Here is a 55383-nt window from a genome sequence, read left to right as displayed (position 1 = left end):
AGTTAAATCAAGTTAAGTGAAGTGAAGTGAAGTGAAGTGAAGTGAAGCTAACTTGATTTAATATCGCTCGAAAAAGCTAAACATTTGTTTAGCTTTTTTTGGCCGTTATTTGGCCATTATTTAGTAAGGCTACAGGGGCTTGAAACTGTGGCTGGAAACACAGTCGTTGTGTTATTCAAATGAGCGTACTTTTACACGCTTACCGTCGTCCACTTCATCACTCGGATGATTGATAACCCGTTCACCATCATTTACGCCCTCAAGAATCTGGGCAATTAAACCGTTACGCTGACCGATTTTAACTTCCCGTCTTACCGCCAGATCACGCTCAATAATAAACACTGCCCAGCCCCCTTTATATCTAAATAAGCTGCTCGCCGGTATTTGCAGTACATTTTCCTGCTGCCATAAAATAAAATTTGCCTCAACTCGATAACCATCTCCCAGTTGATTCCAAAGCTGAGCCTCAGAAACAAAATCAGAAATAATCAGCACGCGTTGCTCTTCAACCCCAAGTGCTGACGCTTTGGTAAAGCCAACCGGTTCAACTATTCGAACCTGTCCCTCTAAAGGTTTGTCGCCGCCCCAGCGATCAAACAAAACCTTCATGCCAGATTTTATTTTCACCGCATCGGCGGAAAGTACATCCACCTCTATTTCCAGAGCTGAAGGGTTGCCTACTTCTAGCAATGGCTCACCAGTACGCACGGGACCTTCACATTCACGAACAACTTTAAGAATCTTTCCATTAATCGGCGATCGAACATTTACTCGCTCTGCCGGCTCTCCACTGTCAGCGGCAGCTGAGTATTGTAGAGCAGTGCCCGCAGCTTCCAGTTCATATTTAGCCACTTCGACACTAAAATTGGCTGAACGTTTTGCCGCCGCCGTCATTTGTGCCTGGGTTTGTGCCTTATCAAAGGCTTCACGTGAAATCAAAGCCTGTGCCATTAATGATTGCAGCCGTGTTAATTCATTACTGGCTAATTGTGCCGACGCAGATGCTGCATTTGCCTGTTCTTGCGCAGCATGTAAAGCCGATTTTGCGGCGGCTACTTGAGCCTGAGCTTGGGCACGGCTGCGCGGATCTAGCACCTGTGATTGTAATGGCGTAATCCCTAACAATACCTGCCCTTGCTTAACCGTATCACCGACCTTTAATTGTTGACGACAGGTTACGCCATCAACAGACGCTGATATCAGGTAACGATCAATCAACCGGGTACGGCCCTCCTCTTCAATGCTTACCGTCATAGGTGCGTACCTTGCCGCTATGCCTTCAACCATAATGGGCTGTGGCCAGAAACCCCAAATCAATAATCCGGTGGTTAAGGCAACAATAAAGCATATCAATGGATGTTTTTTTAACAGAGCAAGCATCTGTTTACTCCTTAGTTTTAAGTACGGCCACCATATCTAGGTGTGCCAGATTACGCCAAATCATCAATGCAGAAATGACAGAAGAGCCAATCACCACCAGCGCAGCAAAAGCATAAACTTTCAAACCAAGCACCAGCGGAATACGATATAAGTCAGAATCAAACTGAAACGCAAGGTATGCACACAAACCATAACCAATCATGATTCCCAGCGGAATAGCGATGAGTGTTAATACCGCCATTTCACCCAGAAGAATATAAGCAACCTCTGAGCGATGAAATCCCAACACGCGCAAACTGGCCAGTTCTCGGTTTCGCTCAGATAGTGCAATGCGCATACTGTTGTAAACCACACCAAATGCTATGCTTCCACCTAACAAAGTGGTGATATAAGTAAAAAATAAAATAGTTTCATCCATCGTTTCGTAAAAAGATTTAATCGCCGATTCCTGCTCAACTACGCCGGCTATGCGTGGCGCACCTTTAAGCTCTGCGTAAACATCAGACTGATGTAACCTATCAACTTTTAACCAAGCAGCGGAAATAACATGGCCTTCATTTAGCAGGCGATTTAATGAGTTTAACTGCATATAACCATTTAGACCCAGATACTCTTTCGCCAGACCAACCACGGGTACTTGCACCACAGGACGATCACCTTCCAGCACTTCTATGGTCAGCATATCGCCGACCTTCATATGCATTATTTTTGCTAGGTAATCGGTGAGTATGATGCCCTCAGGCGGTAAATCAATCACTTTGAGGCGCGTATCAAGCAAACGCATCAGACTGCCATCAGGCGCTATTCCTTGCACAGAAGTTCTATACGAGCGATGTTCAAAGCGCAATTTTGCCGTAACGACTCGAAAACCTTCAACATGCTCTACACCCCGTAAACTCTGTAGTGAATAAAGTGAACGCTGAGATGTTGGCTCGGTAAATATTGCTGTTAGGTCGCTGCGCTGACTCATACCAAACTGCACCTCGACCATGTGCTTAATAGCCCCCTCTTGAAAACCGCCAACCATCATAGTGCCGCAGGCCATGCTAATACCCAATATAGTCATTAATGATTTTAAGGGCCGGCGCTCAATGTGACGAAAAATCATTCGCGTAGGTTGTGAAAACCAGCGCTGTAAGCCCAGCTTTTCAATCAGGGTTGTATGATACATTGCCGGGGGCTCGGGACGCATTGCCTGTGCCGGTGGTAAACTGGCTGCACTAGATACCGCATACAGAGTGCCCACCATGGCGACACCGATACTAATTAACACCGCCGCAATAATAACCTCGGTTTTTAGTACATAAATCATAAATGGTAGGCTATAGAAGGTCATGTAAATATTACTCATACCCTTGCCCATCCAAATACCAAAACCTATTCCTGCAATAATGCCAATAGCGGTGATCATTAATATTAATTTTGTGTAATGCAAACCAACAGCAAAGTTGCTATAACCGAAGGCCTTAAGTCCAGCAATCTGTTCACGCTGTAAACTGATCAGTCGACTCGTGACAACATTTAAAAGAAATGCTGCTACGCCCAAAAAGATCATCGGAAAGATGGTGGCTATGGTTTTTTGTTGTTTAAGCTCCTCAGTCAAAAAACGATTAGACAACTGGTCTTTGCGCGCGTATGCGCCTATGCCGCCATAGGGTTTTAACAATTCATCAAGCCGGTCTATTACATCTTGTTCATTACCCTCTTTACTCAGGGTAAGCGTGACATCGTTAAATGCCCCGTCCATATCATAGGCACTTGCCAGCGGCTTACGTGCCATCCATAAAACACCGTATCGATAATAATCAGGAAACATTGCACCAGGCGCAATCTGGTAAATATATTCAGGTGATAGCACATGCCCGACTACATTCAGCACTTTTCGCCGACCATTTATTGTTGCTGCTAGTTTATCACCGGGTTGTAGATCATGGGCACGGGCAAACTCTTCACTGAGTAACACTTCATTATCACGACCGGCCTCAAGTAAACGCCCTTTACGTAAGTAAGTCTGATTTAAAAGACCGGCACTGTTAGCATTTAATGACAGTAAATGACCACTGACCGGATCCTTAAAACCTTCTACATCAAGATTCACATAAGCTAGTACCCGAGTTTCAACCTTATCAACACCGGGAATTTCCTGAATACGTTTTACCAGTGATAAGGGCGCACGCTTTAGCGAAGCAAACACATCGGCAAAATGGTGATTGCGGTAATAATTTTCACGGGTTTCAAACAAGGAATCGAGTGTGCTTAATGACATAATAAAAATGCTCACTCCACCAACAATTACCATAATAATTGCTAGGGCTTGCATCCGCATAGCCCAAAGTTCGCGCCATAATTTTATATCGATAGCTTTCATATCGAGATCACCACGTCAACGCATCAGGTTTTAATCGAGTTTCATTTTTATAGACCTTACTGATTAAACCGTCAGTTAAATGAATCACGCGATCAGCCATTTGAGCAATGCCGGCATTGTGGGTAATGACCACCGTGGTTGTCCCTAACGCCTGATTAACTCGTTGCAAAGCCTGCAACACCACAATACCGGTTTTAGAATCTAACGCGCCTGTGGGTTCATCACATAACAAGACATCCGGATTTTTCGCAATAGCACGTGCAATGGCAACGCGCTGTTGCTCACCGCCAGAAAGTTGGGCAGGGAAATGATCAAGCCTACTCTCTAGACCAACCAGTTTTAATGCTTCTTCTGGCTTCATCGGCGACTTGGCAATGTCTGTGACTACGGCAACGTTCTCACGTGCTGTTAGGCTAGGAATTAAATTGTAAAACTGAAAAACAAAGCCGACATGAAAACGTCGATACTCTGTTAGCTCTCTTTCAGTGGCTCGTGTAAGATCACGCTCACCGTAAAACACATGGCCTTCTGTTGGAATATCTAGACCGCCAAGAATATTAAGTAGGGTTGATTTGCCACTGCCCGAGGCCCCCAACAATACGGTAAATTCTCCTCGATGCAGATCGATATCAACACCGCGTAAAGCTCGCACCTGCATTTCACCCATCTGATACACTTTGGTCACTTCGTGCACATGAAATACCACATTCTCTTCCAATGTTTCATGTCGATATTGTGAGTCAGATGACATACAGCTTCTCCCTTAGGTAAACGATAGCGTAACAACATGAAACGGGATCAGATAATACTGGCTTGAAAAGCGCTAAAAGTGACTTTATTCATGACATTATCTTCATCATAAATATTGATATTATGATGATAGCGACCAACAGCCAATATAGACTAATCCATAATGATAGCTCACCCGATGACAGTATTTTTGTTCACTGATTGCAAAGCTATATTTTTAGATTTCAACTGACTTAACTCAGTTAAACAACAAGTAATGTGTGAGTGCTTATATTGTAAATTTAAGCCCATTCTTGGGTTATAGCCATTTCATACAAATCTAGATTAATGATGAGAGAAAAAAATAGCGCTTAAGCAAAATAGTTGAATAAATAATTATTTTATATCATAGTGGTCCGACGTGTTGAAAAATAATAAAAGCAACTTTTAAGGTAGCCGTGTGAAGACATTTGATTTTGTAATAATTGGGGGTGGTTCAGCGGGTTGCGTATTAGCTGATAAATTATCAGCCAGTGGCGAACATAGTGTTTGCCTATTAGAGGCAGGTAAAGCCGATAAGAACTGGTTGATCCATCTGCCCATCGGCATTATTGCCCTGTTACAAAATCGCAGCTTAAATTGGCAATTTAACTCTCAGCAAGAAAAAAACCTGAATAATCGAGAAATTTTTACACCACGAGGTAAAACCCTAGGTGGCAGTAGCTCAATTAACGCCATGCTCTACGTCAGAGGACAACAAAATGATTATGACCATTGGCACCGTTTAGGTAACTCAGGCTGGAGCTTTAATGACGTTCTACCCTACTTTAAAGCCCTTCAACATCAAGAACGTGGGCTGGATGATTTTCATGGTATTAACGGTGCACTTAATGTAGCCGATTCAGTCTCTAAACCCGCTATTAATGAAAACTTCATGCGATCAGCCATAGCGGCAGGTTATCCTGAAAATCATGATTTTAATGGCCCGTCTCAAGAAGGCATTGGCTACTATCAGGTCACGCAAAAAAATGGCTTAAGACACAGTGCCGCAAAAGCCTTTTTAACGCCCAATTTACACCGTAAAAATTTAACGGTTATTACCCAAACACAAGTCGAAAAAGTAGTCATTCATGATGGGATTGCTACAGGTGTTAAGTATAAACATCGCGGCAAAGTTCAACAGATCATGGCGAACCACGAAGTTATCCTCAGTGCCGGTGCGATCAACTCGCCACAAATTTTAATGCTTTCTGGTGTCGGACCTAAGGCAGAATTAGCAAAGCATGATATTGCGCTTGTACAAGCACTCGAAGGTGTAGGTAAAAATTTGCAAGATCATGTCGATGTCCTCAACGTCGCCCAACATAATGTAAGCCAAGTAATGGCGCTTCGTCCGAAATCAATTTGGTGGGGCGCAAAAGAAACATTAAAATTCATCATTAAGCGAACCGGCCTGTTGACCACGGTTATTGCCGAAACCGGTGGTTTTATCAAATCAGATCCAACCTTGGAGCAACCCGATTTACAGCTGCACTTTGTGCCCGCTGCCATGGACGATCACGGCAGAAATCTTAAACTGCTCTTTACCTACGGCATATCCTTGCATGTATGCTTGCTTAGGCCAAAAAGCCGCGGCACAGTGACACTTAACAGCAATAAAATTACTCAGCATCCACGTATTCACATGAATATGTTAGATCATCAAGATGATATTGATACTATGGTAAAAGGTGTGAAAATTGCTAGGAAAATATTATCAACAGCACCCTTATCTCTAACACATGTTAAACATATATTCCCAAGTGAAGATTGCACTACAGATCAAGACATTCACCAGTTTCTAAAAGAAAAATGCAATACTATTTACCACCCTGTCGGTACCTGTAAAATGGGCCAAGATGAGTTGTCGGTAGTTGACGAACAGTTAAAGGTCAAAGGCATTAAGCAACTGCGAGTCGTTGACGCGTCAATTATGCCAACGCTAATTAGTGGCAACACCAATGCGCCAACCATGATGATTGCGGCAAAAGCAGCAGATATGATTTTGGCTGAACATGCATTAGCCCAAGATAAAGTTAAGGTTAACTAGCCGGATTAACCTCAATAATAAAAATAAATAAACTTTTTTGCAACGAGATACTGGTTTGTGTGGTCAATTTAAATAACTAATCACTTAATGAGTATCTGGTTTGATTTATTTACTAACTTTAAGCAAAAAATTATTCACGGCCACTTTGCTAGTATTGCTATTTTTCACCCTAAATGCCAATGCTGCAGAAACCACTGTTGCGCCACAAGCACCGGCTTGGCAACTTAAAACACAATATGGTGACACTATTTCTTCCGCGCAATTTGACGGACAAGCGACTATTTTACATTTTTGGGCTACCTGGTGTCCCTATTGCAAAGTACTACAGCCAAAACTAGTCGAGCTTGAAAAAAAATATCAACAGCAAGGTGTTAAGCTTGTTGCTATTAGCTTTAATGAAGATGACGGCGTACTACCACAAGATGAGTTAGCCGCTCGAGGCTATAGTTTTCCTACTGCCGTTCATGGCGATGAAGTCGCAAGTCTTTATGGGGTAAGCGGCACACCAACAACTTTTTTCATTAACAAGCACAAGCAAGTGATATTTAAATATACCAGCGCTGATACCTCAGATCCACGGCTTGAGCTTGCGGTTCAAGCGATAGTTAAATAAGCCATTAACTCAACTTAATCATACACTTTCTTTGACACTTTCGTTTTTGCTTTGGCTTGTGAGTCAAAATAAAAATTGTTAAAAATAGCAATAACTTACTAGTTTAATCTTATAGCATCTCCCTTTAGCTAACGCCAAATCGGCTTTATTTAGATAAGACAAGCTTGATGACTTCAAAATGAAAACGCTCTGAAATCACTTTATCTGCGGCTAATTATTTAGTAGAGCATTTAGCCTTTTTAAATTAAGCCCTAAAAGTATATTTGACCGCCAATAACGCACCACTCATCGAATTTTTCTCTGATGGCCTTGTACCTATGGCGAGTGCAACATAGAATCGATACTAGCTTCATTGTGATATAAAATGACTCATACCATGCTATCGCTCTGAATAAACCTTATTAGCCCTCTGGATATAAACTTAAAAGGTCATTTAATGAAAACTCGTTATCTCGCACCATTGGCCATTGCAATCGCATTAGCCGGTTGTCAGCCAAACACAACGCCCCCTGACGTTGTGAAAATAGAGCAAGCAGAAAATACAGCAAACAATCCATTTTTTTCTGAGTACGCGACACCGCATGGTATTCCACCCTTTGATAAAATTAAAAAGAGTGATTACTTACCCGCATTTAATCATGGCATTGCAAAGAAAAAGCTTGAAATAGAGGCTATTACAAAAGATAAATCGCTGCCAACATTTGAAAATACTATTGTTGCGATGGAAAAGTCAGGCAATTTTTTAACTAAAGTAAGTAATACCTTCTACGGTTTAATCGGCTCAATGTCAGATGAAGAAATGCGCGCCATTGCCAAAGAAATGTCACCTAAACTATCAGCCTTAGCTGATGATATAGCGCTGAACCATGCTTTATTTGTACGGGTAAAAGAAGTTTATGATAATCAAATAATATTTGATTTACGTACAGATCAAAAGCGTCTACTAGAAACAACCTATAAGAGCTTTGTTCGAGGTGGTGCAAACCTTAACGATGTTGATAAGTTAACCTTACGTGACTTAAATGAAAAGTTAAGTGCTTTAAGCCTAAATTTTGGTGAGAATCTACTAGCAGAAACTAACAATTTTGAAATGGTCATTAATAATAAAGCCGATCTTGATGGTTTACCTGCTGATATTATTGCTGCCGCTAGCGAAACCGCAACAGCGCGTGGCCACGAAGGCAAGTGGGTATTTACCACCCATCGCCCAAGTAAAAATCCATTTTTAACCTATTCAAACAACCGTGAACTACGTGAAACTATCTATAAAGGATATACCCTGCGTGGTAATAACGACAACGCCAATAACAACCAAGCCATTGCTAGTGAAATTGCTAGCTTGCGTTATCAAAAGGCGCAGTTATTAGGTTATAAAACTCATGCCCATTTTGTCCTTGAAAATGCCACGGCAAAAACCCCTGAAAATGTTTTTGAATTATTAAATAAAGTTTGGCCTGCCGCATTAGAACGTGCGAAAGAAGAAACCGCTGATATCCAAAAAATGATTGACGCACAAGGTGATAACTTTACAGTGGCGGCATGGGATTGGTGGTACTACGCGGAAAAAATCCGTAAACAACGCTTTGACATTGACGCCGCAGAAACCAAACCTTACTTCTCATTAGAAGCAACGCTACAAGGGGTTTTCTTTACGGCAGAAAAACTTTGGGGTGTTACCTTTAAAGAGCGTGATGATTTACCTAAATACCACCCAGAAGTGCGTACCTTTGAAGTGCATGATCGTGACGGCAGCTATGTCGGCGTCTACATGACAGATCACTACGTACGAGAAAGCAAACGTGGCGGTGCTTGGATGAGCAGTTTCCGTAAGCAATATCGTATGAATGGCGAAGAAGTCACGCCCATTATTTACAATGTATTAAATTACCCTCGCCCCATTGGTGATAAACCAACACTATTAACCTTTGATCAAGCATCAACTTTATTCCATGAATTTGGTCATGCGATTCAAGGTTTATTATCTGATGGTTATTACCGCTCTCAAACCGGTACCTCACTACCAAGAGATTATGTTGAATACCCTTCACAAGTTATGGAGAACTGGATGACAGAGCCAGAAGTATTAGCAAATTTTGCTAAACACTACCAAACAGGTGAAGTGATCCCTCAAGCCCTTGTTGAAAAAATTCAAGCTTCAGGCAAGTTTAATCAGGGTTTTGGTACCACTGAATATTTAGCCGCCGCATTATTGGATATGAGCTGGCATTCATTAGAAACAGCTGAGATACAAGATGCTAATAGTTTTGAACAAAACGTTTTAAAAGAAATGGGTTTAATTGAACAAATCGCGCCAAGATATAAAACAGGTTATTATTCACATATCTTCGCCGGTGGTTATTCAGCCGGTTATTACGGTTATATCTGGTCAAATATCTATGACGCTGACACTTGGTTAGCCTTTAAAGAAAATGGCATATTCGATCAAGAAACGGCTGAATTATATCGCAAGCACGTACTAGAAAGTGGTGGAACAGACGATCCAACAGTCATGTACCGTCGTTTCAGAGGTAAAGACCCAACAGTAGAACCTTTACTTGAACGTCGCGGTTTAAGCAGTAAAGAACCAACCGTAGAACTTTTACATGAACATAGTGGTTTAATCAGTAAGTAACTTCTCTGAGTAAAGGATTTTACTGAGTAAACAAAAAAGGGTCGCTATTTAGCGACCCTTTTTATTTACTTAACTTATCAACTAACTAAGCATGATTACACTTGGTATTATTGCAAATACAAGCTGCCTTCGAAAAAGCCAAAAACAGTTTCAAAAGCACCTTCTTGATACTGTTTTAAACCCGTATCACGAAAATCAATATCCACTTGGCTACGTGTTAGTGCCTTTTTGATAAAACTACTTGGCAGTATTTCAACCGGTAAATCTTTAATAAGTTGAATCGCTGCTTCTAATTTAAAACCAACCGGTCCGCCAGCAAACTTGCCTTTTAAACCACGGCCTTTAATCACCACTTTTTCAACTTTGTAGTCTTCCATCAGTTTGGCAAAAGCAAACTGAAACTCTTGTACTTGCGCAGCATCGCCTGCGTCAACAAGACTAATTTTTTGTACGCGCGTATTTGGTATGTCGTACAACCCATTTTCCCGCGACATGATACAAATAATTGCATCGTTACCTTTTAACTCAACACCACATATCTTCATAAATTAACCTCGTTACTATAATGTGCATTATTATAAAATAGTTTTGCTTTAGCTGCAGTGTTTTCATGCATTTAAAGTTAAGCTTTTAAAAGTAGTTATACATCTTTTGCCAAAGTGATGCCATTAAGCTGAGCGAACTCGGTGTAATCTGAGACCGCATTAGGATTCGCTTTATTGACTTGGCAAACACCGCGCTGGTATTGATAACTAAAAACATCAAACCAGAGATCAAGTAAATCTGCATTGGTTTGCTCCCCGACTAAAGACAAAACCTGGGCGGCAACTTCAGCGGTTGCTAATTCAGTATTATTGGCCGCTAAGCGAATTTGATAACGAGAACTTAACTCTGTTGAGTTTTCAGGTGTTTTTGGTGTAAATGACACTACCGGTAGATGTTGTAAATAAGGACTGCGGCGAAACATTTTTTTAGCTTCTCGCCAACAGCCATCTAGCATAATAAATAAGGGCCTTTTACCCGATGTAACCGTGATTTTATTATCAAAAATTTCACGATCTTCGCCGACATATGCTTTAGGAAAAACGATCATAGGTTGCCACATAGGATCATTTAACAAGGTAATAATATCTGGGTTTACTTGTGTTCTTGACCAAAGAAATGCAAAACTGTCGGGGATCAAATCAGCAATTAACTTACCGGTATTACTCGGTTTTAAAACCTCAGTGTCATACATCAACAACAAAAATCCAGCCTGAGAACTTACCTTAGGCGACAAGTCACAAATACAAAATGGTTTGGCTAATCGACATAACTCACAACGAATAACTCGCTGACCTCGTGATTTATAAGTGGTGGTACTTAGGCTTTTACGATATTGATGAAGTTGCTGTACAGCGTGCATAAAGAATATATCAGGACTATTTAGGCCGCTACTTTAACGTGCATGTAGGATATTGGCAATAAAAAAGCGCAGCTCAAATTGAGCAGCGCTTTATGTCCACAAGTTGACTAATTTTACAGGCTACATGAGTTTAGCATTCGCTACGCTGTGTTTTGCGCTAGCGGTGATCAAATCAAAGTCGGCAATTTCGTCGATACTTTCTTTCAATTGCTCTTCCATTTTATCTATCACTATAATGGATCGGCATAAAGCTTCACCGCGCTTTTCTAGCCCTGCACTACGCGTTTTCATTTCATGCTCTATTAGCTCGCCAAAATTCTCCATTTTGCTTTCAAAAGCCTTCATATCGCCACCTGAAAACAGCATTTCTTGGCCAACCGCAATCATTAAACTGCCTAAAGCGCTTTTAATCGTACTTTCTACGGCTGATTCAATTCTTTGCTCAAAATTTTCACCAAAAAAATCTTTTCCGGAGAAACCTTCTTCGTCGATATAGAAATTTTCATGTTGAGTAAATTCAGCATCAACTTCACCACGAATGGTGGTTAATTGGCTAGTTAACTCAGCGCTCGCCTGGTTTCCTTCACCTAACAATTCGTTAAAGGCTAGATTAACGCCATCAATGGCTAAATCAATAGCATCTAAGGCGATGCTTCTCACTTCTGGTACAAGATTGCGTATATGAGTTGAATAATCGCGTAATAAAGATTCTTGGTGAGCTGTTAAAGCAATTTTTTCGCCGTTTATCAGCAAAGTGTCATTTTCAGTGATGCTATACAGTGGTGATTTATCTTTAGAAAAAGTAATTTCTTGAGCATTGATATTAATGCCACCATTTAAGTCAAGATTACATGATTCACTAGAAAAAGAATTATCGTGTCCATAACTTGCTGAGCTTGCCATAATGAGAGCGGTAGCAATCAATGTTTTCATATTAATCTTCCTTTAAAAATTAAGTTTCTAGAGCGATAGTCGTGTCAGAAAACCACTTGTTAACGCTATTGATTACAAGACTGATGCCAACATTAAAACTTGTTTAATATCAAATAATAAGAAGAGACTCTTTATTTTAATAAAAAGATAATAAACTATAATTTAGTGAAAAAAATAATTTTTTGGTTAATTTAACAAGCTTTAAACTCACCAGAAAAAACACTCTAGGCGTAACTTAGACGCTGCATTTCAAACAGTCTTGATCTACAGCGGGCAAATTCAAAGTTAAGTTGAGTGCCCTGATAAAGCTCAGCAATATCGACCTCAGCGGCAATAATTAAGCGCACACCTCTGTCGTAGAATTCATCGACTAGTGCGATAAAACGTCGCGCTTCATCATCGAGACCTCTGAGTTGCCCCATCAGCACACCACTTCGTTGGTAACCGTCTTCAACACCGGAGAAAACGGCAGGAATTAATGCGCCATTAAATTGTGGCACATTACTGATCAGCACGGTGTCATAGTTATCGGCTAACTTAATATAATCTCTTTGGCTTCTTGGGGTTGAGCAAAGTGCCATAAAATCAAACCAAATGATATCTGCAGTACAAGCTAAAAAATTAACTGCCCTGCTATGAATAATAATACTGTCATTATAGCGAATATTGCTTTTAGCGAGCGCTGCAAAGTGGTGAGTTAAGAAGTTACTCTCAGTTTCAGTGCCAATATAAAAGTCTCGATAGTTAAGTGTGGCTATATTAGTGTCTAACATTCGATGATCTTTTGGTCCATCAATAGAGATAACCTGGCAATACTGGTGAATAATATCAATAGTTGGTAGAAATCTAGCGCGTTGTAGGCCATTTTTGTATAACTGATCGGGTGGGCAATTTGACGTTGCCACTAGGATAATACCCTGCGATAGCATAGCTTCTAGTAAGCCCGCCAATAGCATGGCATCCGCAATATCATTAACAAAGAACTCGTCAAAACAAAGCACATCAACTTCTTCAGACCAAGTTTTTGCAATCAATGCTAGCGGATTGTCTTTACCACTAAAATCATTCAACAGCTGGTGCACACTTTCCATAAAATGATGAAAGTGAATACGTCTTTTGCGTGTTAAATTAAGTTGTTGATAAAATAAGTCCATCAACATAGTTTTTCCACGACCAACTCGGCCATGAAAATAGATCCCCTGAATGGGTTCATGCTTGGTAAATAAGTTTTTTATGACGGCAAGTAGTGGTGTTTGAGCTTGGGCAGATATTAATTTTTGCGAAAGTTTATCCAAAGCAAGGGCGGCTTTGTATTGTTCAACATCGAGGTTAAGTGTTTCATGCTCAACAAGTTGTTGATATTGCTTTATTACTGACATAAATTTACTTACAGGCACAAAAAAGGGCAGACATATGTCTCCCCTTTTTCAACACTATTAATATTTCAGCTAGCGTAGCCAGCTAAAGAGTATTAATTAAAGTGCTACGATGTTCTCAGCTTGAGGACCTTTCTGACCTTGAGTAACAGTAAACTGTACTTTTTGGCCTTCAGCAAGAGTTTTAAAACCGTCGCCAGAGATTGCAGAAAAATGTGCGAAAACGTCTGGACCAGACTCTTGCTCGATGAAACCAAAGCCTTTAGACTCGTTAAACCATTTTACTGTACCAGTAGTTGTATTAGACATTGTATTATCCTATTTATTCGTAATTGATGCCTTAAAATAAGGCGGTGTTGCAGGAAGTGTTGCTATTAATTATTAAACAGGACGAGCTACTTACTAATATAACTTCGAAACTTTGTACATAAATATAGGTCTTACTTTCTAGCTGGGCGTATTCTAACTGTTTCCCGACAAGAGTCAACCTCTTTTAGATAAAAAATCATTTAATTTATAAAAACTCATAAAAAACACTTTTATTCGATGATTAAACAATAGTTGGTGATATAGAAACTAAACTTTTTTCTGTCTGCAGCATCAATTAACTGGCACTTTTACTGTGTTATTGGTGTCTCGGCTGCTTTTAATTAACTCATCACCCGCCAGCATGTCTTTTGATTTTGCTAATCGGTCGTAAAGCAAAACATTAACACTGGCGGCTAAGTTCATGCACCCGATTGTTGGTACATATACGACTGCATAGGCGCTATTAATAACCTCTTGCGCTATCGTGCCATCTTCTGGGCCAAAAATATAAAACGCATTTTCTGGGTGCTCAAATTCAGGTAATGCTATCGCGCCTTCAACTAAATCAACACAAACGATACGTTGTCCTGGCGTTAAATTATCAATTAAAGATTCAACCGCATTCAAAGGGATTTTGCGTGATGCATCTTTTGTGTCTGTATGAAACTTTGCAGCCTTTGCATATCGTACACCGGTATAACGCACTTCATTAGCTTGATAACAACCTGCGGCACGCATCACAGCACCAACATTTGACGGACTTTTAGGGTCTGTTAGTCCAATAACAACATTTTCAGTTTTTAACTTCATTTATACAGCACTCAAAATTTAACACGCTTATTAAGACAATTTTGCGCTGCAAGCGATAAGACTACAAGAAAATTTTTTACCATATGAGTGCCTTAGTTTTTGTATTACAGCACTTTTACAGCTACCTATTAGCCATTTATCTGATAGCATCACATGTTAATATTTAAAACTCAGTCAATTTAGGTGTATTTAATGAAAGCAAAAATAAATATTGTAAAACTAATACTTTCTAGCAGTCTTTTTTACTTTGCCCATTCAGCCGCAGCGCTTGAAGCCCCCTTGGTTTCTATCGAAACACATGATAACTTTTTTAACAGTATTAAAGCTCATTGTGGCAAAGCTTTTCAAGGTCAGGTAACAATAGATAATGCTAGCGGTGATGGCTTTGCCAACAAAGATCTTATTATGCATGTCAGAAATTGCTCAGACGAAAAGCTAGAAATTCCTTTCCACGTGGGTGAAGATGCCTCACGGACTTGGATTATCACTAAAACAGGTTCGGGTTTATCATTAAAACATGATCACCGTCACCAAGATGGTAGTTATGACGAAAGCACTATGTATGGTGGCCAAACAGTAGACGCTGGTTGGTCACAAGTGCAATCGTTCCCCGCTGATGAATATTCAAAGCAGTTATTTGTCAAAACAGGTATCCCACAGTCAGTCGGTAATACTTGGCAAATGTTTATCTACCCTGAAAAGTTCAGCTACCGGTTAATTCGTCAGGGTCGTGAGTTTCGTGTTGATTTTGACCTAAGCACACCGATAACTCCACCTGATGCACCTTGGGGTTATAGTGACGATTAGCTTATAAAACCCTAGCCAAAGTAAAGTAAAGTAAATTAAATAGACATAAAGAATTACATTTTATAAAGCTTATACCTAGCTTTACTCAGGAACTTTAAAATAACGATTTAGTCGAAAGATAAATCGTTATTTTTATGCCTGATTTTGAGGCCTAGGAATAAGCTAACTGCCACATACTAACCAGCTATTAATTCTAAGGAAAGATCATGAAAAAAAGTATTTCTCACCTCTGGAAAGAAAATAAATCTTTATTATTGTTTGTCAGTTTAATGCTAGTTTTTCGCAGTGCGGTTGCTGACTGGAATGATGTGCCAACAGGGTCAATGAAACCGACCATTGTCGAAGGTGATCGCATTTTAATTAACAAAATGGCCTATGACTTAAGACTACCCTTTAGCCAATATTCGCTAATAACGTTAGCCGAGCCATTACGCAATGACATTGTCATTTTTGAGTCTGATGTCGCTGATAAACGTCTTGTGAAACGTATTATAGGCATTCCAGGCGACACAGTAGCGCTGCATAACAATCAATTGGTTATTAATCAAAAATCAGCTCAATACACACTGATAGCCAACAACCGTGATTTTACCTTAAGTGAAGAATATATCGCGGGTAATAGTCATCTAATACGCACTCAGCTTAAGCCTGGGCATTCTAAAAATTATCCGTTAGAAAGTTTTCAAACGATAACTATTCCTAAAGACTATTACCTTGTTATGGGCGACAATCGTGATAACAGCGCAGACTCTCGTGTGATAGGTTTAGTGCCACGTAATGAAATTATTGGCCGTTCAACTATGGTGGTTTTTTCATTAAATTACAAAAATTATTTGATGCCACGCAATGAACGCTTTTTTAAGGTCATTTAGTACCATCAGCTTAATTTCGTTAGCTTAATACCGCTAGATTAGTACCGCTAACTTAGTACCGCTAACTTAGTACCGGCAATGACGAGACTAATAATAAATGCTGAGGAATAAGAAAAACACTACTCAGCCTATTTTCATCCTGACTATATAACAGCTTAAATTTACTAAGCAGTGTCTGTCAACATAGGCGAAACGCGGCTTTATCTTGTTGTTTTCTTTAAAGCCTATTATTATCGCTACACTTTGTAACATGTTAAGCAGTAAGTAGTTAATCTATGTCTTTTTCAAACCTATCAAAAATAGCAATCGCATCGCTGATCATTGCTAGTGCTTCAACCTCTGCCACCATAGTGGAATTTACCACTTCACAAGGTAGCTCTAAAAGTAGTTTTAAAGTTAACCTGCACGATGAAACAACGCCAGAAACAGTGGCTAACTTCCTAAAATATGTCAATGATGGTGACTACAACAACACGGTTGTGCATCGTGTTGAGCCTGGATTTGTTATGCAAGCTGGCGGTTTTGCGTTTACTGGCACCCTGCCATTGAGTCCGATTGCTACAGATAGTGCTATTAAGAATGAGCCCGTTTATTCAAATGTTCGTGGCACTATTGCCATGGCCAAAGTGTCAGGCAACGAAAATAGCGCGACTAGTCAATGGTTTGTGAATTTATCTAATAATAGTGCCGGCTCTGCAGCATTAGATACTCAAAATGGTGGTTTTACTGTTTTCGGTGAAGTCATTGCCGGTATGGAAAACATTGATATTATTGCTGGTATATCTAGATGTAACTCAACCCCAATGCCAGACTATAGTGCTGATAACTGCGCAAATAACTTTGTTCCAGGTGTCGAAAATTTCGTGACCATTGAAAGCGTGATCATATTTGATGCAAACGTTAATAGTGCTGATAGCTTAGCCGCAGTTAAAAACACCTCATTAACTGTTACAGCACCTGCACCAACAAATTCAAGTAGCGGCGGAGGCTCTATTGCTTGGATTAGCTTACTTTTCACCGGTTTAATCGCCTTAAGAAGACGCGTTAAATAATCACAGCAGTAGTAGGGCAATGGCATTAAAAATTAACAGGTACATACTACATACCTAGTTAATCCTTTAATTCTCAATAACTTTATTTAACTAAATTTTATCGCGTCTTTGAACTCATGACAGCACTCGTGGTGATTTTTAATTAGCGTTAAGATGGCAAACCCTACTCATTATCTTTCTTTCTCATTGTTTTCTCCCTATAAAAAACAAAAAATCACAGGGAGAAAAGCAGGAGAACTACAGGAGGAGAAGCACGGAAAAAATTAACTTAACACTTCTTTTAACTTACTGACAGCTAAAGGCTTGTCTTTAAACGCCCCTAAATCCCCCTCATTCTGTTCTCATTGTCTCCTCCCTGTAAAAAAATAATTCACAGAAAGAAAAGCAGGAAGTTACTGATGGTCTACTTTTCCACGCAACACTTTATTAGAACCCGTTTTTTTCTTTGCATCTAATCGTCTGAGCTTTGAGCCTTTTGTGGGTTTAGTCGGCCGTCTAGTTTTTTTCACCACCATGGCAGATAAAATCAGCTCTTTCAGACGTTTTAACGCATCGTCTTTATTCATTGGTTGTGTTCTAAATGATTGCGCTTTAATAATGATAATGCCATCACTTGATATGCGACTATCTGATAGTTTCAGCAGTCTGGCTTTGTATATGGCAGGTAATGTTGAACGCTTAATATCGAAACGCAAGTGTATCGCTGTTTCGACCTTATTGACTCTTTGGCCTCCGTTCCCAGTCGCCCTTATACCGGTCAGTTCAATCTCCCAGTCGGCAATGATTACTGCACTTGATATTTCTAGCATGATTTACCTTGGAAAATTAGCGATGAGGTGCATCGTTTATTAACCCTTTCGCTATCGCTGTCTTGAGCGCGAATAACATTACCCTCAACGTCACAGTCTGCCACGACAACATAGTTAAAAACTTCTAGCATATAGCCTCTAATAGCCGGTTATAAAGTCGCTATTTTAAGTGTATTTCTGTGGGATGCCAAACTAAATGTCTACTTATTCGCGATGAACCCAGCTAGCGCCAGCATTAAAAAAGGAGGCCACAGCCTCCTTAACGATAAGATGATTAAATTCACAGCTTCTTAACTGAGGTTCATTTCTTGAACTTTTTCATGGGCAATTTCGGGTGCTGTTGCTTCAGGTTTACTATGCAAATTAGCTTTTAATAAACCTTTTCGGTGTTTTAAAGCGGCATCCAATTTTTTAGCTGCTGTTGCAATAGCTGGGTACATAACGCCGTCATTTGCTGATGCTGAAATACGACCTCCTTCATAGGTTGTGCGAAGTTCTACATTATGTTTGTTATGTTCGTGCGATAAAATAACATCGAGTGAAATTAAGGTTGGGAAGTGTGTCGATATTTTTGAAAACTTTTCATTAATATGTTCTTTAATTGAATCTGAAATGTCAACATGATGACCTGAAAGATTTATTTTCATAGTTGTTCCTTTTTATTATCTACTCACTAATAATACTTGGGCCTAAAAGTTAAAAACGCAAGTCAATTGCTGTAAATTTTACAATTATTTTTACTAATGATAATTTTTTGAATTAAAGAACGCTTCCTATGATATTTTATAACCCTTATATCGCATTAAGGTAAAAGAACATAAGTCTTGCCGAAAACACAGATAACCAATTGTTTTTATTATATAAAAAATTAAAAACACGATAAAGACTTGGTGGCTTTATTTTCTGTATTAGCTATAAGGTATCGGTGTTCAAGTGTAAATTGATTATTAGCCTAGCTAAATACTGTTTGTATTGATTCAACGCCATAACCTTGTCAATACTGCTGTTAATAAATGACTCTTGATTAAATAACACAAAAAATCTCTGCATTACTCTCGATATCACTATCACGAATGAGCCCTAATTTAATCTAGCTACTGCTAATACCATATATAGCCTGAAATTTTATTGCTGTTTTAGCTAATCTAAGAAATGGTATTAGCCATACTAAAGCTGAGTTTAAGTTCGTCATACTTTAAGGGTGTCAGTGCATAATGTGGTTTAAATAATGGTTGCTTTGTCCTCCATACAATTTAATATAATTTACCGACATTAAATCAACAAAACTCAGCAACTAAACTATTAAACAAAAAGCGCATTTTTCAAGATGATTCGGTTATAATCCCCACTCATTTATTATTTATTTTCGACCATATAAGAGATTTTTGAATGTTTGATGATATACGTCCTTATCGTGATGATGAGGTAGTTGCAGTAATCAAAAAATTAATTAACCAACCAGGCTTACAAGCTTCGATTGCTAGTTTAAAAATGCCACGCTTATATCAAGCCCTGCCGCAACTTGCCTGCAAAATTGTAAAATGGTCATTGAAGTTTCGGGTGAAAAAATTTCATAATATCGAACAAATCCAAATTGAAGTGGCTAAATATTTACATCATTTGATCAAAAACAGTACCGCCGGTTTTAACTATAGCGGGCTAGAAAATTTTGATACCACCAAGCCCGCGCTATTTATCAGTAATCATCGTGATATTGTTTTAGACGTTGCCTTAGTGAACTTAGCGCTATATAAAAGCGGTATCAATACCGTGGAAGCTGCTGTGGGTGATAATTTACTACATCAGCCTTGGGTCGCTGATTTAATGCGTATTAACAAGAGTTTTATTGTTAAACGGAACGAAGAAAACAAACGCGCTATGCTCAATGCGTCAAAGCAATTGTCTGCCTACATTCATGATACGGTAGCGAACCGAAAGCAAAATATTTGGATCGCACAACGCGAAGGTCGTGCCAAAGATGGTGTAGACAAAACCAATTCAGCCTTAATATCTATGCTATTACTCAATAAAGATAAGCAAATGCCTATGGCTGATTACTTAGCAGAACTTAACATAGTACCGGTATCAATTTCCTATGAGTTTGACCCTTGTGATATCGACAAGGCAATAGAGCTTGCTGAAAAAGCAGCGACCGGTAGCTATCAAAAACACGAAGATGAAGACTTAAAAAGTATCACACAAGGATTAGTCGGGCAAAAAGGTCAAGTCCATCTCCAGTTTTGTCAGCCAATACAGGGAGACTTTGCCAATAGCAAAGCCATCGCCGCAGCAATTGATAAAGAAATTATCAGCAACTATAAATTATACGACAGTAACTTAGTTGCATACGCAACACTCAATCAACAAGATACTGACAGTACAGTGCTTGAAAAACTGAATAAGCGCATGGAAAACCTCACAGCAGAACAGCAACACTGGTTATTAACTATGTATGCCAACCCCGTCTCTGCAAAACAACAGTTACCATTATAGTTGTAGTTATAGTTATCAATATAAAAAAGCCGTATCTATTCAATACGGCTTGCTCTTTTTTAGCTTAGGTTATAAAAAATAAGCTTTAATTTTTATAACCTAAGCACTAGCTCGAGGCTATTTTTCTTGGTAAAACGCTGACATTGCTTTGTACAATGAATACAGATCAACTTTTGAGCCAACCGCATAAGGCGAATGTATTGATAAAATTGGAATACCAAAATCAATTACTTCCATATTATCCTTAGATAAGTCACTACCAATAGTACCACCTGACGCCTTACCTTTATAAGTCGAGGTTTGCCATTTAATATCGGCATTATCTAAATAGTTTCGCGTCCACGCCATGTATTCAGAATTAGCATTAAAACCACCACCATAGAGCTTTAAATTAACGCCGTTACCCAAGCGAGGTGCATTACCTAGTTCCCAGACATTTGACCATGTTGGGTTCACTCCTGGGTTTACGTCCGCAGAAATAACTTTGGTATTACGTAACACTTGACGCAATTGATAGTCATTATAGCTATCACCCTTTTGGTTGTAGAGTAAGCTACTGATTAAATCAACTAAGTAGGTGGAACTCGCCCCCGTGTTATTAATGTTACCCACTTCTTCGTTATCCACTAGATAAGCGATAGCGGTATATTCAGGTGTTTTCTGCTCAGTTAATGCTTTAACCGCTGCTATTGATGAAGCTTTATCATCTTGGCCATACGCGGCGATCATACTACGGTCAAAACCGACATCGCGCGGTTTAGTGGCTGGCACTAAAGCCAGTTCAGCAGAAACTAAGTCTTCAACTGAAATATCATAAGTTGACTTTAAATAACTGCTGACCTGATCTTTAATTTTTTTATCTAATTCAGGCTTAGCCGCAATAATAATATCGAGTTCTTCTTTACCGATAACGTCTCGACTGGTGCGTTTACGGTTGGGTGAGTCAACATGAGGAGCAAGATCTGTCACCAGAAAAATAGGATCATTGTCATCAAAGCCAACGGAAATATTAACCCTAGTACCATCTTTCTTATCAACTCTGCCAACTAAAGCCAGCGGAATATTTACCCATTGATAGGTTTTAATACCGCCGTGAATGTAAGTTTGAAACATGGCAAAATTTTCTTTTTCAAATAATGGCCGTCCTTTAAGCTCAAGTCGCGGAGAGTCAATATGTGCGCCAACAATACGCGTACCTTGCTCTAACGGTTTTTTCCCAATCACCATCAAGGCAATAGTACGGTCACGATTGACATCATAAAAGCGCGCGCCTGGCTTTAATTCACTTTGCTCGGTTAGTTTTGTGAAACCTTGTTTTTCAACGCGTTTAATCGTTTCAGTAACAAAGGTTAATTCCGTGGGTACTTTATAAATATAATCTTTATATTCAGTCGCATAGCGCTCTACTGCTTTGAGTTCTTTCGCGGTTAAGTTTAACCAGCTAGACGGTGATTCCGGCTTAGCTTTGGCGTCTGCCGCGTGGACAAAAGTACTTTGTGAAAACGTCAGCGCACTGACAATGGCGAGGGTGGTTATTGATTTTGTTAAATTCATAGCAATATTTATAATTTAATCTCAGATAAAAGGCATACTCCATCATAAAAGCTACCAATATCAGCTGACAAGCTTTATTCGATAAACAGCACTTTTTCAGCTATAAACAGCCTAAAAACAAAACTTACCTGCAGAATATAACTAGGTTCAAGACACTCAATATATTACAAGGTTAAGCGATTACAGCGGTAAAATATTACAGAGATAAAATATACCGACTCAAAACAAAAGTAATAAGCCCCACAAACATGGTTAAATAAATACTTTTACTTTTTGCCGCCGCAACTATCGCCAACGTTGCGGCAATTAAATAGGGATTATGCAGCGAAATACTCAACTGGCCTTTTTGAATAAAAATAATGGGTACCCAAATAGCCGTTAACACCGCTGGTGCGCTAAAACTTAATAGCTTGGCCATTTTTGCCCCTAAGCGCACAGGCAAACGCGGGTGGATAAATAAATAGCGCGTGCTAAAGGTGATGACCGCCATCAGTAGAATGGTAAGTAAGGTCATGTGCTGTCCTTAACTGACGGGGATGTTTTATGATTATCTGCATTATTGACATCATTATTGACATCATTTTTTTTATGCAAAAAACGGTCAGTCAAATAACCTGAGTACATTGCAATCAAAGCGGCTGCGACCAAATCTAATTCGAACTGCATTAGCTTAAACACTACCGATAATAGCGCGGCAACAAGCACAGTCACTAAAATAGGTATGTTAATAATGGTGGGAATCACTAAGGCAATAAAGGTGACGGCAATCGCAAAATCTAAGCCTAAATGGGTTAAGTCGGGTAAATAACTGCCGGCGATAACACCTGCCACATTCCATAACAACCAAAAAACATAAAAACTGCCGCCAGCGACAACCGCATAAACTAATCTTAACTGCCCAACAAAGGACTTGTGATGACTCGACAAAGCAAATAGCTCATCAGTTAACAAAAAACCTAAAGAATAACGCCACTTGGTTGGTAAAACTTTTAACTTATCTCGTAATGCTAAGCCATATAGAAAATGCCGCGAGCTAATAATAAAGGTGGTAAATAATATCGTCGCCAGTGATGCATTGTTGGCAATTAATTCAATCGCAACAAGCTGAGCAGAGCCAGCAAATACGATAAGCGGCATTAAAATAGCTTCAAGCGCAGTAAAGTCACGTTGAACAGCCAAAGAACCACAGAGTATACCCCATGGCAAAACAGCTAAATTAAGCGGTAACATGTCTAAAAAGCCTTTTCTTGCCATTAACCAGCGAGCTTTTTTCTTGGTGAGTGCCATCAAATATTTACCTAAATAATCTAGCGTTATGTGATACCAAAGCCATAATTACATTCAAAGGTTTGAGTGGTTAAATCGGCTCAACTCTCAATTAACATAACTAAGCAAAGTAAAAAAGAAAAGTAACAAAAAAGAGGCGATCAAGCCTCTTTTTTGTTGGAGAAAACAGGTTATTGGCTCAAGTTATTTTATAAAGACTTTGCGTAAACTCGGGCTTTTTCTAGATCTTCAGGCGTATCAACCCCTTCAACCGCTAAGCGTACTTTCGCAACAGCGACATGAATTTTCTCACCTTGCCAAAGTACTCGTAATTGCTCTAATGACTCTACTTGCTCTAACTGGCTGGTTGGCCACTGCACGTAGTCTTTAATAAATCCGGCTCGGTAAGCGTAAATACCAATGTGGCGCAGATAAAAGTCGCCAATGGCATCAATGTTATCATTGTTAAGAAAACGCTCTCGATCGTAAGGAATAGTCGCGCGACTAAAATACAAGGCATAACCATTTTTATCACATAGCACTTTCACCGCATTAGGGTTTAATGCTTCAGCAACATCGTCAATTTTCATCGCTAATGTCGCCATGCGCGCTTGGCTCTGGCTAGATAAGTTATCTGCAACTTGCGCAATGTTTTCAACCGGAATAAAAGGTTCATCCCCTTGAACATTCACAATAACTTGCTCATCAGCAAACTGATACCTTTGCATTACTTCAGCAAGACGTTCAGTGCCTGATTGATGATCCGCACGAGTTTTACATACTTCACCACCAAAACTTTTTACCACACGAGCAACTTCGTCACTGTCGGTCGCCACAATAACTTGCTCAGCGCCACTAGCTAAGGCTCTTTCAACAACCCATTGGACCATAGGTTTACCGGCAATATCAGCGAGCACTTTACCGGGTAAACGTGACGACTCAAACCGTGCAGGGATCACTACCACAAACGACATAAAAACCTCATTAATCTGATTATTCCAATCATGCTATAACTCATACTACTCTCGGCGATAACCTTATGCATTATCTTCAGTAATGCGACGCGCTTCACTTTCAAGTAACACAGGAATGTCTTTTTCTATCGCATAAGCCAAACGGTCGAATTTACAAATCAACTCTTGCTGCTCTTTGTTGTAGTCTAATTTTCCTTTGCATACTGGGCATGCAAGGATTTCCATTAATTTAATATCAAAGGCCATTATTTTCTCTCTTAAATGTAAACTTGATCTATGTGCATCAAGCGTTAAAATCCTGTCAGTTCTTATTAACTCTGTCAGTTCTGTTAGCTCTAGCAGCTTTTAGTTGATAACTCATGCGGCTTGCTAGCAAGTGCAGCAATGTTAGCGATTTCGCTCGCCATAGCGGCACTATCATTGTTGGTTGCAAATACGGCATCAACCGGTAAATACCAGTAATGTTCTTGGGCAAAGTCAGCACATTTAACGGCATCTTTTTCGGTCATTAATAACGGCATATCACTAGAGAACTGCTGTAAATCTTGCGCTGAAAAGGCTTGATGATCAATAAAGCCTTTAGTCATGGCTAACGTAAAGCCTACTTGCTCAAGGGTGTTGAAAAAGCGTTTAGGGTCGCCAATACCTGCTAGCGCATTAATAGGTTTATCGCTAGCAAGGTTTTGCGCTAAAAAAGTATCGATTTCAACACGCTTACCGGTTTTAATATTGATGACATACCTTGCCTGTAGCTGCATAGTTAATACCGGTAACGCTAGATTACTCGCTGGTTTTTGCCATGAACTCATGCCATTAACAATAACACAATCGGCACGTTTTATTCTGCGTTTTGTCTCGCGCAATGGCCCTGCTGGTAATAATAAACCGTTACCAAATAAACGTTTACCATCAACGACCACAAACTCGTAATCTCGCGCCAAACGATAATGTTGTAGTCCGTCATCGGCAATAATCAATTCACAACCTTGCTCAATTAAGCACTGGCAAGCTTGAATTCTATTGGCGCCAATAACCACAGGAACGCCACTGCGCTGAAAGATTAATAACGGCTCATCTCCTGCTTGCTCAGCGCTGCTTTCATCGCTAACTTGATACGGATAATAAGGCGCTTTTGAGCCATAGCCGCGACTTACCACGCCCACTTTTATACCTTGCTCGGTAAGTTTTTCAACTAAATATAAGCTAACCGGTGTTTTGCCATTACCACCAATACCGATATTACCCACAACAACCACGGGCACTGACATTTTAATCTGTTTAAATAACCCCATTTGATAAGCTAAACGGCGAAAAAAACTCACTAGCGCAAAAATAAAGCTCAATGGCAGCAAAAGTGGCACCATTAGCCATTTTGCTGGATGCCCCTGAAACCAAACCTTTTCAATCAGGCGCATAATCTATAGCCAAAATAATCGATTAAATACATAGTGAACTAGGCACCAAATTGAAATTTATGTAACTGAGCATAAGCGCCGTCTTTCGCTAATAAAGCTTGATGATCGCCTTGCTCTTTTATTTGCCCTTGTTCCATAACGATAATTTTATCCGCACTTTCTATGGTTGATAAACGATGAGCAATAACGATACAAGTGCGGTTTTTTTGTAATGCGCTTAACGCGTCTTGAATATGACGTTCAGATTCAGTGTCTAAAGCACTGGTAGCTTCATCTAAAATTAAGAAAGGGGCATCACATAATAATGCGCGCGCAATCGCTACACGTTGGCGTTGACCACCCGATAACATCGCACCATTGTCGCCAATATTAGTATCTAGTCCTTCAGGTAAGTCTTCGACAAACTCCATCACATGGGCTTTCCGTGCCGCGTCTTCAATTTCTGCGCGTGTCGCATGGGGTTTGCCATAAGCAATATTATTAGCGATTGAATCGTTGAACAACACCACTTGTTGAGAAACATAGGCAAATTGCTTGCGTAAGTCTTTCAGTTTGTAATCTTTAATGTCTTTACCATCGATTAACACCTTGCCGGTTGTCGCCGTGTAAAATCTTAATAATAAGGCGCTTGCGGTTGATTTACCACTACCAGAGCGCCCCACTAAAGCCACCGTTTCACCGACATTAGCGGTGAAACTTAAATCAGTTAGTGCCTGTTTTTCTTTGTCTTTATTATAAAGAAAATTAACGTGTTCAAACGCTAAAGTGCCTTTTGCACGTGCTATTGCGATAGTACCAGTGTCGTGTTCTTTTTCTTGATCAAGTACCGCGAAAATACTGACACAGGCCGCCATGCCTTTTTGAAATTCACTATTCACCGTTGTCAGCAGTTTTAAAGGTCTAAGCAGGGTTACCATACACATTAATACCGTCATAAAAACCCCGGCTGAAATATCTGCTCGCATCGAATCAAGGTTGGCAACATATAAAACAAACGCTAAGGCAAACGAAGCAATAATTTGAATAATAGGGACACTGGCCGCTTGTGTCGCCACCATTTTCATCCGTTGTTGGCGATTATGTTTATTAATTTTGGCAAAACGGTCAAACTCTCGTTGTTGACCATCAAAGGTTAATACCACTTTATGACCATTAAAGGTTTGCTCTGCCGCCGTTGTTACCTCGCCCATGGCATTTTGAATACCTTTACTTATTTGACGAAAACGACCTGAAATAACGGTAACTATGCCCGCAATAACCGGGGTGATCAGTAAAAATATCGACGCTAACTGCCAACTGTTATAAAACATAACAATCAGTAAGCCCAGCACAAAGGCACCTTGCTGCACTAAAGTCAATAACGCTTTAGAAACAGCACTGAGCACTTGCTCGGTATCAAACGTTAATTTTGAGATCAAACTGCCGGTAGATTCTTTATCGTGATAAGCCACGGGCATAGACATCACATGTTCAAACAACTCCTGACGAATATTGGCCACCACATTATTACCTAACCAAGCTAAGGTGTAGTTACCCGCAAAGTGGCAAATTCCGCGCAGAATAAACATCAGCACAATAACAAATGGCGCCCATTTCATAAATGCGGGATCTTGCCCATCAAGGCCTTTGTCGATAAGTGGTTGCAGTTGGGAAAATACAAAGCTGTCAATCGCGGCATAACCTAACATGCCTAAAATAGAAACAACGGCTGCGGCCTTATAGGCTTTAGCATAAGCCAATAAACGCTTAAAATTTTGTCTCGTGGTATTTTCTGTAGTCGGTGCTGATAGTGTTGTCGACATTCATGCTCTCATGCGTTATCAAAAAATCTTATCCCTGCAGGATTATTTTATTCTGTTTTATTCTGTTTTATTTTGTCTTATTAATAAATCGTCGGTATTTTAGCGTTATTTTGCCCATCAACCAACTGATAAACTTTTATAGGCGATATAAATCCAGTCATTAGCGTAGAAATAGCTGAATAAAGTGATCAATTTACAAACCAATAAGGCCGAATATCGTCTCGATAACTTATCACTTCAACGCTAGCATCAATAACAGTATCTGCAATATTGCCTTTATTATCATTAGCACTAGAGTCAATATTTGCACCACCCGTGGTTTGACTAAACTTAAAGGTCACCATCCCTTCATCGACGGTATTAAAAGTCGTAATATCAAAACTGTTATATCGGCCCATTATTTCATCAGATGGCATCTGCCAACGGTTTAAATAACCGGTACTAAATACTACATAACGTGGCATAACCGCCGTTAAAAAACCACGACTAGACGATGATTTTGAGCCATGGTGCGGAGCAATCAAAATGTCACTGCTGAGTTTCTTAGCCATGCCCGCAACATTTAATAGCCGTTTTTCTTGTTTTATCGAAATATCGCCCGGTAATAACACACGATGAAAACCGTCGCTGATAGTTACTACACACGAGTCATCATTTTTATCTCCATCAGCTTGCATTGGCGACAGCACTTCAAAAACTAAGCCTTGCCAAGTAAAGCGCTGTCCCGAGATACAATGGCGGTCAGGTTTTAACGCTAGATCGTTAGCAATAACACGCTTAATAGCCATTTTAGCGCGTAAGTGACGTAAGCCTCCAGCATGATCATTGTCGTTATGGCTGATGATCACCCCATCAATCGCTTGATAACCTTGATGCTTTAAATAGGGTAATATTGCCGCATCAGCCATATTAAAACCACTAGGATAACTGGCACCGGTATCATAGAGAAAAACATGATGATTTTTTTCAATAACAACGGCAAGACCATGACCCACATCAAGCACTGACAAACGCCACTCTTGCTGCTGTTCAGCACTAAATAAATCGATACCAACCGCCGTTATAAATAAACTCAGCGCGGCAATAAACTTAGCCTTAGTGAGTCGAAAAAATACCGCTAGTGCAATAATGACAAAAAATACCATCATGGCTTGTATTTGCTGATATGAAATAGCAAAAACTGCCCACTCTGCGCTAGCCAAATAAAGCAACCATTGCCAAACATATGACAAACTGAGTAAGGCTAAATCAGTAAAAAAATGTCCTAACCAAAGACTAAATGGCAAAGCAATAACCGCCAGCAACGTTAAAGGAATAACCGTCACACTCATCAAAGGTACAGCGACTATATTGGCAAAAAAAGCGGCTAACGGTAGTTGATAGTTTAGCGATGCGGCTATGGGCAACATCGCTATCGTCAGTGCTAGTTGCATAACAAGCAAGGTTTTAAGCCAAAGTAACACCCGCGTTTTAACGCCATGCCATTGCTTTTTAAGCCTAGTTTCAGGCAAGGGTTCAAGTGTTAATAATGATATTTTATCTCTCGTTAAGACTGGTGCTATCGTGCGCATGGAAAAACGTGAAAATGTCGAAAAAATAATGACGAGTGCTGATATGGATAGCCAAAAACTCGCACTGAGTAAGCTAAGCGGCCAAACCAGTAAAATAATTAAAACGGCCAGTAATAACCAAGGTAACAGTGTTACCTTTAAGTGCATCATTTTAAGTGACCAAAACAATAACAACATCACCAAAGCACGTAAGGTAGGAATAGAAAAACCCGCCAGATAGGCGTAATACCATGCCATAACACCACTACACAGAATCGGAGCATAGCTTAAGTTTATTTGCATCAGTTTCAGTTGCCAAGGCGTCGACAACAGAGAACTCAAGGGCAATAAACGAATAACCGTGCGTATAAAAATCAAGCTTGCAAAAGCTACTATGCCGATATGCAAGCCAGAAATCGCAATAAGGTGCTGAGTTGCCGTTGCAGAAAGCACTCGCCAATGCTCGCGCGTTAACTCTCCCCGCTCACCAAAACCCAAAGCTAAAATTAGCGCTCCCAGGGGTTTATCAGCTAACACAACAGATAATTTTTGATACAAATATTGACGCCAGCTAATTTGCTGATGCAATAAAATATTTTGCTTTTTAGTCTGTGTTTCGGCTTTAGTTTTAGTTTTAGCCTTAACATAGCCAGTGGCGACGATTTGTTGCTGCCGCAACCAGACTTGGTAATTAAAGCCACCGATATTAGCCAAGCCATGCGCAGGTTTAAGTTTTACCGCTAATTGCCACTTTTGTCCCTGCAGCAGAGGTTTGTCTGGCGCCTTCCAAGTTAAGCGGACCTTAAATTTTTCATTAACCTTTCGACCTTGCCAATGGCTAACTAAAAAGTTAAAACGACTACTACCAGATTTTATATGAACAATATTACTCACTTCACCTTGAATTAGATGAACTTTTTTATGTAACTGATCAAGCTTGATGTTATTTTGCGCTAAGGTATCTTGATATTGGCTGCCAGCAATTAAAATCCAAACAACGGCGAATAGCGCAATAGCCATAAAGCGAAATTTACCTACAAAGATAAATATTAATGAAACCAATAATATAATGAGCAGTAAAGAAAACTCTGGCACTATAGGTATAAATAATGACAAAATAGCGCTGAAAAAAAATGTGAGTAGCCACCATTCCATAGTGATTAGTTTCCATTTAGCCAAGTAACGTTAAGTAAAGTAATTTATGCCCAAAAAAATAATTCAACGCTTTATGCCTGATCACCAAAAAATAAAAGATAACAAACATTTAAAAATGTTTGGTGCTTTACTACATAACGCTAATTTGTGGCACTTGAACCGCCGTTCGGTGAGTAAAGCATTTGCTGTTGGCTTATTTTTTGCCTTTATGCCCGTGCCATTTCAAATGGTTTTAGCGGCAGGCTTTGCCATTATAGTACATGCAAATCTACCTTTATCTATTACCCTTGTTTGGATCACTAACCCTTTGACTATGCCGGCAATTTTTTATTTTTGTTATGTTGTTGGCACCTGGATTGTCGATGTACCAACAAGAAACTTCACTTTTGAAGCAAATTGGCAGTGGCTAATTGATAGTGTTTCAACTATCGGGCCCGCCTTTATTGTCGGCTGTGGTGTACTTGCGGCTGTTTTTGCTCTCTTAGGTTATTTAACTATAAATATCATCTGGCGCTTTTCAGTCGCAAAAGAGTGGAAAAAACGCAAAGCACGAAGAGGCTAAGCTAACCCTTCATCATAAAAAAAATCAGACATAGCGTCTGATTTTTTATCTTGTTACTTTATCTTTTAACTTAAGGCTTACGCTTGCCCTAACACTTGTGCCGGCTCTACTTTGGTCGCCCGCCATGCCGGATAAATGGTCGCTAACAAACTCATCATTAAGGCCGTAATAACGGTGTTAATAACATCTTGTTGGCGTAATAACGTTGGTAAAAAATCAATAAAATATACCTCTGAAGATAAAAACTCTACCGATAAAGCCGCTTCTATAGCACGGATAATATCAGTTAAATTCAACGAGATTAAAATCCCTAAGCTGGCACCCAGTAAGCAACCGACAATGCCATTCATTAATCCTTGAAACATAAAGCTGGCCATAATAGTGCTCGACTTTGCCCCCATGGTTTTTAATATGGCAATATCTGACTTCTTCTCATTTACCGCCATAATTAAGGTCGACACTATGTTAAAACTGGCCACGGCAATCACTAGCACTAAAACAATAAACATCACTAAACGTACCAACTGAATATCATTAAATAAATGACCATGGCTACGCGTCCAGTCCAGCATGTAAACATAAAAATCAAAATCATAAGCCACCTCACGAACAATTTGTGGCGCGGCAAAAACATCGTCGACCTTTAGGCGAATGCCCTGCACTTCATCCGCTTGATAACCCAGTAATTCACTCGCTTTCGCTAAGTTAATAAAAACTTGTGTGTCATCTATCGTGCCACCAAATTTGAACACCCCTACAATAATGGCCTGTTGTGTCATGGGCACAGGAAATTGCTGTTTTTTACTGTCTTTTTGGTTGTTCAAATTAGCTGGGGGTAGTAATAACTGAACCTTGTCGCCCACTTGCACCGAAAGCTTATGAGCAATGCCGGCGCCAATAATAACGCCATTTTCAAGTATTAGGTCTTGCCACTTGCCAGCGATCATATAACGCGAAATAGCGGAAACCTGCGGCTCTAACATCACGTCTACACCGCGGATCTCAACACCTTTAAGTGCTGCAGACTTTTGCATCATACCCTGGGTTTTGACAAATGGAGCAGCGGCAATCACATGGGGATTTTGTTCAATACGCGCCACGCTTTTTGGCCATTGCGTAATAGGTGAGTTCACCGCGACCACTTCAGCATGAGGTACAATTGACAATAAATGTGTCGCCAACGCCCGTTCAAAACCATTCATGGCTGAAAGCACAACAATCAGCACCATCACACCAATGGCAATACCAATAGTTGAGGACGCGGATATAAATGACGAAAACCCTTTGCTATGACGGCTACGCACATAACGTAAGCCAATAAAAACACTTAACGGTTTTAGCACCTAAGCGTCCTCATTTTTTTTCATACGACTATCGCTGTTAACGTCAAGTGGCTTTAGGTGTCCGTGATCTAAAAGCAGTTGACGATCCATTTTTGCCGCCAAGGTTAAATCATGGGTAACAATGACAAAGCTGGTATTTACGGTCCGGTTTAACTCCTGCAACAACTGAAAAATTTGTTCCGCGGTATCAAAATCTAAATTACCTGTTGGCTCATCGGCTAAGACAAGTGACGGCTTGGTCACTAATGCGCGAGCAATGGCAACACGTTGACGCTCGCCCCCCGAAAGCTCAGAAGGTCGATGATGACTGCGATGAGTTAACCCCACTTGTTCTAGCATAGCTTTAGCCTGAGCTATAGCAGCTTTCGGCTTATCACCACGTATCAACAAGGGCATGGCGACATTTTCTTCAGCCGTAAATTCCATCATTAAATGATGAAACTGATAAATAAAACCAATATGTTGATTACGAAATTTTGCCCGTTGCTTTTCAGACAATTGATGAATATTAACCCCATTAATAAACACCTCGCCTGCACTTGGCGTGTCTAACGCGCCAGCTAAGTGCAAAAAGGTACTTTTTCCGCAGCCCGAACGGCCAACAATAGCCACTAACTCTCCGGCTTTAATTGCCAAATCAAGCTTGGATAATACGGCTGTGGTCACCGGACCTTGTTGATAAGATTTACTTAGCTGGCGACATTCTAAGCCTAAAGGAAGCTTAGGTGTTACCGCACTTTCATCGTTACTTTTATCGCCACTTTCATCGCCACTTTGGTTGATATTATGTTCCAAATCACTGTCCATTTTGCTCTTCATTTTATTATTCATGTCATTAAGTATTGGGCTACTCATTTCTGAGTACCTCTGCTGGCTGAGTTTCCGCAGCACGATAGGCCGGATAAAGGGTCGCTAAAAAGCTCATGACGAGTGCAGAAGCAACAATCACTAAAATATTGACCACATCAAGTGCAATAGGTAATTTTTGCCCTGCGCCTAATAAATTAACCCCGAGTAAGCTAAACAAATGATTTAAATTCAGCGTTAATATTACCCCAAGTGTAACACCCAAAATAACGCCCAAAATACCATTGGTTAAGCCTTGAGTGATAAAAATTTTCACAATACCACTTCGGTCTAAACCCAGAGTTTGTAAGATGCTAATTTCACCCTGCTTATCAATAACCACCATCACTAACGCTGAGACAATATTAAAAGCGGCAACCGCAACAATTAAACTCAGCATGAGCCACATCATATTTTTTTCCATGCTGACCGCAGCAAATAAAGCCCCTTGGCTCTCTTGCCAGCTGACAAAGTTAAAATCTGGATATTTTAATGATAACTGTGAAATTACCCGCGGGGCTTTAAAAGCATCATCTAGGTACAACCTTAACTGATTAACACCATCACCTTTTTGTCGATGCAGTTTCGCGCCATCTTTGATGGCAATAAAGACCATCGCCTCATCAACTTGAGAGCCAACATTAAAAATGCCCACAATAGTAAATGTGCGCTGCACAGGCACGCGTCCCATGGGGGTAAATAAAGTTTTGTTCGGTAAGGTTAAACGTACAACATCGCCTAAGTTAACCTTTAATTTTCGCGCTAAGGTTTGGCCTAAAACTAGGCTAAACGGCTTGGCGTCTAAGCTGGCTAATTGGCCATATTCCATGGCGCTATTGATAATATTGTGTTGTTCAAATTCAGGCATAATGCCATGCACTAAAACCCCTTGCAGTGCTGTTTTAGACTGAATTAACGCTTCACTTTGCTGAAACGGCGTTACTTGGGTAACGTCAGGCAAGGCGAGAATATCGCGCTGTAAATCGCGCCAATTATTGATATGAGTTTGTTGGGGGGACATTAACACATGCGGCACTAAACCTAGTACCCGACGTTTTTGCTCTCGCTCTAAACCATCCATAACAGAGACAACGGTAATTAAAGAGGCAACACCGAGCACAATACCGATAATAGAGAAAAATGTGATAAAGGAGACAAAACCTTTGCCATTACTACTGCGACTATACCTTAAGCCGATGTAAACACTAACTGGTTGAAACATGAACTCTTTCTTTATTGATAATGCTAATAGCACCAAGATTATTGAGCCTAAAATCATAGCACAGCTCATCAATATATATCTTCAGACTTTATTCACTTTTATACATTTTATTAAGCTGTGTCGGTAAATTAGTGCTAACTCATTAAATTTAACTAGTTTTGGACTATTCACCGGCATACTTCTGCCCAACTTAACTACATGAATACTTAAATACCTAAATACATGGATAGACCAAACATACCTAATACTCATGAAATTGCACTCAACAGAATTAACATCATAAAAAATGTTCTGCTTTGTCCTGTTGTGACTTACTTTTTGTAACCAGTCACAATCACCAATGTTGCAATAATAAAACTAAAGCGCTAGTACTAAACACTGGCTATGGTTGCCAAATAAAATTTTTCGAATGATATTTGTCGAGTGAAATTTTTCGAGTAAAACTTTTCTAGTAGAATATTAAAATCAACATTATCACCTAACTTCAGTCGTCGTCATCGTCGATAATATCTGGCGTTACGGCATCAACAACATCAATAGCGCCGCCAACGACAGTGGTTGTTACACCTACAGCGGTAGTCACTACCACACAGCTGGGTAGGCTTAACACCATTAAACTAAAAAACAGAAAACACATTCTTTTTAATATCACTTTTGTTAGTCCTATTTATTTACACTTAGTATCAATCAATTTACTTTTGATTTTCTCTTGCCCGATCCCTAGCCCTTTGTAACACAAATTATGACTATGAAAATTATGAAGTCTACACAGACATACTTCAACTTTATTAACCTAAACTTAGCTGAACTCAACTAAACAATCAGTACGACACTTGCAATGAGTCGATGCTTTGGCTTAAGTTTGCTCACCGGACAGCCTATTGTTTTTTATACTGACGGTAAACGATGTAAAGAGACTCAATGACTAAACTTTACATCATCACCAACGAGTTAATATGGCTGCCCGCTATCGACCACGGCTAGTAAAAAATCTGTCAGGGTTATCTATGCGGTTCATTTATGCAGTTTAGCTATGCCATCCATGATAACTATTATAACACCTTAAGCTTTTGCTGATGGTCTTGAAGAAACTTCAGCGTACCAGCGTTTTAGATTTTTTTGTTCGTCTGCTATTCGAATGTTATTAACTCGATTAAAGTCTATTGAGATGAGCGCTGTAATATCGGCAATAGAAAAGCTATCACCTGCGATGTATTCTGAAGACGCTAAGTGTTGGTCTAAAAATACCAAAAACTTTTTCACATTTTCACCACATTCTTTGCCCCAACCGGGAACAACGTTCATTCGGTCTTTAAAGTAACCACTGGTATGTTGAAAGCACATGCCCGTTGGCATTAATAAAGATAATTCCATACGACGTTGCCATTGCTCTATTATGGCTTTTTCAAGCGGACTTGAACCCATTAATGGATGTTCTGCATTTATCTCTTCAAAATATCGGCAAATGGCCACACTTTCGCTAATCACTGTGCCGTCATCTAATTCTAAAATGGGTATTTTAGCCAATGGGTTTTTCTGTTTGAACGCTTCAGTTAAGTTATCACCGCGTAGAATGTCCATTTGAACAAACTCGATGCCGGTAATTTTTTTCTCATGGAGAAATATTCTTACACGCCTTGCATTTGGTGCTGTTGCTGCTTCATATATTTTCATGGACATTGCCTTTAATAAATTATCTACACCACTTATGATAACAATTATCTCTGCAGCCATGATAACTATTATCATATCCTAGGCTTTTACTGATGGTCTTGAACAAACGTTAGCGTATCCGCAGGTTAGATTTTTTTACTGCTCTGCTATTAGAATATTATTAACTCGATTAAAGTCTATTCTGATAAGCGCGATAATATCACCAAGAGAACAGCGAGCATCTGCGATGTATTTTCAAGACGCTAAGTGCTTATCTAAAAATGCTAAAAACTCCAAAAATGTTAAAAAGGCCAAAAACTTTCACCCAATGAACCTTTATCCCAATCGGAAACAAGGTTCATTGAGTGCTAATGGCGCACCTTAGCCTTTTTGCTCTGCCTCAAGCAATTCAGCTTCAAGTTGATCACTTTCATCGGCCCTAGGTTTAGTAAAAGGTGCAATAAGCTGATATAAAACAGGCGTCAGTAATAAGGTAAATACCACCGCAATCCCCAAACCACCAAATACCACCCACCCAATTGAATTACGTGACTCTGCACCCGCTCCCGTTGATAAAATAAGTGGTAAGCCACCTAGTATAGTTGATATCAAGGTCATCATAATGGGTCTAAAACGAACTTCGGCTGCCATAATGATGGCGGCTTTAACCGTCTTACCTTGATCTCTTAATTGATCAGCAAACTCGACTAATAAAATAGAGTTCTTGGCAATCAATCCAATTAACATCACCAAGCCAATTTGTGAGTAAATATTAATAGACGTACCGGTTAAGTAAAGCGCGAAGATAGCTGACGCTATGCCAAAGGGTACGGTGATCATCACGATGATCGCACTATTAATACTTTCAAATTGAGCGGCTAATACCAACAACACGATCAGAAAAGCGAACAGGTAAGTCATGGCAATTTGATTAGACGTTTCTTCAAACGTCAAGGCTTCACCCAAAAACACTAAACCAATACCAGGCGGTAAGTTGTCATTGCCAATCTCACGCAATTGTTCAACCACATCAGCCATAGATATTTCATCTGGTAGTTCTAGGTCAATTTCAATTGCCCGCCTTTGCGCCTGCCTTTCTAACTCAGCAGCAACACCTTCTTCTGATATGTAGGCAAGACTCGATAATGGCACCAAATTGCCATCGCGAGATTTAACAAACAAATTAGTTAAATCGGAAGGATTACTGGTCGAGCGCCCGCTAGATTGTAAAATTAATGGCACAGCCTGATCACCAATATTTAAATCGGTTATATCATCACCATTGATAGCCGCACGCAAAGTGCTAGAGATATCATTAAAAGGCACCCCTAACTCTTCAGCTCTGCGCCGATCAATATTAATTTTCAATTGTGGTTGAGTTGGCTGATAACCAATTCTGGGACGACCTAACTCGGGTAGCTTTTCTTCAACAATTTTGCTAAAGGCTTGAGCCGCTTCAAAGATGCGTTCGTAAGTATCACCCGTTAGTGCTAATTCTAAGCCACCGCCTTGTCCTCTAAGATTTAAACTATTTGAGCCAAACGCTCGAGCTGGAGCGCCCGGAATAGCCTGTAATTGAGGACTCATTTCGCTAATAATTTCTTGCTGTGATTTACTTCTATTATCCCAGTGTTCTAAAGGTACGGTTATAAAAACAATATTAGGATCCCAACGACCCACCACGGTGTAAATGGAATTAACATCTTCATCTTGCACGTAGGGTAATAATATTTCTTCCATTTTCCGTGCTTGTCTGTCCATATAGTTTAAGCCGGCCCCATCCGGGCCTCGAGCAAAAATACGCACTGAACCTCGATCTTCTGAGGGTAATAATTTATTTTCAATTTCGTTATACAGTGCAGCGGCTGACGCAGCAGCAATGACCGAAATTAATAAGGTTACCCATGCATAACGCAGCGCTAAGCTTAATAAGGCTTTATATTTAGTTAAAACCCAAGTACCAAAGGCACCTAAAGTGCGATCGAAAAGTACATTTTTTTTATTTTTAACCGGTAGTTTTGCTGTTAGTGCAGGGACCAAACTTAAGGCGACAAATGAAGATATGATAACGGCCCCCGCCAACACGCCACCAAACTCTCTGAATAAGCGTCCCGCTGTTGACGGTAAAAAAGCGATCGGAATAAACACCGCAGCCAATACCGCAGTCGTTGCAACAACCGCAAAAAACACTTCTCTAGTACCTAGTACAGCTGCAGCTCTAGAGCCTAATCCTTCTGCTCTTCTGCGTTGAATATTCTCTGATACCACAATGGCATCGTCGACGATTAAGCCAGTACCTAATACTAAGGCTAACAAAGTCAGAATATTAATCGAAAAGCCCAGTACCCACATGATCACTAATGCGCCAACTAACGACACGGGAATAGACAGCGCTGGCACTAAAGTGGCACGAAAGGAGCCTAAAAATAACCACAGTGTGCCTATCACTAATAATACCGTTAAACTTAGCGATAAAATCACTTCATCTACAGAGCCTCGAATAAACTCAGCATCATCAGAGGTGACGACAATATTAAGATCCGCAAAGCGCTTATCAAGATTTTTCACCATAGCTAACACTTCGTCAGAGATTTCTATGGTATTTGAACGCGCCTGACGCACGATACCTAAACCTACCACCGGCATGCCATCTAACCTGACAATACTTCTTGAGTCAGCCGGTCCAAAATAGACACTCGCCACGTCACCAATACGAGTATTACCCGACACGACAATACGTTCAATATCTTCAGGGCTAACTGAGTTAGCACTGGCCCGAACAATAAGCTCTTGATCTGCTGATTTAACACTACCGGCTGGTACGTCAAAAGGTGCTAAACGTAAGGCGGCGGCGACATCTGACATAGATAAGTTAAAACTAGTCAGTCTCAATGCATCCACTGAAACCCGCATCACCCTTTGTCTTTCACCATTTAAAGACACATCAGCAACGCCAGGAATGCTTAAAAACAAAGGCGCTAAATCAACTTCTACCCGCTCGGTGAGTGTTTCCATATCTAAGGTGTCGCTGCTAATCGCTAAACTGACTACCGCTTGAGCGTCACTATCTGCTTTGATAATGGCCAGTCTTTCCACTTCATCAGGCAAATTGCGCTGCACTCTACTGACCGACTCTCTAGTTTCATTGGCCGCGTCTTCAAGATTTGTGCCTGGCCTAAACTCAACCCGAATACGAGAAGATCCCTCTTCACTTGAGGCTCGAATAGATTTAACGCCACTGACTCGCGCAACCGCACCTTCTATTCTGCTGGTGACTTCACTGTCTACGGTTTCTGGCGAGCCACCAGGATAACTGGCCGACACGGTCACCATAGGCCGGTCAACATCTGGTAATTCTCTTATTTCCAAATCATTTATCGCGGCAAATCCTGCTAAAATGATCAGTAAATTAAGCACCATAACCAATACTGGCCGGCGAATAGCTAAGGAAGGTAAATCATTTAATTGCGGCATAGACGGTAATTTCATTATTCGCCCTCAACCTCTTTAACAACATACTCATTGAAAGTGTTCTGTGCTTTTAATGCTTGTCCTTGACGTAATTGCTGCACGCCCTCTACCACCAAAGGTTCGGTTAGGTTAAATTCACCTTCGACTAAAATAGTGCCCCGTAAACGTTCACGAATTTTCACATTAACTCGTGCCGCTTTTTCATCAACCATTTGCCAAACATAAGCACCCGTGGCACTCCATAACAAAGCGGCTTCAGGCACAGCAATATAATCTTGCCCTGGCACCGTCAAGTTAACGCGAAAGCTCATACCGGGTCGGTAAATGTCTTGGCTATTATCGAGTAGCGCTCTGACGCGAATAGTTCTATCTTGCTCGTTAATGCGTGAGTCAACTTGGGCGATACTTGCCTCAATAGTCACTAAACGATTTTGCCAAGGTACTAACTGCACTTGGGGTTGTTGCGACAACAAAGCCAAGGCTATTTCTGGTGCAGTGAAATTGATAAATAATGACCCGCGATCGTCTATGGTGGTGATCACGCTTTGAAGGTTAACTCTGTCACCTACTTGGATGTCAGTTAGGCCTACCACACCAGCAAAGGGCGCTCGTATGATACGCTCTTCTAAGGCTATTTTCGCTTCTTTAACCGCTACGTTTGCCAACTCGAGAGTGGTGATAGAATCATCTAACTCACTTTGTGATGCCGCACCTTTTTTAATACTTTCTACTAGCAGGAGATTTTTTCTGGCCGCATCTTTGAACTCAATTTTGGCTCTTTCCAAGGTAACCGACTGACGTTCGCTATATAACATCATCAATACTTGTGATTTCTTAACTCGCTGACCAGGCTCAAAATTAACCGCAACCACCCTTTCATTGACCGCAGGAAAGAGGGTAACAGATTTAACGGCTTCCGCGGTGCCAACGGCTTCTAAACTATTTTTTTGAGTTTGATAAATGAGTTTTTCAACTATCACCGTCTTTTTATTAGTGTCTTTATCCCCCCAAGACTGGGCAAAGTTTTGGCTACTCATAACAAGTAAGGCGACCAGATAAAATAAACGATTTCGCATAGAATATATTTCTCAATTATCTTCAAGAGGTTAGAGTACGAACATAGACAGTACTCGGATCAATAAAGCTGACGGTAAACAGTAAAGGGTAAAAGGTAAAAATGTAACTGAATGATGACAACTTAGGCCACTAGGGTTATTTAAAGGTCATTAAACTTTGTCCATTAACCCAGCCAAGGCCTGAGCACATAGCTTGCTTAAGTCAGTCTGAGCTGTATTACCCTGACGACTCCCAGCAAATATTTAGTTAGCGGGTTATAAATAGCCATTAAGTTCAACCACATTACTGTTAAATAGGCGCTTAGCATAACAACACTCACTCATCATAAGCGAGCTATTGTAATTTTTCTACTTAGGCTGTTGCAGAATTTTTTAAATTGCTGCTTTTAACAGACAAGTTAACGGCATAATTTTTAACTAAACTAAACCATGAAAAAAAATTACAAAGCTCAGCAGTAAAAGGTAAATAGCAAAAAGGGTTATTAATACCTTAACCAGAAAACATCTACTTATTTTCTGGTGGGTAAACTTTAACATACAAAGATAAGTTAATAATTTGTAGCCAATATTTTATTATCCTAGTAAATCAGCGTGATAGCCTTTAATATATTCTTACTTAAAATAAAAGTTAGTCTACTAAATAAATGGTGAGTATTGAATGAAGAAAATAATAACAACGGCTGTTTGCAGCTCTTTACTATTCATTGCAGCTTGTAATGATAATACCAGCACAAAAACCGCGACTGAAGTACCGGTTATGCAAAAAACGGCTTTGGCATCGGGTATTGATAAAGCCACTATGGACTTGTCTGTTCGTCCACAAGACAACTTCTACCGCTACGTTAACGGCGCATGGTTAAACACTCACGAAATTCCGGGTGACAAAACCGCCATTGGCTCATTTTATGACTTACGTGATGAAGCTGACGACAACGTAAAAGCGATTATCGAAGAATTAGCCGCGACTAAAAATCTAAAAATGGGCAGTGATGAGCAAAAAGTAGCTGACTTATTCCGTTCATTCATGGATCTAGATAGCCGTAACACTGCAGGCACAGCGCCAGTACAAACAATATTTGATGACATTAATGGCTTGAAAGATAAAAATGAACTTGCCACTTTCTTTGGTGAAAATCAAAAAATTGGTGTCGGTAGCCCGCTCGCTTTTTATATCAGTGTTGATGCAAAAGACTCAACACGATATGCCACACATATATGGCAAAGTGGTTTAGGTTTACCGGACAGAGACTACTACTTTAATGAAGCCGAACGTTTTGCAGCATTACGCGCAGGTTACCTTGCTCACATTGAAAGCATATTCGATTTAGCGGGTTTAAAAAACGGTAAGGCCGCCGCTCAAACCATTATGGCGCTTGAAACTAAGTTAGCCGGTTTTCATTGGACCAAAGTTGAATCTCGAGACAGTACTAAGCGTTATAACAAATTTAATGTTGCCGATTTAAACACAATAACAGATGCTTTCAACTGGACCGCCTACCTTGCAGCACAAGGTGTAGCCACGCAGAAAGATATCATCATTAACCAACCTTCATTTATTAAAGGTTTTGGTGAAACATTCGCGGCAACATCATTAGCTGATTGGCAGACTTACCTCACTTTTCACACTCTGAGTAATTTTTCCAGCTCACTTACCGCCGAGTTAACCAATGAAAATTTTTATTTTTATTCAAAACAGTTAAGTGGTCGTGAAGAACAGCGCCCACTGTGGAAACGTGGTGTTGCCGTAGTTAATGACAATTTAGGTGAAGTTATTGGTAAAGTTTATGTTGGCCGTCACTTTAAGCCTGAAGCTAAAACCCGTATGACAGAACTGGTTGAAAATTTACGTGATGCTTACGGCGCAAGCATCGACGAACTAGACTGGATGTCAGAGGCGACTAAAAAATCAGCACGTATAAAACTCGCCAGCTTTGATCCTAAAATAGGCTACCCAGATAAGTGGGAAGATTACACCGCACTAAGCATTAAAAGTGACGATTTAGTCGGCAATACAATACGCTCTGGTACGCTTGCTCACCAAAAAGAACTGGCTAAGCTTGGTGGTCCAATTGACCGACAAGAATGGGCGATGACACCTCAAACTGTTAATGCTTATTACAACCCAACTAAAAACGAAATTGTCTTTCCAGCAGCTATTTTACAGCCACCATTTTTTAATTTAGCCGCAGACGATGCGGTAAACTACGGTGGCATTGGCGCCGTTATTGGTCATGAAATGGGCCACGGCTTTGACGACCAAGGCAGCAAATACGACAGTGAAGGCAACATGCGTAACTGGTGGACTGATGAAGATTTAGCGGCCTTTACCATGCGCGCTGATAACTTAGTGGCACAGTATGGCAACTATGCGGTATTTGATGACTTAAAGGTTAATGGCGAGCTAACCTTAGGCGAAAACATTGGTGATTTATCCGGAGTTACTATCGCTTATAAAGCTTATAAAGCTTCATTAAATGGCAAAGAAGCCCCAGTGATTGACGGCTTAACCGGCGACCAACGCTTCTTTATGGGCTTTGCACAAATATGGCGTGGAAAAATGGTTGAAAAATCATTAAGAAATCGCGTAGCAACAGACCCACATTCGCCAGGTGAGTTCCGTGCACTAGGGGCATTATCAAATATGCCTGAATTTTATAGCGCCTTTGACGTTAAAGCAGGTGACGCTATGTATATCGCTCCTGAGAAGCGCGTTAAAATTTGGTAATATTGGCTTTACTGATGACATAAGAAAAATCACCTTAGGTCTAATTAACGCTTAAAACAAATTGTCAAAATACAGTGACAAAATAAAAAAGGAGCATTAGCTCCTTTTTTTTTACGCCGCTTATAGCGCGTCAAATGACGGTTTTTATTGTAAAGCAGCATACTAAGCCGTAAAATCTCATGCCTAATAATCGATACCTTTAGCCAGATGTTTTGTTATTGTCTTGGCTAATTGATAGGGAACACGGTTAAATTCCGTGACTGTACCCGCAACTGTAAATAGCTTTTAATAAAAGTTATAAGTCAGGACACCTAGTATCACCTATTGTACCAAGCTAATCATGTTAACACCGTGCGGGAATACACGTAAGTTACACTGTCTTTAAGGCATTCGTATCCTATTTTCTGCGCTGTAGTTAGTTTTATTATTCAACATAAGCTTTTGAATTAACCTCTAGGCCGCAATGAAAATATACTCCTTAGTTATTATCCAACATATGCCAGACGTTATTAGCACTAAGCTAGGCTGGCTTTAATGGCAAACTTACTCAGTGTTGAGTCAGTATCTTGGGCTGTTGATAAACAAAGTATTCTTAATAATATTTCATTTGATGTTGCCCGCGGCGATATTATTGGCATTATCGGGCCTAATGGTGCCGGCAAAACCTCACTGCTTAAGTGCATACTAAACCAATACAAAAATTGGCAAGGCGGCATTAAGCTAAAAAATAAAAAAATCAGCGACTACAAACCACATGAATTAGCACAAACATTTGCTTTAGTGGTACAGAACTCGCCCCCGATATTTGATTTAAACGTTTATGATGTGGTTAGAATGGGCTTACTGCCCTATAAAAGCCTCTTTGCTCGTGATAATGATGTAGATAAAAAAGACATTATACTCGCGTTAGAAAAAGTGGGTTTAGCTAGCAGCCAAGCAAAATTTTTTAACACCTTATCTGGCGGCGAACAACAACGGGTATTAATTGCTAAAGCCCTAGTACAAAAAGCAAAAATTTTGGTATTAGATGAACCCACTAATCACTTAGATATTTTCTACCAACATCAAATATTACAACTCGTGAAAGCGTTAAATATTACCGTTATTATGACCATACATGATCTCAATTTAGCCGCACATTACTGTAATCGTTTGCTGCTATTAGATAAAGGCAACTTAGTCAGCGACAATAGTGTTGATCAAGTGCTAAAGCCTGAGCTATTAACCAAAGTTTTTGGTTTACCCTGTTATCGAGATGACGCACAACATTGTGGCGTACCTAGAGTTTACTTCTATCCCGCGGCTGATACTATGATAGCTCATCAATCGGCGGTTAAACCAACGGGGCCAATAAGCTCAACTGAGTCAACTAGTAAAGGTCAGCACTCGTGAGTATTCTTAGCGGCATCAAGGGTAAAAATGTTTGGGTATTTTCAGCCCTTATTGCTTTTACCTTATTCTCCATTATTATGTCGATAACCTTTGGGCCAGCAAGCATTACTAGCCTAGATATATTTCAATGTGTGGTTAATCAATGTGCCTCCACTATGCACGACATGGTGATTTGGCAAATACGTATTCCACGTGTTTTGGTGGGTTTAGTGGCTGGCATGGGGTTAGCTTGTGCGGGGGCAATACTGCAAAATGTAACTCGTAACCCACTGGCCGATCCTTATTTATTTGGCATTATTTCTGGCGCAGGCTTAGGTGCTACCATCGCCACTTTAGTGCTCAGTGACCAACAAGCGCTAGCCTTGCCATTGGCGGCATTTCTTGGGGCATTATTTTCTGTGGTCATTGTCTTTGGTATCGCGACCTTACTGCGTAATATGAACCATTTATTATTAACCGGCATTGCGGTGTCGTTCATGCTTGGCTCTATTAGCCACTTTATTCTTTACCTTGGTGACCCTTTTGCCACCAGCCGCGTTATTTTTTGGTTAATGGGTAGTTTAACGCGCGTTGAAATGTTCCACTTTTATTTGATCAGTGCCATGGTATTACTTACTTTACTGATTATTTTTGCCTTACACCGACAAATAGATGCCCTGTTACTGGGCGATGAAAGTGCGGCAAGCCTAGGCGTTAACGTCAACAAACTGCGTTTAATTCTATTAGCTTTATGTGCAGCAGTGACCGCCGCCATCGTAGCTTATTGCGGTGGTATTGGTTTTGTTGGCCTGATGATCCCACATATTGTTAGGCAACTGGTTGGCGTTACCACCATGCCGTTAATTATTGGCTCCGCCTTGGTTGGCGGATGCTTTTTAGTTTGGGTTGATGTTGCCGCGCGCAGTTTGCTGAGTAATGTCGAAATCCCCATTGGCATCATTACTTCAGCCATTGGCAGTATTTTCTTTTTAGCGATCATGTATCGCACACGTAAAACAGGATAAATCACATGACAACAGATACAGATAAAACTCAAAAACATCAAGCTCGTATGCAACGCCTTAAAGAAAAAGTTGATGCCCGCATTGATTCCGCGCAAGAAGAGCGCGGTTTACTTATTGTTATCACAGGTAATGGTAAGGGTAAATCAACATCAGGCTTTGGCACGCTAGCCCGCGCGGTTGGGCATGGCTATAAAGCGGCGGCATTACAATTTATTAAAGGCGATTGGGCCTGTGGTGAACGTAATTTATTAGAAAACAATGGCGTTGAGTTTCATGTCATGGCGACCGGTTTCACTTGGGACACCCAAGACAAGTCAAAAGACATTGCCGCTGCCGTCAGAGTATGGGAAGAAGCAAAACGCTTACTAAAAGATGAAAGTGTCGACGTGGTTTTACTTGATGAATTAACCTACATGCTGTCATTCAAATATTTAGATTTAGATGAAGTAATTGAAGCTATCGTTAATCGCCCCGCTAAACAGCATGTTATTATCACTGGCCGTGCATGTCATCGCAGTATCATTGAACTTGCCGATACCGTCAGTGAAGTTCAGCCGCTTAAACATGCGTTTGATAACGGCATAAAAGCACAAAAAGGTATTGATTGGTAGCCAATATTGCCGTCATAAAACACAAATGGAATAGTCATGAAATACAGCCAATACCTAGGGATTATATTACTGGGCTTTACTTATATTACGAGCACACAAGCCACAAGTAAAAGTATTGATCATACCGCGGTTATTGATGCGCCTAAACCACGCATCATTGCATTATCACCACACATTGTTGAGATGTTGTTTGATATTGGCGCCGGTGACCAAATCATTGCGACGACTGATCACGCTGATTATCCGCAAGCAGCAAAGAAAATACCCAGAATTGGCAGCGCTTTACGTATTCAGTTAGAGCGGGTCATTGAATTACAACCAGACTTAGTTATCGCTTGGAGAAGTGGTAACCCAAGTGATGATTTAGCCCGTATTAAACAACTGGGCTTTCGTGTGGTTTACTCGCAGCCTAATAGCTTTGAAGATGTCGCTAAAGAGCTGCGCTTGTTTGGGAAACTGTCAGGTCACAGCGCACAAGCTGAAGGTGTTGCGGCTAAGTTTTTAGCGGATTTAGCCAATATCAAAAAGCAATATGGTGATAAAAAACCACTCACTGGTTTTTATGAAGTGTGGTCTAGACCCTTAACCACCATTGCCAAAGGGAGTTGGCCGCAACAGTTTTTAGACGCTTGCAGTATTAGTAATCCATTTATGGCAGCAAAAGCCCAATATCCACAAGTAAATATTGAGCAAATACTGCAAACAAATGTTGATGTTATTATTCAACCCTTATCAAAAAAGCAAGCGGGTAATGATAGTTATGATTGGCAGCAATGGCCGATATTGTCGGCAATTAAACATCAACAAATAATCATCCTTGATGCTGATGTTGTGCATCGAATGAGCACGCGCAGTTTACACGCCCTGACCGATTTATGTCAGCAAGCGGACAAAAGCCGAGCTTACTATCAGCACATGACAGGTGAATAGTATCTAGTGCTGGCTAGTTATTCTAAATACTTATGCTAGATACTTATGCTAAATATTGTGGTAAATATTGGCTATAAATACGGGTTAAACTGACTTTATTAAACCCGTTTAAAACAAGTGATCTTGCTGGCGTGTTGCAAGCATATTCATAAATTACATGCTATTATTCTGTATCGCTACCTGTCTTTTTTTTAGACTAAAAAGATAGATAGCAAACAAGTTTCTTACCCATAAATTTTATTTCAAAGGATATAAATATGACTTTTACCAGCATGTTAATTCTTGTTGTTGCTGTTGGCTCTGTTATCGCCGGTATCTTATTGATCAAGCAATCAGCCAGTAAATTTGAGCTCTCAGACGAACAACAAAAAAAAGTAGATAGCCGAAAGGCAGAACAACTTAAAAAAGATCAAGAGCAGGAATAACTGCTAAATATATAGCGCTGATGCTAAACCTTAATAGCGCTTAAATTTGATAGATGCCAATTTTCAAGGGCTATCCACTTAGCCCAACCGACCACTACATCTTGTGTTTGCTAGACTTAACCTCGTCGATCACTTATGCCACATTCGCGACATTAGGCTTCGACACCGTTTAGCTTACCTGGATTAAATTTTGTATCGATAACGCCCAAATAACTGGCTAAAAATTGTTGGCCGAAATATCGAGGAACGAAAGCAGTCAACTGATTTTTATCCTTATTTATTAGCTTTTTAGGCATACTGACGAGTTGAAAATAAACATGCTGTTATGAGTGATATGTTTATAAATGCTCGAACCAGCCAATGATAATCACTGTATGAAATACCAAGTTTCTTTGTCGCTAAAACTATTAAACTCATTAAGGAAAACCATGGTGTAAAAAAAACCGTTAACTCCCATTTTACCAAAGTTATCGCTAAATCATGTAATGCACCACTAACAGCGAAAGTCATAATAATTGCTAACCATATAGGAAGCAGATCGCTCAGTGGCTTCATTATCTTGCGAGAAAGATAATAACCCCATATTGGATTCCAATATTGCCAAAATAAATAGAACGAACTCGCACCTAACGAACGCTTGAGCATATTAGTCATTGATCCAGATGAGCCAAGAGCTACGCCATTACGCTTTTTAACGTACTCTGATAATGTAATAGTTCTATGCATGCTGACCTTGTATGCCTACGCCTCATTAAGAGGCAAATAATTGTTGGCTAAAATAGGCGACGAAAGAGCAAATAACCAACTGTTATTTGTCCTGCTTGAATGGCTTATATTTTTTGGAGCAACAAGTTTACCCAAAGAACCATAACGCAAATAAATGCCGCAAAAAATGTGAGCATGCGATGCATTACATGATTGTAAGTTATATGGATATATGAATGTACGATGCGCAAAATAGTAAATAACCAAGCAAAAACTAAAGCAAGAAAACTTTCGATACCAAAGCTAATATACAAAGTACATACGACATAAAACAAAGTCGGTATTTCAAATTGATTATTAAAATTTCGAGTCGTTTTTGTAATTATCTCAGGAACGTTTTGCCCACCCATTAACCGATAATATTTCGCACTTACATCACCATTTTTCACACTTGAAAATCGAGCTTTTACCGTTAGAAAACCAACAACAAAAGTTAAAACCACCATTAAAAACATTGGATATAACAAATAAACTTCCACGGGAACTCACCTATGAATAAAAAACCAACGCCCACTTAAGCGGACAAAAACAGTTGGCTAAAATGTGTAGCGAAGCGGAACCTAGCCAACTGTGTTTGTTCCGTTTGAAGTTGTTATGTGCATTCTTGGCATGAGATATGACACGCACTGACTAAATTATGCTACGGACAATGCTTGTTTCGTGGATTCTTTTCGCAAGAACAGTTCGACAATAATAAAAGCAAACGGAACAATAGAAGCTAAAAACAATGCTATCCAAGATAGAAAAGACCAACCTTCTTTCTTGGCTACAACAAATGATAGCGCAATGTAAAGCATGAATAAAACACCATGAAACATGCCAAGATAAGAAACGAACTCTCTGCTTATTACACCAAGCGTAACGCATAAAATAGCTAAGAATGACAAACCCTCAACAACACTGATAATTCTGAAATATTTGAGCATGACACAACCTGTTTAGTTCTAATTTTATCATTGACCTAAACATAAAAAATTAAATGTTCAGGCTTACGGCTTATACACGTTTAGCACATGACGCCCTGTTAATGACTTGCAAATAAAATCAAAGGATTAAGTAAATTAAGCCTAGGGTTTATGCTTTATTTGAAGCACATGTGTAGCGTTTTTACTTACAAAATCATTCTTTAGATAATATCACTGAAATGTCGCTAAATGCCACACTGCTGACCTAAATAATAGATTAAAATCACCCTGTTTTATGTTCACTTTGATACGATAGCGGACGTTCTCCACAGATATAAAAACGCATTAATTTGACTATAAGTATTACCAATTAATCGAATAATCTGACTGGCAAAAATGCCACCAAAGCGGTCATAGGATATTAGTTGAGCCTTATGACAACTATAGCCAAAAGCTGACCTTAACTATTGAATTGATAACGTCAATTTGGAGCCTAAAGCTGTCACTAGTAAATACATTTTAAGATAACACTATCTATAAATCAGGAGCCAAATCAGCTAAGCTACTACGCCTAGTAGTATTAAATGGAATTGGATAAAGCTATGAATTGGAAAGAAAGATTAAAACTTAATGAGGGCGAAGAGCTTAAATTTATAAGTAAACTTGATGCAGGTAGCCTTGGTCAAAAAGAACGTTATAGCTATGAAATAGTTAATAACCAAGGTGCAGTCACAGGTAAAGTTAAATATGTAGAGCACACTTCAATTAAAGCTCCGTTTCCTGAAACATTTACACTTCATCAATATGATCTAGATGAACAAGAAGTTCTCTTTGAACGTTGGTAATTAGAATATAAGCCGTTCAAGAGATAAAAATTACAGTTGGCAGGTTCCGCTCCGTTACACATTTTACCCAACTATAATTTACCTCTTAACGTTATAAGGCTGATGTGCTGTTTATCCCAAAATATTTAGCTCAAAAATTTAATTTTGTAAGCCCTGTTATGATCCAACAAAGAAGTTTATCTTATTATGAAAATATGCGTTTACCACATTAGATATAAAAAAGATCATGGCAATATAGATACTGGCTATATTGGGATAACCAATAACCCCATTAGAAGACAAGCCGAGCATTGGTCAGCTTTAACTCTTCAATCTCATAAAAACTAAAAACTAAAAACTACAAACTACAAAAAGCTTTTGACGATCAACCTGACGACATAGAGTTTATCATTTATAAAGAGTTCTCTGACCGTAAAAGTGCTGAACTTTTGGAAGAAACTCTAAGGCCCTATAAAAATGTAGGTTGGAATATTGCTGTTGGAGGAGACCGAGATTTTAAAGAGCGATTCCAATCTAAGAAATTTAATATTACGAATAAATTCATTGATCAAGATCGTTTTGAAAGCAAATTTTTATTGGTAAATAAAAACTTCACATCGTTAAATTTATTTTGTCGAACAATATTTAAACCTCTTATTAATCACTGGCGAAAGTCTAATCAAGCTGTAATTTTATCAAATTTATTTAAAACGTATTATTTTACTGGTGCAGACAACTTGCAACCTATTGAATTAATTCAACAAGCGTGGAATACCAAAGAGAATGTATTTCAAGGTGACTGGCGAGCAACTCCTCATGATTTAACTGCTGTAGGGTTTGCCATTGCTTTGCAACTTCAACCGATAACCATAGGATTAGCTGACAAACTCAAGTATGCAACAATGCTTGGGAATATTGTTGAGCAAATAATGGTCAATGGTAAGTTGTTTCAATTTAACCAAATTGATGCTTTATTGATAGAGTTGATATTCGAAGAATATCTCGTATTTAACATAGAGCAAAATGAAGCTCTAAAAAGACTGGGATTTTAAATTATGATTGAAATACTTATAGGTGTTGCTGTTGTTGCTGCCGTTATTTTGTGGGGAGTTATTAACCGTCAAGCAAATGAGTTTAACGAGGCTTATAATCCTGTAGCTATTGCTAATGGTCTTGACGATTGCCATGAAATGGCTCGTACCTTAGGTTTTAGAAATATGGTTGAATATGAAAATATGTTTAAGTCACATGGCACCAAAGACAAGCAGAAAATTGCCGAGTCATTAGCGTATGATTATGACCTTAAAATCGTGAGGGGTTTGTCTGGAGAGGAGCTTGAAAAGCAGGCTAAATATGATGCTCATGTTCAAATGATATGTGATACGACTGGTTTAAAAAAAACTCAATGGGAATCTCTTTCAGAGCAAGAGCAAAAAGACATGCTAAATTCACCTAAGTATATTAAACAACATTTGGAATTTATGGAAAGGGTAGCTCAAAATTCAGCGTAAATATAATTTTCCACATGCCCTATATTAACAACAACAGTTAATTTTAAATCATTTCTAGACTAGAAAGATGCCAGCTATAAGTTCTTTGTTGGCTTAACGTCACTAAGCATGAGTGGCGGCTTTGTCGGATCACTTGTCGTTAGATAAACCAAGGTTTATGTCCGCTAACGTATCTTAGTTACCATTAATTGAGGTGATTATTACTTGTGATTTTAGACCGCTTTGAGCTTGCAGGAGGCGCTGATTTCATTTCTTAACCAGTGCCCTATCGACTGGCAATAAAGCCACCATTGCGGTCATTCGTCATTAAACGCACAGTGCGTAAGTGAGTAAATCGCTTCTTCTCTTGTCTGCTATTGATCTCAAAGATGGTATTAACAATTTCACCCATTCGGTACTATCCTAACTAGAATAGGAGTTAACCCGTTGAACAAATAATAGTTGGATTATAAAAGTTAATTTCAGCATCTAGTACGTTATAAACATCGGAACTAACCAAAACAGCTTTTTGACAATCTATTAAGTTTTGTATTGTACTAGCGTATTTCACCCAAGCCTGCCTGTCTTGGTTGAACGTCACGTATATGCTTATAGGATGATTCTCAAAACAATTATATGCTTCTCCTGAAATACGAATGACATAATCATGGGAGCTTTCAGGAAACGCAATTACATTTCCTTCTCTTACGCTCTTGCTTTGTACTTTATTTTGATCACAATTTAATGCTGTTAGGTAGCAACCTAATTTCATTTGGTGATATTCTCGATGCTCAGTAAGCACATCACTTAACTCTGTGATTTTTATTTTTTTATTAGTAATCAACATTATCTCTCTCATGAATTGAAGCAATAGCATCGTCGGCAACTTTTTTATTCACCCATTCAATAGCAATAACGCGTTGCTTAATTTTAATTATGCCGTGGCAGTTTTCAAGTAATATGATCTGACTTTTATATTCAATGAATGCACTTAATAAATGCTGCATGAGATTAAAAAAACCAGACTCTTTATACTTACTAAAATCATCATCAGGCGTTGACCAAGTGCTATAGTCAGCATCTTCCGCTATAGCGCCAAAGACAATAGTGAACTCAGCTTCCCCATAAAGAGTAAACTGCTCTAATAATTGCCGTATTCTACTGTATTCAATACTCATATCACTTTCGTTAAACATAATTTTTAACTAATTACCTACCATGAAAACATCTTAACTCGCTGTGCGACAAGGAGTGTCGCAATAAAATATTTTTTAAGCGACACCAGTTGTCGCGAGAGTCATTATTATGTGTTACGGTAAAACATATATTATCTAAGCTATTAAATTAAATGATTTTTTATTAATATTATAAAAAGGAGTTCACTATTAACGTCGGTATATTTTGGTTTTATAAAAACAACTTAATTGCTAAAAAAATAGCGATTGAAACCTTAGCCCCTGATGATATAGGCATGGTTGATAGTCCCTTTCAACATATAACAGAATGGGAAAAAAAACACATTTACTTACCCCATTTTAAAGAACTTATCGCTAGCGAATACCAAGAACTTCCACGAGGAAGGGTCGTGTATTCTACGTTAGCAAACACAATAACCATTTATATGGATAGCTCATTATTTGCTAACGCATATAAAGAGCAATTAAAAAGTTATTTTGATTTTACTGATTGTAAAATAATCTGGAAAAAAGACAGTCACTATAAAGTTTATAGCCACTGAAAAATCAATAAATTTATCTCCTAGGTAGCACCTTGTTATGTCTAAAAGTACTACATTACGTCATTTAGAGATGTTAAGAAAAATCCCTTTATCACCAGGCAAACCCATAACGACCATTGCCTTACATCAACACCTTACAGATGAAGGGTTTAATGTGAGTAAACGCACTGTTGAAAGAGACTTAGTGAAACTGACCGATATAGGCGGGCTTTATACAGAAGACACAGCAGAAGGTTGCGGTTGGGGCTGTATTCAAAATAACGCGAGCAAATTTAAAGGCATTCAACCAACTGAAGCGCTGATGTTGATTTTATCAGAAAAGCTGCTACTCAAAGCAATGCCTAGTGAATATACCCTTCGAGCAGAAGCACGAATAGCTGACGCTAAATGCACACTCAACTCAGACAATGCATTTAGCAAATGGCAGGAAAAATTACAGGTAATTTCAGAGGGCTATCCATTAATAAATAATAGTAGATTTATATCTGAAAGTGATCGTGAAATTATTTACGAATGCGTGCTATATGAAAACCAAATACAAATTGATTATCAAGCAAAAGATAAAAATACTGCGGTAAATTATTGCCTAAACCCTTTAGGAATAATTATTCGAGGGCAAAGCCATTATCTGGTGGCAACTAAAAAAGATAGCCCTGAGAAACCAATGTTATTTTTATTTCATCGCATTAAAGCTGCTGAAAAAAACCATACAAAAATGGATGCTCCACTTTCTTTTACTCTGCAAGAATACTTCGCCAAAAACCCATCTGGTTGGTTATTAAAAGCAGGTAACAAAATAGAAGTCGTTGAACTAAAAGTAAAGGGCTTTGCACTAGATACACTTACCAACAATCAATTAGCAGATGACCAACAACTTTTACAGACTTCAACTCAATGGACACATGTACAATTTAGTTGTATCCCGAGCTATGACTTAGTCGCGTGGATGTTACGATATGGTGCCGACGTAATATGTCTGGAACCTGAAAATCTTAAAAATAAGGTTATAAATGTTTTACAGCAATCACTAGAACAATATAAATATATAAAATAACTATTAAATGTACTCAGTAGTAGAAAGGAATTGAAATGACAACATTTACAAAAGAACTATCTTCAATAGATCATTACCAAAAATATCCTAACCTTATTCCCTGGATAGGTGATGGGTTTAACGACGCAAAACATAAGTTACTCATTTTGGGAGAGAGTCACTATTTAGATGAAGGTAGTCACTACCACCACAACCCTCAAGAATGGTATGCAGGAATTGATGTAAGTGCTTTTGAAGATTTAGGTTGGATGAAAACAGCAAATATTATACGAAATGGGATAAATAATGGTTGGAAACAAAAATCTAAACTTATTTATAAGAATCTTTCTAAAGCATTAATAGAATCTAAAGTGGAAGAGTTTGATATCGAACAACCTTTTCAAAAACTGTGTTATCTAAATTACTTTCAACGCCCAGCGGAAAAAACAGGAAAATCTATAAAAGTTTCTGATTTAGATTCAAAAAGAAGTTCATCTGTAGTGAATGAAGTCATTGCTATAGTGAAGCCTCATATTGTTGTATTTTCAAGTACCTTGGCTTGGAACCATGCTAAAAAATCTGGATTAATTTCTGAGTTAAAAGAAGGTGGTATAAAGTGTGAACGCGTTCCTCATGCAGGCATGCCTTGGTGGAATAGAGTCTCGAAAAAATACGATAACAAAACAGGAAAGTATTATTTCATCGATTTTATAAAAGATGCTGTGAGCTAATTCTCGTAACAAGTTTTTATATTCATCACGTTAAATGTCCACTTTAATTGTATAAGTGGTCATTTATAAAGGGAATTTTAATTCCTTTGTTATGACCGCTTTGAGCTTAAACAAGCCCTATAAACAAGTTGAGTATTTTGGTTAAAATCAACCTGAATATGATCATGGTTTCACAATAACTCAATGACCGCTTATGGCTCAGCCTGTGTGAAAACGTTTTGATCACTTTTTCGAATAAGCACCG

The 55383-nt window shown here is 39.4% G+C and carries 51 protein-coding genes and 1 riboswitch; of the genes, 19 read left to right on the top strand and 32 right to left on the bottom strand.

Features of this window, described 5'->3' with window-relative positions:
* Window positions 1-171: 171 nt before the first annotated feature.
* From H4J61_RS01280 to H4J61_RS01270, 3 genes are read right to left on the bottom strand one after another with little or no spacing between them, the layout of a single operon-like run.
* A complete protein-coding gene (locus H4J61_RS01280; protein WP_182182956.1) occupies window positions 172-1380 on the bottom strand; it encodes an efflux RND transporter periplasmic adaptor subunit in 1209 nt (402 codons plus the stop codon).
* 4 nt (window positions 1381-1384) lie between these two features.
* Window positions 1385-3748, bottom strand: coding sequence for an ABC transporter permease (locus H4J61_RS01275; protein WP_182182954.1), 2364 nt, complete (start codon window positions 3746-3748; stop codon window positions 1385-1387).
* A 7-nt stretch (window positions 3749-3755) separates the two neighbouring features.
* Window positions 3756-4499 carry an ABC transporter ATP-binding protein gene (locus tag H4J61_RS01270; RefSeq protein WP_182182952.1) on the bottom strand — a complete coding sequence of 248 codons (744 nt, stop codon included), beginning with the start codon at window positions 4497-4499 and terminating at the stop codon, window positions 3756-3758.
* Window positions 4500-4937: 438 nt separating this feature from the next.
* On the opposite strand from H4J61_RS01270, the gene H4J61_RS01265 reads away from it, so the two are divergent.
* The 3 genes from H4J61_RS01265 to H4J61_RS01255 all read left to right on the top strand — a co-directional run bounded on the left by H4J61_RS01265 (window position 4938) and on the right by H4J61_RS01255 (window position 9811).
* Window positions 4938-6566, top strand: coding sequence for a GMC family oxidoreductase (locus H4J61_RS01265; protein WP_182182949.1), 1629 nt, complete (start codon window positions 4938-4940; stop codon window positions 6564-6566).
* A gap of 100 nt (window positions 6567-6666) precedes the next feature.
* Window positions 6667-7179 (top strand): TlpA disulfide reductase family protein, encoded by a 513-nt coding sequence (locus H4J61_RS01260; protein WP_220461161.1) that lies wholly within the window; start codon window positions 6667-6669, stop codon window positions 7177-7179.
* 436 nt (window positions 7180-7615) lie between these two features.
* On the top strand, window positions 7616-9811 hold the full coding sequence (locus H4J61_RS01255; protein ID WP_182182947.1) for a M3 family metallopeptidase: 2196 nt from the start codon (window positions 7616-7618) through the stop codon (window positions 9809-9811).
* 107 nt (window positions 9812-9918) lie between these two features.
* Here H4J61_RS01255 and H4J61_RS01250 read toward each other — a convergent pair whose 3' ends face one another.
* The 6 genes from H4J61_RS01250 to H4J61_RS01225 all read right to left on the bottom strand — a co-directional run bounded on the left by H4J61_RS01250 (window position 9919) and on the right by H4J61_RS01225 (window position 14644).
* A complete protein-coding gene (locus H4J61_RS01250) occupies window positions 9919-10356 on the bottom strand; it encodes a DUF3010 family protein (RefSeq protein ID WP_182135692.1) in 438 nt (145 codons plus the stop codon).
* 95 nt (window positions 10357-10451) lie between these two features.
* Window positions 10452-11216, bottom strand: a complete 765-nt coding sequence (locus H4J61_RS01245) for a tRNA-uridine aminocarboxypropyltransferase (RefSeq protein ID WP_182135691.1) — start codon at window positions 11214-11216, stop codon at window positions 10452-10454.
* Window positions 11217-11336: 120 nt separating this feature from the next.
* Complete coding sequence (locus tag H4J61_RS01240) at window positions 11337-12149, bottom strand: DUF2884 family protein (RefSeq protein WP_182135690.1); 813 nt, start codon at window positions 12147-12149, stop codon at window positions 11337-11339.
* Between the two features lie 224 nt (window positions 12150-12373).
* Window positions 12374-13528 carry a cell division protein ZapE gene (gene zapE / locus H4J61_RS01235; protein WP_182182944.1) on the bottom strand — a complete coding sequence of 385 codons (1155 nt, stop codon included), beginning with the start codon at window positions 13526-13528 and terminating at the stop codon, window positions 12374-12376.
* A gap of 96 nt (window positions 13529-13624) precedes the next feature.
* On the bottom strand, window positions 13625-13834 hold the full coding sequence (locus H4J61_RS01230) for a cold-shock protein (protein ID WP_077287100.1): 210 nt from the start codon (window positions 13832-13834) through the stop codon (window positions 13625-13627).
* 291 nt (window positions 13835-14125) lie between these two features.
* Window positions 14126-14644 (bottom strand): RNA methyltransferase, encoded by a 519-nt coding sequence (locus H4J61_RS01225; protein WP_182182942.1) that lies wholly within the window; start codon window positions 14642-14644, stop codon window positions 14126-14128.
* 192 nt (window positions 14645-14836) lie between these two features.
* Here H4J61_RS01225 and H4J61_RS01220 point away from each other — a divergent pair, with 192 nt between their 5' ends.
* The 3 genes from H4J61_RS01220 (at window position 14837) to H4J61_RS01210 (ending at window position 17375) form a co-directional block, all read left to right on the top strand.
* The gene (locus tag H4J61_RS01220; RefSeq protein WP_182135687.1) at window positions 14837-15451 is read left to right on the top strand and encodes a hypothetical protein; all 615 of its coding nucleotides are present in this window, start codon (window positions 14837-14839) and stop codon (window positions 15449-15451) included.
* Between the two features lie 206 nt (window positions 15452-15657).
* On the top strand, window positions 15658-16323 hold the full coding sequence (lepB, locus tag H4J61_RS01215; protein WP_182135686.1) for a signal peptidase I: 666 nt from the start codon (window positions 15658-15660) through the stop codon (window positions 16321-16323).
* Window positions 16324-16598: 275 nt separating this feature from the next.
* Window positions 16599-17375 (top strand): peptidylprolyl isomerase, encoded by a 777-nt coding sequence (locus H4J61_RS01210; protein WP_182182939.1) that lies wholly within the window; start codon window positions 16599-16601, stop codon window positions 17373-17375.
* A gap of 392 nt (window positions 17376-17767) precedes the next feature.
* Here H4J61_RS01210 and arfB read toward each other — a convergent pair whose 3' ends face one another.
* Together arfB and hpf are read right to left on the bottom strand one after the other, a co-directional pair.
* Window positions 17768-18184, bottom strand: a complete 417-nt coding sequence (gene arfB, locus H4J61_RS01205) for an alternative ribosome rescue aminoacyl-tRNA hydrolase ArfB (protein ID WP_182135684.1) — start codon at window positions 18182-18184, stop codon at window positions 17768-17770.
* A 290-nt stretch (window positions 18185-18474) separates the two neighbouring features.
* The gene (hpf, locus tag H4J61_RS01200) at window positions 18475-18831 is read right to left on the bottom strand and encodes a ribosome hibernation-promoting factor, HPF/YfiA family (protein ID WP_182182937.1); all 357 of its coding nucleotides are present in this window, start codon (window positions 18829-18831) and stop codon (window positions 18475-18477) included.
* Between the two features lie 742 nt (window positions 18832-19573).
* Between hpf and H4J61_RS01195 the strand changes: the two genes are divergently transcribed.
* Window positions 19574-20677 (top strand): 1-acyl-sn-glycerol-3-phosphate acyltransferase, encoded by a 1104-nt coding sequence (locus tag H4J61_RS01195; RefSeq protein WP_182182935.1) that lies wholly within the window; start codon window positions 19574-19576, stop codon window positions 20675-20677.
* A 117-nt stretch (window positions 20678-20794) separates the two neighbouring features.
* Here H4J61_RS01195 and H4J61_RS01190 read toward each other — a convergent pair whose 3' ends face one another.
* The 8 genes from H4J61_RS01190 to H4J61_RS01155 form a co-directional block, all read right to left on the bottom strand.
* Window positions 20795-22231 carry an aminopeptidase 1 gene (locus tag H4J61_RS01190; RefSeq protein WP_182182932.1) on the bottom strand — a complete coding sequence of 479 codons (1437 nt, stop codon included), beginning with the start codon at window positions 22229-22231 and terminating at the stop codon, window positions 20795-20797.
* 196 nt (window positions 22232-22427) lie between these two features.
* Window positions 22428-22745, bottom strand: coding sequence for an AzlD domain-containing protein (locus H4J61_RS01185; protein ID WP_182182930.1), 318 nt, complete (start codon window positions 22743-22745; stop codon window positions 22428-22430).
* A complete protein-coding gene (locus tag H4J61_RS01180; protein ID WP_182182928.1) occupies window positions 22742-23518 on the bottom strand; it encodes an AzlC family ABC transporter permease in 777 nt (258 codons plus the stop codon). Before H4J61_RS01180 ends, H4J61_RS01185 begins: the two co-directional genes overlap by 4 nt.
* Before the next feature lie 188 nt (window positions 23519-23706).
* The gene (kdsB, locus tag H4J61_RS01175; RefSeq protein ID WP_182135678.1) at window positions 23707-24471 is read right to left on the bottom strand and encodes a 3-deoxy-manno-octulosonate cytidylyltransferase; all 765 of its coding nucleotides are present in this window, start codon (window positions 24469-24471) and stop codon (window positions 23707-23709) included.
* Between the two features lie 63 nt (window positions 24472-24534).
* Window positions 24535-24717 (bottom strand): Trm112 family protein, encoded by a 183-nt coding sequence (locus H4J61_RS01170; RefSeq protein ID WP_182135677.1) that lies wholly within the window; start codon window positions 24715-24717, stop codon window positions 24535-24537.
* Window positions 24718-24806: 89 nt separating this feature from the next.
* On the bottom strand, window positions 24807-25886 hold the full coding sequence (lpxK, locus tag H4J61_RS01165; RefSeq protein ID WP_220461160.1) for a tetraacyldisaccharide 4'-kinase: 1080 nt from the start codon (window positions 25884-25886) through the stop codon (window positions 24807-24809).
* Window positions 25887-25924: 38 nt separating this feature from the next.
* A complete protein-coding gene (gene msbA, locus H4J61_RS01160) occupies window positions 25925-27688 on the bottom strand; it encodes a lipid A export permease/ATP-binding protein MsbA (protein ID WP_182182926.1) in 1764 nt (587 codons plus the stop codon).
* 188 nt (window positions 27689-27876) lie between these two features.
* On the bottom strand, window positions 27877-30393 hold the full coding sequence (locus tag H4J61_RS01155; RefSeq protein ID WP_182182924.1) for a DNA internalization-related competence protein ComEC/Rec2: 2517 nt from the start codon (window positions 30391-30393) through the stop codon (window positions 27877-27879).
* Between the two features lie 46 nt (window positions 30394-30439).
* Here H4J61_RS01155 and H4J61_RS01150 point away from each other — a divergent pair, with 46 nt between their 5' ends.
* Window positions 30440-30955: a DUF2062 domain-containing protein gene (locus H4J61_RS01150; protein ID WP_182135673.1), complete on the top strand. Its 516-nt coding sequence runs from the start codon at window positions 30440-30442 to the stop codon at window positions 30953-30955.
* A 77-nt stretch (window positions 30956-31032) separates the two neighbouring features.
* On the opposite strand, the gene lolE is transcribed toward H4J61_RS01150, so the two are convergent.
* The 7 genes from lolE to H4J61_RS01115 all read right to left on the bottom strand — a co-directional run bounded on the left by lolE (window position 31033) and on the right by H4J61_RS01115 (window position 40566).
* Window positions 31033-32298, bottom strand: coding sequence for a lipoprotein-releasing ABC transporter permease subunit LolE (gene lolE / locus H4J61_RS01145; protein WP_182182922.1), 1266 nt, complete (start codon window positions 32296-32298; stop codon window positions 31033-31035).
* On the bottom strand, window positions 32299-33153 hold the full coding sequence (gene lolD / locus H4J61_RS01140; RefSeq protein WP_259363047.1) for a lipoprotein-releasing ABC transporter ATP-binding protein LolD: 855 nt from the start codon (window positions 33151-33153) through the stop codon (window positions 32299-32301).
* On the bottom strand, window positions 33146-34366 hold the full coding sequence (locus H4J61_RS01135; protein WP_182182920.1) for a lipoprotein-releasing ABC transporter permease subunit: 1221 nt from the start codon (window positions 34364-34366) through the stop codon (window positions 33146-33148). The genes lolD and H4J61_RS01135 overlap by 8 nt, the downstream gene beginning before the upstream one ends.
* A gap of 484 nt (window positions 34367-34850) precedes the next feature.
* On the bottom strand, window positions 34851-35018 hold the full coding sequence (locus H4J61_RS01130) for a hypothetical protein (RefSeq protein WP_182135709.1): 168 nt from the start codon (window positions 35016-35018) through the stop codon (window positions 34851-34853).
* Window positions 35019-35428: 410 nt separating this feature from the next.
* Window positions 35429-36040 (bottom strand): glutathione S-transferase family protein, encoded by a 612-nt coding sequence (locus H4J61_RS01125; RefSeq protein ID WP_182182917.1) that lies wholly within the window; start codon window positions 36038-36040, stop codon window positions 35429-35431.
* A gap of 360 nt (window positions 36041-36400) precedes the next feature.
* Window positions 36401-39508, bottom strand: a complete 3108-nt coding sequence (locus H4J61_RS01120) for an efflux RND transporter permease subunit (protein ID WP_182182915.1) — start codon at window positions 39506-39508, stop codon at window positions 36401-36403.
* Window positions 39508-40566 carry an efflux RND transporter periplasmic adaptor subunit gene (locus H4J61_RS01115; RefSeq protein WP_182182913.1) on the bottom strand — a complete coding sequence of 353 codons (1059 nt, stop codon included), beginning with the start codon at window positions 40564-40566 and terminating at the stop codon, window positions 39508-39510. Before H4J61_RS01115 ends, H4J61_RS01120 begins: the two co-directional genes overlap by 1 nt.
* Before the next feature lie 658 nt (window positions 40567-41224).
* On the opposite strand from H4J61_RS01115, the gene H4J61_RS01110 reads away from it, so the two are divergent.
* The 6 genes from H4J61_RS01110 to H4J61_RS01085 all read left to right on the top strand — a co-directional run bounded on the left by H4J61_RS01110 (window position 41225) and on the right by H4J61_RS01085 (window position 47653).
* On the top strand, window positions 41225-43291 hold the full coding sequence (locus H4J61_RS01110) for a M13 family metallopeptidase (protein ID WP_182182911.1): 2067 nt from the start codon (window positions 41225-41227) through the stop codon (window positions 43289-43291).
* Window positions 43292-43482: 191 nt separating this feature from the next.
* Window positions 43483-43625: riboswitch (cobalamin riboswitch) on the top strand.
* A gap of 200 nt (window positions 43626-43825) precedes the next feature.
* Entirely contained in the window at window positions 43826-44683 is an 858-nt protein-coding gene (locus H4J61_RS01105; RefSeq protein ID WP_182182909.1) for an ABC transporter ATP-binding protein, read from the top strand.
* 2 nt (window positions 44684-44685) lie between these two features.
* Entirely contained in the window at window positions 44686-45687 is a 1002-nt protein-coding gene (locus H4J61_RS01100) for an iron ABC transporter permease (protein WP_310650018.1), read from the top strand.
* A 5-nt stretch (window positions 45688-45692) separates the two neighbouring features.
* Complete coding sequence (gene cobO / locus H4J61_RS01095; protein WP_182182907.1) at window positions 45693-46298, top strand: cob(I)yrinic acid a,c-diamide adenosyltransferase; 606 nt, start codon at window positions 45693-45695, stop codon at window positions 46296-46298.
* Window positions 46299-46334: 36 nt separating this feature from the next.
* A complete protein-coding gene (locus H4J61_RS01090) occupies window positions 46335-47228 on the top strand; it encodes a cobalamin-binding protein (protein ID WP_182182905.1) in 894 nt (297 codons plus the stop codon).
* A gap of 257 nt (window positions 47229-47485) precedes the next feature.
* Window positions 47486-47653, top strand: coding sequence for a DUF2897 family protein (locus H4J61_RS01085; RefSeq protein ID WP_182135663.1), 168 nt, complete (start codon window positions 47486-47488; stop codon window positions 47651-47653).
* Window positions 47654-47941: 288 nt separating this feature from the next.
* Here H4J61_RS01085 and H4J61_RS01080 read toward each other — a convergent pair whose 3' ends face one another.
* The 3 genes from H4J61_RS01080 to H4J61_RS01070 all read right to left on the bottom strand — a co-directional run bounded on the left by H4J61_RS01080 (window position 47942) and on the right by H4J61_RS01070 (window position 49344).
* Window positions 47942-48379, bottom strand: coding sequence for an acyltransferase (locus H4J61_RS01080; RefSeq protein WP_182182903.1), 438 nt, complete (start codon window positions 48377-48379; stop codon window positions 47942-47944).
* Between the two features lie 104 nt (window positions 48380-48483).
* Window positions 48484-48897 (bottom strand): MAPEG family protein, encoded by a 414-nt coding sequence (locus H4J61_RS01075; protein WP_310650017.1) that lies wholly within the window; start codon window positions 48895-48897, stop codon window positions 48484-48486.
* A gap of 156 nt (window positions 48898-49053) precedes the next feature.
* On the bottom strand, window positions 49054-49344 hold the full coding sequence (locus H4J61_RS01070) for a DUF3817 domain-containing protein (protein ID WP_182182901.1): 291 nt from the start codon (window positions 49342-49344) through the stop codon (window positions 49054-49056).
* A 563-nt stretch (window positions 49345-49907) separates the two neighbouring features.
* Here H4J61_RS01070 and H4J61_RS01065 point away from each other — a divergent pair.
* From H4J61_RS01065 to H4J61_RS01055, 3 genes are all read left to right on the top strand, one after another.
* A complete protein-coding gene (locus tag H4J61_RS01065) occupies window positions 49908-50168 on the top strand; it encodes a hypothetical protein (RefSeq protein ID WP_182182898.1) in 261 nt (86 codons plus the stop codon).
* 428 nt (window positions 50169-50596) lie between these two features.
* Window positions 50597-51199 carry a hypothetical protein gene (locus H4J61_RS01060; protein WP_182182896.1) on the top strand — a complete coding sequence of 201 codons (603 nt, stop codon included), beginning with the start codon at window positions 50597-50599 and terminating at the stop codon, window positions 51197-51199.
* 3 nt (window positions 51200-51202) lie between these two features.
* A complete protein-coding gene (locus tag H4J61_RS01055; RefSeq protein WP_182182894.1) occupies window positions 51203-51658 on the top strand; it encodes a hypothetical protein in 456 nt (151 codons plus the stop codon).
* 265 nt (window positions 51659-51923) lie between these two features.
* Here the strand turns inward: H4J61_RS01055 and H4J61_RS17830 are convergent, their stop codons facing one another.
* From H4J61_RS17830 to H4J61_RS01045, 3 genes are read right to left on the bottom strand one after another with little or no spacing between them, the layout of a single operon-like run.
* Window positions 51924-52049: a hypothetical protein gene (locus H4J61_RS17830; RefSeq protein ID WP_259363046.1), complete on the bottom strand. Its 126-nt coding sequence runs from the start codon at window positions 52047-52049 to the stop codon at window positions 51924-51926.
* 27 nt (window positions 52050-52076) lie between these two features.
* Entirely contained in the window at window positions 52077-52484 is a 408-nt protein-coding gene (locus H4J61_RS01050; RefSeq protein ID WP_182182892.1) for a hypothetical protein, read from the bottom strand.
* Entirely contained in the window at window positions 52471-52833 is a 363-nt protein-coding gene (locus tag H4J61_RS01045; protein ID WP_182182890.1) for a hypothetical protein, read from the bottom strand. Before H4J61_RS01045 ends, H4J61_RS01050 begins: the two co-directional genes overlap by 14 nt.
* Before the next feature lie 579 nt (window positions 52834-53412).
* Between H4J61_RS01045 and H4J61_RS01040 the strand changes: the two genes are divergently transcribed.
* Both H4J61_RS01040 and H4J61_RS01035 read left to right on the top strand, forming a co-directional pair.
* Window positions 53413-54429, top strand: coding sequence for a YafY family protein (locus H4J61_RS01040; RefSeq protein WP_182182888.1), 1017 nt, complete (start codon window positions 53413-53415; stop codon window positions 54427-54429).
* A 35-nt stretch (window positions 54430-54464) separates the two neighbouring features.
* Window positions 54465-55139: a hypothetical protein gene (locus H4J61_RS01035; RefSeq protein ID WP_182182886.1), complete on the top strand. Its 675-nt coding sequence runs from the start codon at window positions 54465-54467 to the stop codon at window positions 55137-55139.
* Window positions 55140-55383: the final 244 nt, after the last annotated feature.

This window comes from Colwellia sp. MB3u-4 (assembly GCF_014077065.1).
GTDB lineage: Bacteria > Pseudomonadota > Gammaproteobacteria > Enterobacterales > Alteromonadaceae > Cognaticolwellia.
The sequence above is the reverse complement of the archived record's forward strand: the minus strand, read 5'-3'. Positions and strand labels throughout refer to the sequence as shown.

What these genes read in the sequence shown, in the direction of transcription:
- H4J61_RS01050 (WP_182182892.1), bottom strand. Translation starts at nt 52,484, where the DNA reads ATGTTGATTACTAATAAAAAAATAAAAATCACAGAGTTAAGTGATGTG.
- H4J61_RS01230 (WP_077287100.1), bottom strand. Translation starts at nt 13,834, where the DNA reads ATGTCTAATACAACTACTGGTACAGTAAAATGGTTTAACGAGTCTAAA.
- lolD (WP_259363047.1), bottom strand. Translation starts at nt 33,153, where the DNA reads ATGAGTAGCCCAATACTTAATGACATGAATAATAAAATGAAGAGCAAA.
- H4J61_RS01080 (WP_182182903.1), bottom strand. Translation starts at nt 48,379, where the DNA reads ATGCATAGAACTATTACATTATCAGAGTACGTTAAAAAGCGTAATGGC.
- cobO (WP_182182907.1), top strand. Translation starts at nt 45,693, where the DNA reads ATGACAACAGATACAGATAAAACTCAAAAACATCAAGCTCGTATGCAA.
- H4J61_RS01225 (WP_182182942.1), bottom strand. Translation starts at nt 14,644, where the DNA reads ATGAAGTTAAAAACTGAAAATGTTGTTATTGGACTAACAGACCCTAAA.
- H4J61_RS01255 (WP_182182947.1), top strand. Translation starts at nt 7,616, where the DNA reads ATGAAAACTCGTTATCTCGCACCATTGGCCATTGCAATCGCATTAGCC.
- H4J61_RS01120 (WP_182182915.1), bottom strand. Translation starts at nt 39,508, where the DNA reads ATGAAATTACCGTCTATGCCGCAATTAAATGATTTACCTTCCTTAGCT.
- H4J61_RS01210 (WP_182182939.1), top strand. Translation starts at nt 16,599, where the DNA reads ATGTCTTTTTCAAACCTATCAAAAATAGCAATCGCATCGCTGATCATT.
- H4J61_RS01110 (WP_182182911.1), top strand. Translation starts at nt 41,225, where the DNA reads ATGAAGAAAATAATAACAACGGCTGTTTGCAGCTCTTTACTATTCATT.
- msbA (WP_182182926.1), bottom strand. Translation starts at nt 27,688, where the DNA reads ATGTCGACAACACTATCAGCACCGACTACAGAAAATACCACGAGACAA.
- lepB (WP_182135686.1), top strand. Translation starts at nt 15,658, where the DNA reads ATGAAAAAAAGTATTTCTCACCTCTGGAAAGAAAATAAATCTTTATTA.
- H4J61_RS01125 (WP_182182917.1), bottom strand. Translation starts at nt 36,040, where the DNA reads ATGAAAATATATGAAGCAGCAACAGCACCAAATGCAAGGCGTGTAAGA.
- H4J61_RS01045 (WP_182182890.1), bottom strand. Translation starts at nt 52,833, where the DNA reads ATGTTTAACGAAAGTGATATGAGTATTGAATACAGTAGAATACGGCAA.
- H4J61_RS01275 (WP_182182954.1), bottom strand. Translation starts at nt 3,748, where the DNA reads ATGAAAGCTATCGATATAAAATTATGGCGCGAACTTTGGGCTATGCGG.
- H4J61_RS01220 (WP_182135687.1), top strand. Translation starts at nt 14,837, where the DNA reads ATGAAAGCAAAAATAAATATTGTAAAACTAATACTTTCTAGCAGTCTT.
- H4J61_RS01250 (WP_182135692.1), bottom strand. Translation starts at nt 10,356, where the DNA reads ATGAAGATATGTGGTGTTGAGTTAAAAGGTAACGATGCAATTATTTGT.
- H4J61_RS01245 (WP_182135691.1), bottom strand. Translation starts at nt 11,216, where the DNA reads ATGCACGCTGTACAGCAACTTCATCAATATCGTAAAAGCCTAAGTACC.
- H4J61_RS01180 (WP_182182928.1), bottom strand. Translation starts at nt 23,518, where the DNA reads ATGGCACTCACCAAGAAAAAAGCTCGCTGGTTAATGGCAAGAAAAGGC.
- H4J61_RS01280 (WP_182182956.1), bottom strand. Translation starts at nt 1,380, where the DNA reads ATGCTTGCTCTGTTAAAAAAACATCCATTGATATGCTTTATTGTTGCC.
- H4J61_RS01185 (WP_182182930.1), bottom strand. Translation starts at nt 22,745, where the DNA reads ATGACCTTACTTACCATTCTACTGATGGCGGTCATCACCTTTAGCACG.
- H4J61_RS01240 (WP_182135690.1), bottom strand. Translation starts at nt 12,149, where the DNA reads ATGAAAACATTGATTGCTACCGCTCTCATTATGGCAAGCTCAGCAAGT.
- H4J61_RS01085 (WP_182135663.1), top strand. Translation starts at nt 47,486, where the DNA reads ATGACTTTTACCAGCATGTTAATTCTTGTTGTTGCTGTTGGCTCTGTT.
- zapE (WP_182182944.1), bottom strand. Translation starts at nt 13,528, where the DNA reads ATGTCAGTAATAAAGCAATATCAACAACTTGTTGAGCATGAAACACTT.
- H4J61_RS01195 (WP_182182935.1), top strand. Translation starts at nt 19,574, where the DNA reads ATGTTTGATGATATACGTCCTTATCGTGATGATGAGGTAGTTGCAGTA.
- H4J61_RS01115 (WP_182182913.1), bottom strand. Translation starts at nt 40,566, where the DNA reads ATGCGAAATCGTTTATTTTATCTGGTCGCCTTACTTGTTATGAGTAGC.
- H4J61_RS17830 (WP_259363046.1), bottom strand. Translation starts at nt 52,049, where the DNA reads ATGGGTGAAATTGTTAATACCATCTTTGAGATCAATAGCAGACAAGAG.
- H4J61_RS01270 (WP_182182952.1), bottom strand. Translation starts at nt 4,499, where the DNA reads ATGTCATCTGACTCACAATATCGACATGAAACATTGGAAGAGAATGTG.
- lpxK (WP_220461160.1), bottom strand. Translation starts at nt 25,886, where the DNA reads ATGCGCCTGATTGAAAAGGTTTGGTTTCAGGGGCATCCAGCAAAATGG.
- kdsB (WP_182135678.1), bottom strand. Translation starts at nt 24,471, where the DNA reads ATGTCGTTTGTGGTAGTGATCCCTGCACGGTTTGAGTCGTCACGTTTA.
- H4J61_RS01035 (WP_182182886.1), top strand. Translation starts at nt 54,465, where the DNA reads ATGACAACATTTACAAAAGAACTATCTTCAATAGATCATTACCAAAAA.
- H4J61_RS01170 (WP_182135677.1), bottom strand. Translation starts at nt 24,717, where the DNA reads ATGGCCTTTGATATTAAATTAATGGAAATCCTTGCATGCCCAGTATGC.
- hpf (WP_182182937.1), bottom strand. Translation starts at nt 18,831, where the DNA reads ATGAAAATAAATCTTTCAGGTCATCATGTTGACATTTCAGATTCAATT.
- arfB (WP_182135684.1), bottom strand. Translation starts at nt 18,184, where the DNA reads ATGCTAGAAATATCAAGTGCAGTAATCATTGCCGACTGGGAGATTGAA.
- H4J61_RS01155 (WP_182182924.1), bottom strand. Translation starts at nt 30,393, where the DNA reads ATGGAATGGTGGCTACTCACATTTTTTTTCAGCGCTATTTTGTCATTA.
- H4J61_RS01150 (WP_182135673.1), top strand. Translation starts at nt 30,440, where the DNA reads ATGCCCAAAAAAATAATTCAACGCTTTATGCCTGATCACCAAAAAATA.
- H4J61_RS01065 (WP_182182898.1), top strand. Translation starts at nt 49,908, where the DNA reads ATGGAATTGGATAAAGCTATGAATTGGAAAGAAAGATTAAAACTTAAT.
- H4J61_RS01105 (WP_182182909.1), top strand. Translation starts at nt 43,826, where the DNA reads ATGGCAAACTTACTCAGTGTTGAGTCAGTATCTTGGGCTGTTGATAAA.
- H4J61_RS01070 (WP_182182901.1), bottom strand. Translation starts at nt 49,344, where the DNA reads ATGCTCAAATATTTCAGAATTATCAGTGTTGTTGAGGGTTTGTCATTC.
- H4J61_RS01190 (WP_182182932.1), bottom strand. Translation starts at nt 22,231, where the DNA reads ATGAATTTAACAAAATCAATAACCACCCTCGCCATTGTCAGTGCGCTG.
- H4J61_RS01055 (WP_182182894.1), top strand. Translation starts at nt 51,203, where the DNA reads ATGATTGAAATACTTATAGGTGTTGCTGTTGTTGCTGCCGTTATTTTG.
- H4J61_RS01135 (WP_182182920.1), bottom strand. Translation starts at nt 34,366, where the DNA reads ATGTTTCAACCAGTTAGTGTTTACATCGGCTTAAGGTATAGTCGCAGT.
- H4J61_RS01090 (WP_182182905.1), top strand. Translation starts at nt 46,335, where the DNA reads ATGAAATACAGCCAATACCTAGGGATTATATTACTGGGCTTTACTTAT.
- H4J61_RS01040 (WP_182182888.1), top strand. Translation starts at nt 53,413, where the DNA reads ATGTCTAAAAGTACTACATTACGTCATTTAGAGATGTTAAGAAAAATC.